The following is a 43,457-nucleotide window of genomic DNA, read 5'->3' as shown; positions in this document are numbered from 1 at the left end:
AAAGTGAACGGAATGACCACCAGAGCCGTATGTTCCCCCTCACCCCAGCCCTCTCCCTCAAGGGAGAGGGGGCCGTCTGTGCAGGCATTATTTTGTGGGGAACCCTCTCCCCGTGGGAGAGGGTTGGGGTGAGGGCATAAGGCCGCACTATGCTTAACGGCCTCAGGCTTTCCCCGCTTTCGCCAGCTCCTTCACCAGCGGCAGCATCACCTTCACGACATCCCGGCTGCGGTGCTCAATCCGCTGCGGCAGCGCTTTATCAATGTGCTGCTGATTATCCAGCCGCACATCATGCCAGCTGGTCCCGTCCGGGAACGCTTTCGATTTGCTGCGCTGCTGATAGCCATCTTTTTTGCCCAGCGCCCAGTTCGTTGCCTCGACGTACAGCACCGGAATGCCCGCCTTATCAAACACTTCACCGTCATTACAGCAGCCTGTGCCTTTAGGATACTGCGGGTTACCGCCCGGATTTGTCGCGGCATAGACACCATGCGTGCGGGCAAGCGCCAGCGCGCGGTCGCGGGTGAGTTTACGTACGCTGCTCGGCGTGCTCTGTCCACTATTAAAATAGAGCTTATCCCCCACGATCAGATTATCGAGGTTAATCACCAGCAACGTATTTTTCTTCTCCTCAGCGCTCATGCGCTTAAGGAGATTCTCAGCGCCGAGTTTTCCTTCTTCTTCGCCGCTGGTCGCAACAAAGCGAATGCTGTATTTCGTCGGAATATTCTTCAGGCGTTCGGCCAGTTCAAGCATCACGCCCAGCCCCGCCGCATTATCATCCAGTCCCTGAAGCGTCAGCCCGCCGAGGTTATTATCGACATCGGCGTCGCTCAACGGCGTGTAGGTATCAAGGTGCGCCATAATAATAATCTGCTCAGCCGCCTTTCCTTCGTGCGCCGCAATAACCGTGCTGCCGGTTACGTTATGCCAGTTCTGCGTTTTATTGCGTGTGGTATAGATGTAGCGGCTGTGGAAAGCGCGAATGTCGCTCTCATAGCCCATATCCGCAAACTGCTGACGGATATAGTCTGCCGAGAGCATCTCGGCTGGGGTTCCGGTCATGCGGCCCGGAAAGACCGTCGCAATATGCCGCGCCTGCATACTGGCTATTTCACCGTAAGATTGATTTTTTGCCTGAGCCGGAAGGATAAAGCAAACGCCGAGCGCCAGGGCAACGAATCGGTGGCGCATTGCGGAAAACATAGTGAGTCCTTAAAAACAGAGCAAAATTTTAACCCGCATAGTATGAAACTGTGATCGGGTAGACACAATTTGAATTGCTCTTAAATACCCGAAATTTCGCGTGTTAAGCACTTTTTGATATTTGCTTTTCCACGGCGTTATTCCATTGAGTAACTACTCATTCCAATTCGTAATTTCATTCGATCTAAGCCGCCCCCTATAGTCCCTTTATTCGTGGTTGTTAGTGAGTTGTTGCCTGTGGACTATCTCCCCCTTTTTGCTGCCTTAAAAGACCGACCGGTACTGGTTGTCGGGACGGGTGAAATTGCCGATCGCAAAATCGCCTTCCTGCAACGCGCCGGGGCGCAGGTGCAGATCGTTGCAGAGGCGGATTTTGAAGAGTCTCAGATCGACAGCGTGGTGCTGGTGATTGCGGCAACCGAAGATCGGGCGCTCAACCGCCGCATCTCCGACGCAGCCCAGGCCCGTCACCGTCTGGTGAACGTGGTAGACGACCAGCCGTTATGTTCATTTATCTTCCCGTCGATTGTCGACCGCTCGCCGTTGCTGGTGGCGATCTCCTCCGGCGGCACCGCCCCGGTGCTGGCGCGCGTGCTGCGGGAAAAAATCGAAGCGCTGCTGCCGACCAGCCTCGGACGCATGGCGGAGAAGGCCAGCTACTGGCGCAACCACCTGAAAACGCGTCTGACCAGCGTGACGGAACGCCGTCGCTTCTGGGAGCGTGTGTTTCGCGGCCGCTTTGCCAGCCTGATGCAGGCCGGTAACGAGACGGCGGCGCAACAAATCCTCGAAGACGAACTGGATAACCCCGGCAGTACGGGCGGGGAGATCATTCTGGTGGGCGCCGGGCCGGGCGATGCCGGGCTGCTCACGCTGCGTGGCCTCCAGGTTCTTCAGGATGCGGATGTCGTGTTCTACGACCACCTGGTCACCGACGGTATTCGCGAGCTGATCCGCCGTGACGCAGAACAAATTTGCGTCGGCAAACGTGCCGGCGAGCACTCCGTGCCCCAGCACGACACCAACCAGATGCTGATTGCCGCCGCGAAAGCGGGCAAGACCGTGGTGCGCCTGAAAGGGGGCGACCCGTTTATCTTCGGTCGTGGTGGCGAGGAGTTGCAGGCGGCAGCCGAAGCGGGCGTCCCGTTCCAGGTGGTCCCCGGCATTACGGCGGCGTCTGCCGTCACGGCCTACGCCGGTATTCCGCTGACCCATCGCGATTACGCCCAGAGCGTGACCTTTGTGACCGGCCACTATAAAGCCGACAGCACGCCGTTTGACTGGTCACATCTCGCCCAAAGCCGACAAACACTGGCGATTTATATGGGCACGATGAAAGCGGCAGACATCAGCGAACAGCTTATTCAGCACGGTCGCGATGCGACGACGCCGGTAGCGGTGATCTCCCGCGGGACACGCGTCGATCAGCATGTCGCCATCGGCACCTTACAAGACCTTGCAACCCTGGCGAAAGACGCCCCAATGCCCGCCCTGATCGTGGTGGGAGAAGTGGTGCAGCTGCACAGCACGCTCGCCTGGTTCCAACACACAACCGACACAGAAGGCTTTGGCGCTTCTGTTATAAATTTGGCTTAAGGAACGGTTATGGACCAAAAACGACTTACTCACCTGCGGCAGCTCGAAGCGGAAAGTATCCACATTATCCGCGAAGTGGCCGCCGAGTTTTCTAACCCGGTGATGATGTACTCCATCGGTAAAGATTCCAGCGTCATGCTGCACCTGGCGCGTAAAGCGTTTTATCCGGGTACGCTGCCGTTCCCGCTGCTGCACGTGGATACCGGCTGGAAATTCCGCGAGATGTACGAGTTTCGTGACCGTACCGCCAAAGCCTACGGCTGCGAGCTGCTGGTGCACAAAAACCCGGAAGGGGTGGCGATGGGCATCAACCCGTTCGTGCACGGCAGCGCCAAGCATACCGACATCATGAAAACCGAAGGGCTGAAGCAGGCGCTGAATAAATACGGTTTTGATGCGGCCTTCGGCGGCGCGCGCCGTGACGAAGAGAAATCCCGCGCCAAAGAGCGTATCTACTCCTTCCGCGACCGCTTCCACCGCTGGGACCCGAAAAACCAGCGTCCGGAGCTGTGGCACAACTACAACGGCCAGATCAACAAGGGCGAAAGCATTCGCGTCTTCCCGCTCTCTAACTGGACCGAGCTGGATATCTGGCAGTACATCTATCTGGAAAATATTGAGATCGTTCCGCTGTATCTGGCGGCCGAGCGCCCGGTGCTGGAGCGCGACGGCATGCTGATGATGATCGACGACGATCGCATTGATTTACAGCCGGGCGAAGTGATCAAGAAACAGATGGTCCGTTTCCGTACTCTCGGCTGCTGGCCATTGACCGGCGCGGTGGAATCCAGTGCGCAGACGCTGCCGGAGATCATCGAGGAGATGCTGGTGTCGACCACCAGTGAGCGACAGGGCCGCGTGATTGACCGCGACCAGGCAGGCTCCATGGAGCTGAAGAAACGTCAGGGTTATTTCTAAGGAGCCGCCATGAATACGACTATTGCCCAACAAATTGCCGATGAAGGCGGCGTAGAAGCTTATCTGCACGCCCAACAGTACAAAAGTCTGCTGCGTTTCCTGACCTGCGGCAGCGTCGATGACGGGAAAAGTACCCTGATTGGTCGTCTGCTGCACGACACGCGCCAGATCTACGAAGACCAGCTCTCTTCCCTGCACAATGACAGTAAACGCCACGGCACCCAGGGCGAAAAACTCGACCTGGCGCTGCTGGTGGACGGCTTGCAGGCGGAGCGCGAGCAGGGCATTACCATTGATGTTGCCTATCGCTATTTCTCTACCGAAAAGCGCAAATTTATTATCGCCGACACCCCGGGGCACGAGCAGTACACCCGTAATATGGCGACCGGCGCGTCCACCTGTGACCTGGCGATCCTGCTGATCGACGCCCGTAAAGGCGTGCTGGATCAGACTCGTCGTCACAGCTTTATCTCTACGCTGCTGGGGATCAAACACCTGGTGGTGGCGGTGAACAAAATGGATCTGGTGGACTACAGCGAAGCGCGTTTCGACGAGATCCGCCAGAGCTACCTGACCTTTGCCGAACAGCTGCCGGGCAACCTGGATATTCGCTTTGTGCCGCTGTCGGCGCTGGAAGGGGATAACGTCGCCTCTCAGAGCGCGAACATGCCGTGGTACAGCGGCCCGACGCTGCTGGAAGTGCTGGAAACCGTTGAAATACAGCGCGTGGTCGATACCCAGCCGATGCGCTTCCCGGTGCAGTACGTGAACCGTCCGAACCTCGATTTCCGCGGCTTCTCCGGTACTCTCGCTTCAGGCTCCGTGAAGGTGGGCCAGCGCGTGAAGGTGCTGCCGTCCGGCGTGGAATCGACCATCGCCCGAATCGTCACCTTTGATGGCGATCTGAACGAAGCCGGGGCAGGAGAAGCGGTAACCCTGGTACTGAAAGACGAAATTGATATCAGCCGCGGCGACCTGCTGGTCGATGCGCAGGAAACGCTGGCGGCGGTGCAGGGCGCCTCCGTGGACGTGGTGTGGATGGCGGAACAGCCGCTGACCGCAGGCCAGAGCTATGACATTAAAATCGCCGGCAAGAAAACCCGCGCCCGCGTGGACGGCATTCAGTTCCAGGTGGACATCAACAACCTGACCCACCGTGACGTGAGCGAGCTGCCGCTGAACGGCATCGGTCTGGTGGATATGACCTTCGACGAGCCGCTGGTGCTGGATCCGTATCAGCAGAATCCGGTGACGGGCGGGCTGATCTTCATCGACCGCCTGACCAACGTCACCGTCGGTGCCGGGATGGTGCGCGAGCCAAACGCGCAGGCTGCCGTGGCCTCTGAGTTCAGCGCGTTTGAGCTGGAGCTTAACGCGCTGGTGCGTAAGCACTTCCCGCACTGGGGCGCACGCGATCTGCTGGGAGGCAAGTAATGGCTGCCCATGATGAGAACGTCGTCTGGCATCCTCATCCGGTCACCGTCGCCCAGCGCGAACATCTCCACGGTCACCGTGGGGTTGTGCTGTGGTTTACCGGGCTGTCTGGCTCCGGTAAATCCACGCTGGCAGGCGCACTGGAAGAGGCGCTGCATCAGCAGGGGGTGAGCACCTACCTGCTGGACGGCGACAACGTGCGTCACGGCCTGTGCAGCGATTTAGGGTTCAGCGATGAAGATCGTAAAGAGAACATTCGTCGGGTGGGCGAAGTCGCCAGCCTGATGGCGGATGCCGGGCTCGTGGTGCTGACGGCGTTTATCTCACCGCACCGCGCCGAACGTCAGATGGTGCGCGAGCGCGTGGGGCAGAATCGCTTTATTGAAGTGTTTGTGGATACGCCGCTGGCAATCTGCGAAGCGCGCGATCCGAAAGGGCTGTATAAAAAAGCCCGCGCGGGAGAGCTGCGAAACTTCACCGGCATTGACTCGGTTTACGAAGCGCCTGAATCCCCTGAGATTCATCTGGAAGGTCAACAATTGGTAACAAATTTAGTAAGCCAATTATTAGACCTGCTCAGACGGGACGATATTATCAGATCCTGAGACGGTATCGTTCGGGAGCTGTCTTCCCGAGCGATGAGTCACGGTCACAGGATTAGCTATGCGCAACAGTGAAAACTACATGATTACCACCGGGTCGGAACCGTTAACGACCGACGACGAAACGACCTGGTCCTTCCCTGGGGCGATAGTCGGCTTCGTATCGTGGCTACTGGCGCTGGGTATCCCGTTTTTGATCTACGGTGGTAACACCCTCTTTTTCTTCCTCTATACCTGGCCTTTCTTTCTGGCGCTGATGCCCGTTGCGGTGGTTGTGGGCGTGGCGCTGCACTCCCTTTTCAACGGCAAGCTCCTGTATAGTACGCTCATCACTATCGCCACCGTTGTGGTCATCTTTGGCCTGCTGTTTTTATGGCTGATGGGCTAACTTACGGCATAATTAAAACCCCGCAGTAGAGTCCAGCGGAAAGTTATGGGATGATGATGCCGTTTTTTCAGGGGGCAGGATGGGTAAACTAACGCTGCTGTTGCTGGCTTTGCTGGTCTGGCTGCAATATTCGCTGTGGTTCGGCAAAAACGGACTGCACGACTACAGCCGGGTAAGCGATGACGTCGCGGCACAGCAGGCTACAAACGCCAAACTTAAAGCGCGTAACGATCAACTTTTTGCTGAAATTGATGACCTCAATGGCGGCCAGGAGGCGATTGAGGAACGCGCACGCAATGAACTCAGTATGACTAAGCCGGGCGAAACGTTTTATCGCCTGGTTCCGGATGCGTCTAAACGCAATCAGGGCTCCGCACAAAACAATCGATAATCAGGCCCAGGATTACGACATGGCAGCAACTTTTTCGGACGTCTGTGCCGTGGTGCCGGCCGCAGGTTTTGGCCGGCGCATGCAGACAGAATGTCCTAAGCAGTACCTCTCAATTGGCGATAAAACGATCCTCGAGCACGCCGTGGCAGCGCTGCTGGCGCATGCCCGGGTGAAACGCGTGGTTATTGCCATCAGCCCCGGCGATGCGCGTTTTGCACAGCTCCCGCTGGCAAATCATCCTCAGATTACCGTTGTTGACGGCGGCGCCGAGCGGGCCGACTCTGTTCTGGCGGGCATTCAGGCTGCCGGGAACGCGCAGTGGGTGCTGGTGCACGATGCCGCGCGTCCCTGTCTGCATCACGACGATTTGTCACGTCTGCTGGCCCTGAGTGAAACCAGTAACGTGGGCGGCATTCTGGCCGCCCCGGTGCGTGACACCATGAAGCGTGCCGAACCGGGTAAACCGGCGATTGCCCACACCGTCGAGCGCGTCGATCTCTGGCACGCGCTGACGCCACAATTTTTTCCCCGCGAATTACTCCACGACTGCTTAACGCGTGCGCTTAAAGAAGGTGCGACCATTACGGACGAAGCCTCGGCGCTGGAGTATTGCGGTTTTCACCCAACGCTTGTTGAAGGGCGCGCTGATAATATAAAAGTGACGCGCCCGGAAGACTTACAGCTCGCGGAATTTTATCTTACCCGTACGACCCCTCAGGAGAAGGCATAATGCGTATTGGACACGGTTTTGATGTACACGCCTTTGGCGGCGTTGGCCCAATTATCATTGGCGGCGTGCGCATTCCTTACGAAAAAGGTCTGCTGGCGCATTCTGATGGCGACGTGGCGCTGCATGCGCTGACCGACGCGCTGCTGGGTGCCGCCGCGCTGGGCGACATTGGCAAACTGTTCCCGGACACCGATCCTGCTTTTAAAGGCGCAGACAGCCGCGAACTGCTGCGCGAAGCCTGGCGTCGTATTCAGGCCAAAGGCTACACCCTCGGCAACGTTGATGTGACGATCATTGCTCAGGCACCGAAGATGCTGCCGCACATCCCTCAGATGCGCGTGTTTATCGCTGAAGATCTGGGCTGCCATATGGACGACGTCAATGTCAAAGCGACCACCACGGAGAAGCTGGGCTTTACCGGTCGTGGCGAAGGCATTGCCTGTGAAGCCGTAGCGCTGCTGGTGAAGGCGGCCAAATGACGGATTTCGACAACCTGACGTATCTGCACGGTAAACCGCAGGGCAAGGGACTGCTGAAAGCCAACCCTGAAGATTTCGTGGTAGTGGAAGATCTGGGTTTTGAGCCGGACGGCGAAGGCGAGCACATCCTGGTGCGCATTCTGAAAAACGGCTGCAACACCCGCTTCGTGGCGGACGCGCTGGCAAAATTCCTCAAAATCCACGCCCGCGAAGTGAGCTTTGCCGGTCAAAAAGATAAACATGCCGTGACCGAACAGTGGCTTTGCGCCCGCGTGCCCGGCAATGCCATGCCCGATTTAAGCAAATTTGAGCTTGAGGGCTGTAAGGTACTGGAGTACGCCCGCCATAAACGCAAATTGCGTCCGGGAGCGTTGAAAGGCAACGATTTCACCCTGGTGCTGCGTGAAGTGACCGACCGCGATGACGTCGAAAAACGCCTGAAGGCCATTACCGAACGCGGCGTGCCAAACTATTTCGGCGCACAGCGCTTTGGCATTGGTGGCAGCAACCTTATGGGCGCGCTGCGCTGGGCGCAAAGTAGTGCGCCGGTGCGCGACAGGAATAAACGCAGTTTTTGGTTGTCGGCGGCCCGCAGTGCGTTGTTTAATCAGATTGTGAGCGAACGGCTGAAAAAACCGGACGCGAATCAAGTTGTTGTCGGCGATGCGCTACAATTAGCGGGACGCGGAAGCTGGTTTGTGGCAACGGCCGAAGAGATGGCCGATGCCCAGTCGCGCGTGGACGCTAAAGCGCTGATGATTACCGCCGCCTTGCCGGGCTCAGGCGACTGGGGAACCCAGGGCGAGGCGCTGGCCGCTGAGCAGTCAGCGGTGGCGGATGCGCCAGAATTACAATCATTGCTGGTGCGGGAAAAGGTCGAGGCGGCACGCCGTGCGATGCTCCTCTACCCGCAACAGTTGAGCTGGAACTGGTGGGATGACGTAACCGTCGAGTTACGCTTCTGGCTGCCGGCAGGTAGCTTTGCCACCAGTGTTGTCAGGGAACTTATCAACACGTCGGGTGATTATGCGAATATTGCTGAGTAACGATGACGGGATCCATGCGCCAGGTATTCAGACGCTGGCGAAACACCTCCGCGAATTTGCGGATGTGCAGGTCGTGGCTCCCGATCGTAACCGCAGTGGCGCGTCTAACTCATTGACGCTGGAGTCTTCACTTCGCACCTTTACCTTTGAGAATGGCGATATTGCCGTCCAGATGGGGACGCCGACCGACTGCGTGTTTCTGGGCGTAAATGCGCTGATGCGCCCGCGGCCGGATGTTGTGGTCTCCGGCATCAATGCCGGGCCAAATCTTGGCGATGATGTGATTTACTCCGGCACCGTGGCCGCGGCGATGGAGGGGCGTCACCTGGGTTTCCCGGCGCTGGCGGTCTCGCTAAACGGCCACACCCACTATGACACTGCCGCTGCGGTGACCTGCTCCATTCTCCGTGCGCTTGGCCGCGAGCCGCTGCGTACCGGACGTATCCTCAATATTAACGTGCCGGATCTCCCGCTGGACGAGATCAAAGGGATCCGCGTGACGCGCTGCGGCAGTCGCCATCCGGCCGATCAGGTTATTCCCCAGCAGGATCCGCGCGGCAATACCCTGTACTGGATCGGTCCGCCGGGAGATAAATGCGATGCCGGGCCAGACACCGACTTCGCTGCGGTGGATGAGGGTTACGTTTCCGTTACGCCGTTGCACGTAGATTTAACCGCTTATAGCGCGCATGATGTGGTGTCGGACTGGTTAGATCGGGTCGGAGTGAACGCGCAATGGTAAGTAAACGTGTACAAACTCTTCTGGAACAATTACGCGCACAGGGGATCGCCAACGAGCAGGTGCTGGATGCGCTTGCCCAGGTTCCCCGTGAGAAGTTTGTAGATGAGGCGTTTGAACACAAAGCGTGGGAAAACGTGGCGCTGCCCATCGGGCAAGGCCAGACGATTTCGCAGCCTTACATGGTGGCGCGTATGACGGAGCTTCTGGAGTTAACGCCAGACTCCCGGGTGCTGGAAATTGGCACCGGTTCAGGGTATCAGACCGCGATCCTGGCCCACCTTGTGCACCATGTCTGTTCCGTGGAACGGATTAAAGGCTTGCAGTGGCAGGCGCGCCGTCGCCTGAAACAGCTTGATTTACATAATGTATCGACACGCCACGGCGATGGATGGCAGGGTTGGCAGGCTCGCGCCCCGTTTGACGCCATCATAGTCACGGCAGCGCCACCTGAAATCCCCGCTGCACTTCTCTCGCAGCTGGACGAGGGCGGCATTCTGGTTTTGCCCGTTGGCGATGAACAGCAGCTTTTAAAGCGCGTTCGTCGACGCGGCGGCGAGTTTATTATCGATACCGTGGAAGCCGTGCGCTTTGTGCCCCTGGTTAAGGGCGAGCTGGCCTGAGACTCGGATTTTTCCAGGGTTATTAAGGCAAATTCAGCGTATGGTGTGGCGCGATAGGTTCGTGCCATCACGGTTATTTTTAAGTCACTGGTAGTTAACACATTCCTGGGGGATAAATGAGCGCGGGAAGCCCAAAATTCACCATCAGCCGTGTTGCGGCATTATCACTGGTTTCGCTCTGGCTGGCAGGCTGTACAAGTTCTGACAATGCACCTGCGCCCGTCAGTTCCGTCAATGGAACCAGCGGCTCGGGTAACACGTCCAGCGGAATGTTGATTACCCCTCCGCCTAAAATGGGCACGTCCACGGCGCAGCAAACTCCGCAGATCCAGCCGGTCCAGCGTCCAGTTACGCAGCCTTCGCAGATTCAGCCAGTGGATCAGCCTGTTCAGACCGAAAATGGCCGCATAGTGTATAACCGCAAGTATGGGAACATTCCGAAAGGTAGCTATACCGGCGGGAGCACCTATACCGTGAAGCGCGGCGATACGCTGTTCTATATTGCCTGGATCACCGGGAACGATTTCCGCGATCTGGCACAGCGAAACAACGTCCAGGCCCCGTACGCTCTGGAAGTTGGGCAAACACTTCAGGTTGGCAACGCGACGGGGACACCGCTTACGCCAGGCAACACCGTTTCAGCGGCCGACGTAACTGCGCAAAATAACAGCGTTACCCCTGCACAAAAAACCACCACGGTGGTTGCTTCACAACCTGTAATTACGTATTCTGAGGATTCAGGTGATCAGAGTGCTAACAAAATGTTGCCGAATAATAAAGGTACTGCGACTGTTGTCACAGCACCGACTACGGCACCTGTGGTTAGCTCTACTGTACCGACTGCAAGCAGTCAGAATGCCAGCTCGTCAATCACCACCTGGCGCTGGCCAACTGACGGCAAGATTATCGAGAACTTCGCTACCTCTGAGGGGGGCAACAAAGGGATCGATATCGCAGGCAGTAAAGGACAGGCAATCATCGCGACCGCAGACGGGCGCGTTGTCTATGCCGGTAACGCACTGCGCGGTTACGGTAATCTTATTATCATCAAACATAATGATGATTACCTGAGTGCCTACGCCCATAACGACACTATGCTGGTCCGGGAACAACAAGAAGTTAAGGCGGGGCAAAAAATCGCTACCATGGGTAGCACCGGAACCAGTTCTACACGCTTGCATTTTGAAATTCGTTACAAGGGGAAATCCGTAAACCCGCTGCAATATTTACCGCAGCGATAAATTGACGGGGCATGCCAGCCAGGGTGTCTCGTCCAGGGATCACGGGTAGGAGCCACCTTATGAGTCAGAATACGCTGAAAGTTCATGATTTAAATGAAGACGCGGAATTTGATGAGAACGGAGCAGAGGCTTTTGACGAAAAAGCCTTAGTAGAAGAGGAACCCAGTGATAACGATTTGGCTGAAGAAGAGCTGTTATCGCAGGGTGCCACACAGCGTGTGCTGGACGCGACTCAGCTTTACCTTGGGGAGATTGGTTACTCCCCACTGCTAACGGCCGAAGAAGAAGTCTATTTCGCACGTCGTGCTTTGCGTGGTGATGTTGCCTCGCGTCGTCGCATGATCGAAAGTAACCTGCGACTGGTCGTGAAAATTGCCCGCCGTTACGGCAATCGTGGTCTGGCTCTGCTGGATCTGATTGAAGAGGGCAACTTAGGTCTCATCCGCGCAGTTGAGAAGTTTGACCCGGAACGCGGGTTCCGTTTCTCAACCTACGCGACCTGGTGGATTCGTCAGACCATCGAACGGGCTATTATGAACCAGACCCGTACGATTCGACTGCCGATCCACATCGTCAAAGAGTTGAATGTTTATCTGCGTACCGCGCGCGAGTTGTCCCATAAACTGGACCACGAGCCAAGTGCGGAAGAGATTGCAGAGCAACTCGACAAACCGGTTGATGACGTAAGCCGTATGCTGCGTCTCAACGAGCGCATTACCTCGGTTGACACCCCGCTGGGTGGCGACTCTGAAAAAGCGCTGCTGGACATCCTGGCCGATGAAAAAGACAACGGCCCGGAAGACACCACGCAGGACGATGACATGAAACAGAGCATCGTCAAATGGCTGTTCGAACTGAACGCCAAACAGCGTGAAGTGCTGGCACGTCGTTTCGGTTTACTGGGGTATGAAGCTGCGACACTGGAAGACGTCGGCCGTGAGATTGGCCTGACCCGTGAACGTGTTCGTCAGATTCAGGTTGAAGGCCTACGCCGCCTGCGTGAAATCCTGCAAGGGCAAGGTCTGAATATCGAAGCGCTGTTCCGCGAGTAAGCAACCATTCGTCAGAAAAGGCCCGTCGTGAGACGGGCCTTTTTTATGCCTTACGGCTGCGCCGTTTCGTGCAGCAAACGCCAGGTGATGTTATCCCCTTCCTGATTAAGCACCGCGGTTGACCAGCGCACGTTGACGGGCTGGCCTGGCCGGGTTTGCGTCTCCCGGTAATGGAGCACCGCGCCGTTGTCCCATGTCTGAAGCGTTGTTAACGCATCAATGTCGATCCTGAGCCCGGGGCGGGTTCCCCGCTGCGCATATAAAAATTGGGCAAGCGCGTGATGATCTAAAGGGTTGCCACTCGGGGGAACCATCAGAAAATCCGGACGGAAACGGGCAAGCAGGGCGTCCCGATCGCCTTCGCCTGCCCCTAACCAGTTTTCAAGGGCGACGTGAATGTCGAGGATCTCTTGTTCGAAATGGGTCATGGTTGCTCCTGTTGCAGTTGCGCAAGTAACTGCGTGTTGTTAAGACGGTAGACGTACAGTACGGGCAGCAGGGTGATGACTGCGGCAAAAACAAACATCCCGTGCCAGGCGGCCAGCGGCGCGAGATAATCCTGCATGAAGCTCAGCGCCTGCGCCAGCAGCAGGGCGCCTGCAAAAAAGCTCAACTGACGATTCAGATTCCATAGCGCGCTGGCATCAGGCATATCTTCCGGTCGCATCATCAAAAACGCGCTGCTCTGAGCCGTACTGCTGCAAAGGCTTCCCCCCGCGCCCATCAGCGCAAACGCAACGGCAGGTAGCAGCATTGCCGGGCCGACGTTAACTAAAAGCAGAATGCCCGTCGCCTGCAAAAGGCAACCGATGACCACCAGCGGCCGGGGGCCGATACGGTTGAAATAGCGTCCTGTCGCGGTGATAGCCAAAAACGAAGCCACAGACCACGGCAGCATAAGCATGCCCGTTGCTGCGGGCGTCATATTGGCCTCGCTCTGGAGGTAATACATGCCCGTTACGTTCACGCCAATAAAGATGCCGGGTACGCATACATAGATAAGCATGGATAAGCGCAACAGCGGATCCGTCAGCAAAGACAGGTTTACTGCCCTGGTGGTATTTATTGGCGACGGTTCTGTTTTAAGCCACGCGCAGGCCAAAGCAAAGGTGACAATGGCGACGGGGAGGGTGGCAAAAAATATCCAGCGCCAGCTGAATGTCTGAACCAGCATGCCGCCCACAGCCGGTGAGCAGGCGGGGGCAAGCAGCGCGACCAGCATCACCGCCGAGGAGAGTCTGGCCCGCTCATGAGGCTTAAACTGTTGCCAGGTCAGCGCCTGACCAACCGGGATCAGTAAACCGCCTCCGGCGCCCTGTACGACTCGCCAGGCAATCAGACTTTCCAGCGAAGAGGAGAGACCCGCCGCAACGGAGGCCGCGCTAAAGAGAAGCAGTGAGAGCAGGATAACGCGTTTCGGCCCGACGCGGCGCGTCAGGATACTGCTGAAAGGGATGACTAACGTCAGTCCGGCAATGTATCCGTTACTTACCCAGGCAAGCGCGGAAGGTGTGGTATTGAAAGCGCGAGCCATCGCCGGAAAGGCGACGCTGGCAATAAACATGTTTATCAAATCAAGGAAAAAGCCGAGCAGAAAGACGACGGCGATTTTGCTGCGATACGTCATGGAAGTTCCTCCGGTGAGGTGGCGTATCGTATCGGCCCGCGCGTTACGGATAAACGCGACAAAGCACGATATACTGTCAACATTATTTTGACAGTTAACCAGGCAAGCGATGCTTAATTTACAGCGTACGGCGATGTTTATCGCCGTAGCGGACACCGGCAGTTTCACCGCGGCGGCGGAGGCGATGGGGCTGACAAAAGCGGTGGTCAGCTTTCATATTCGTCAGCTTGAAGAGGAGCTGGGCGTCACCCTGTTGCTGCGAACCACCCGACGCCTGACGCTGACCGAGGCGGGGAAGCTCTTTCATCAACGAAGCGTGATGCTGTTACGGGATGCAGAGCGATTGCAGGATGATGTTCGCGCCAACCACGCCGGGCTGACGGGAGAGCTGCGGATCACCACCACGCCCGAATATGGCTCGCAGGTGGTGGTGCCTTTGCTGGCAGAATTTAGCCAGTTGCACCCGGACCTCCGCGTGCGGCATGTCTCGTCCTCTTTGCATGCCGATCTTATCGCCGAGCGCTTCGATGTCGCTATCCGGCTCGGCACGCTTGCAGATTCGCGCTACCACGCCGCGTTGATGACCTCCTTCACCATCCTGCCCGTGGCAACGCCAGGCTGGCTGGCAAACCATCCGGTTGACTCGCTGGAGCAGCTGGCGGAAGCGGACTGGATCATTCATGAGCGTTTAACGTCGCCGCTGCGCTGGCAGGTGAGAGGTGTTGACGGGCATCCGGTTTCCTTTGAGATCAAGAAAGCGCCGCGCCTGTATGCAGACAGCGCCCAGGCGCTGATGGCTTTTGCCCTCGCGGGATGTGGAGTGGCGCTGCTGCCGGAGTGGCTGGTGCGAAACGCACTGGATGCAGGGGAACTGGTCTCGCTGTTACCGGCGTACACGTTCGCTCAGCAGGGCATCTATGCCGTTTATCCTGATGCCCGGCATGTGCCCGCGAAAGTGCGAACATTTATTGATTTTATGCGCGTCAGGGTTACTTAACCCTGCATCATCTTTTTAATGAGCGCTGAAAATTGCTCTCGTTCCGCGCCGTTAAGGCGCCCTAAAAACGCCTCATCCACCTCATTTCCAATCGGTTTACTGCTCTCAAGCAGGGCCTCACCTTCGGCCGTCAGAAAGACAAACCGACGGCGCTTGTCCGCCGGATCGTGCTCGCGCCTGACCAGGCCGCGTGCTTCCATGCGGCTCAGCATTTCTGCCAGCGTCGCTTTGGTGCTCACCGCGACTTCAGTCAGGGCAACCTGCTCAATGCCAGGATTTTCAGCAATTGACCGCATCACCGCATATTGTGGCTTGGTCAGTTCGGGCAATGCGTGCTGCCACTGGGCGGTATGCTGTTGAAAAAGCTGACGTAGCAGGTGAAAAGCTTCTTGTCTTAACTCCATGGACACTCCGACGGAAAAATACTCCCTCTATGATAGCCGCTCTCGGGCTGAATTTTAACGCGAGAGTTTTTTAGCGATTAGTGTGATCGTATGCGAACGATCTTGTCAGCAGCAGGATCAAGGCGTAGTTTAATTAATATGTTCGTATACGAACAAAATTATTGAGGTGCTGAATGAGATTAATTGTGGGAATGACGGGCGCGACGGGTGCGCCATTAGGCGTGGCGTTGTTGCAGGCGCTGCGGGAAATGCCGGAGGTGGAAACGCATCTGGTGATGTCGAAGTGGGCAAAAACCACGATTGAGCTGGAAACGCCCTTCACTGCGCATGACGTTGCTGCACTGGCGGATGTCGTCCATAGCCCGGCCGATCAGGCTGCCACCATCTCCTCCGGCTCGTTTCGCACCGACGGCATGATCGTCATCCCGTGCAGCATGAAAACGCTGGCGGGTATCCGCGCGGGCTACGCCGAAGGGCTGGTAGGGCGTGCGGCAGACGTGGTGCTGAAAGAGGGACGCAAGCTGGTGCTGGTTCCCCGTGAGACGCCGCTCAGCACCATCCATCTCGAGAACATGCTTGCCCTTTCCCGCATGGGCGTGGCGATGGTGCCGCCTATGCCTGCGTACTACAACCACCCGCAAACCGCCGATGACATTACCCAGCATATCGTGACCCGCGTTCTCGACCAGTTCGGTCTGGAGCATAAAAAAGCCCGACGCTGGGAAGGTTTGCAGGCAGCGAAACATTTTTCACAGGAGAATAAAGATGGCATTTGATGATTTGAGAAGCTTCTTGCAGGCGCTCGATGAGCAAGGGCAGCTGCTGAAAATTGAGGAAGAGGTAAACGCTGAGCCGGATTTAGCGGCGGCCGCCAACGCTACCGGGCGCATTGGCGATGGCGCGCCTGCGCTGTGGTTCGATAATATTCGCGGCTTCACCGATGCCCGTGTGGTGATGAACACTATCGGCTCGTGGCAAAACCACGCCATCTCGATGGGGCTGCCAGCGAATACCCCGGTGAAAAAACAGATCGACGAGTTTATTCGTCGCTGGGACAAATTCCCCGTCGCGCCAGAGCGTCGTGCAAACCCGGCCTGGGCGCAGAACACGGTGGACGGGGAAGACATCAATCTGTTCGACATTCTGCCGCTGTTCCGCCTGAACGACGGTGACGGAGGCTTTTATCTCGATAAAGCGTGCGTTGTCTCCCGCGATCCGCTCGACCCCGATCACTTCGGCAAGCAGAACGTCGGGATCTACCGTATGGAAGTGAAGGGCAAGCGTAAGCTCGGCCTGCAACCGGTGCCGATGCACGATATTGCCCTGCATCTGCATAAGGCAGAAGAGCGCGGCGAAGACCTGCCTGTTGCCATTACGCTGGGTAACGATCCGATCATCACCCTGATGGGCGCCACGCCGCTGAAATACGATCAATCCGAGTATGAGATGGCCGGTGCGCTACGTGAAAGCCCGTATCCGATTGCGACGGCTCCGCTGACCGGTTTCGATGTGCCGTGGGGGTCGGAAGTGATCCTGGAAGGGGTGATTGAAGGCCGGAAACGTGAAATTGAAGGGCCGTTCGGCGAGTTTACCGGGCACTACTCCGGCGGGCGCAACATGACGGTTGTGCGCATTGATAAAGTTTCTTACCGCACCAAACCGATTTTCGAATCCCTTTACCTCGGTATGCCGTGGACCGAGATTGATTATCTGATGGGGCCCGCCACCTGCGTACCGCTCTATCAGCAGCTGAAGGCGGAATTCCCGGAAGTGCAGGCGGTAAACGCCATGTACACCCACGGTCTGCTGGCCATTATCTCCACTAAAAAGCGTTACGGCGGCTTTGCCCGTGCGGTCGGGCTCCGCGCCATGACCACGCCACACGGTCTGGGTTACGTGAAAATGGTGATTATGGTGGATGAAGATGTCGATCCGTTTAACCTGCCTCAGGTGATGTGGGCGCTGTCATCGAAGGTCAATCCGGCAGGCGATCTGGTGCAGCTACCGAATATGTCTGTGCTCGAGCTTGACCCCGGCTCCAGCCCGGCGGGGATCACTGACAAGCTGATCATTGATGCCACCACCCCTGTTGCCCCGGACAACCGTGGTCACTACAGCCAGCCAGTACAGGATCTCCCTGAAACCAAAGCCTGGGCCGAAAAACTGACCGCGATGCTGGCGGCACGTCAATAAGGAGGAAAAAATGATTTGTCCACGTTGTGCCGATGAACATATTGAAGTGATGGCAACATCACCGGTGAAAGGTGTCTGGACGGTATATCAGTGTCAGCACTGTCTGTATACCTGGCGCGATACCGAACCGCTGCGCCGTACCAGCCGCGAGCATTACCCGGAAGCGTTCCGCATGACGCAGAAGGATATTGATGAGGCGCCGCAGGTGCCGACGATCCCGCCGCTGCTGTAAAAAAAGCCCGGTGGCGGCTGCGCTTGCCGGGCGATAAAATTGTGCGGTCTTTTGCCCGGTGGCGCTACGCTTACCGGGCCTACGGGTTTTGTAGGCCGGGTAAGGCGAAGCCGCCACCCGGCAAAAAAGACCGCAGAGAACTAAACCAGACTCTTCAACCGATAAATCCACTCCAGCGCCTGTCGCGGCGTCAGCGAGTCCGGATCGAGATTTTCCAGCGCTTCCACGGCCGGAGAGGTCTCTTCCGGAACCGCCAGCAGTGACATCTGCGTACCATCTATCTGCGTCGCCGCCGCATTCGGTGACAAACTTTCCAGCTCACGCAGTTTTTGACGCGCGCGCTTGATCACCTCTTTTGGCACGCCCGCCAGCGCGGCGACGGCCAGGCCATAACTCTTGCTTGCCGCGCCGTCCTGCACCGTGTGCATAAAGGCGATGGTGTCGCCGTGCTCAAGCGCATCAAGGTGGACGTTAGCCACGCCTTCCATTTTCTCTGGCAGTTGCGTCAGTTCGAAATAGTGAGTTGCGAACAGCGTCAGCGCCTTGATTTTATTTGCCAGACTTTCCGCGCACGCCCAGGCCAGGGACAGGCCGTCATAGGTGGAGGTACCGCGTCCTACTTCGTCCATCAACACCAGACTGTTCTCTGTCGCGTTATGCAGAATGTTAGCGGTTTCGGTCATCTCGACCATAAAGGTAGAGCGACCGCTCGCCAGATCGTCCGCCGCACCCACACGGGTGAAGATACGGTCGATAGGGCCAATCTCAACTTTCTGCGCCGGAACGTAGCTACCGATGTAGGCGAGCAGCGCGATAAGGGCTGTCTGGCGCATATAGGTACTTTTACCGCCCATGTTGGGACCGGTAATGATCAGCATTCTTCGCTGCGGTGACAGGTTCAACGGGTTGGCAATAAATGGCTCGTTCAGCACCTGCTCAACCACCGGGTGACGACCTTCGGTAATGCGAATACCGGGTTTGTCAGTAAAGGTCGGACAGGTGTAATTCAGCGTGTCGGCGCGCTCGGCCAGATTTACCAGGACATCCAGCTCGGCCAGCGCAGCGGCACTCAGTTGCAGGTCAGCCAGGTGCGGCAACAGGATGTCGAACAGCTCGTCATACAGCTGTTTCTCCAGCGCCAGCGCTTTACCTTTCGACGTGAGCACTTTGTCTTCGTACTCTTTCAGCTCGGGAATAATGTAGCGCTCGGCATTTTTCAGCGTCTGGCGGCGAACGTAGTGAATCGGGGCCAGGTGGCTCTGCCCACGGCTGATCTGGATATAGTAACCGTGTACCGCATTGTAGCCGACTTTCAGGGTGTCGAGCCCCAGACGTTCACGTTCGCGGATTTCCAGCTTATCCAGATAATCCGTCGCGCCATCGGCCAGCGCACGCCATTCGTCCAGCTCTTCGTTATAACCCGGAGCAATAACCCCGCCATCCCGCACCAGAACAGGCGGCGCATCAATGATGGCGCGTTCCAGCAGTTCGCGAAGCTCGGTAAATTCGCCCATGGTTTCGCGCAGCTTTTGCACTGGCGCGCTGTCGATCTCTCCCAGCTGAGCGCGCAGTTCCGGCAACTGCTGGAACGCGTGACGCATACGGGCGAGATCGCGTGGACGCGCGGTGCGCAGTGCCAGGCGCGCCAGGATACGCTCAAGATCACCCACCTGACGCAGCACCGGCTGCAATTCGGTGTAACGATCCTGCAATGCGGCAATGGTTTGCTGGCGGCCGATCAGCGTTTCGGTATTGCGGATCGGCATATGCAGCCAGCGTTTGAGCATACGGCTACCCATGGGGGTAACCGTGCTGTCGAGAACCGACGCCAGCGTATTTTCCATGCCGCCAGCGAGATTCTGAGTGATCTCCAGGTTGCGGCGGGTGGCGGCATCCATGATGATGCTGTCCTGCTGACGCTCCATGGTAATGGAACGGATATGGGGCAGGGCGGTACGCTGCGTATCCTTAACGTACTGCAACAGGCAGCCTGCGGCACACAGCCCGCGCGGGGCGTTTTCTACGCCAAAGCCAATCAAATCGCGCGTGCCAAATTGCAGGTTCAACTGCTGGCGCGCGGTATCAATTTCGAACTCCCACAGTGGGCGACGACGCAGGCCGCGACGCCCTTCAATCAGCGCCATCTCGGCGAAATCCTCTGCATAAAGCAGTTCTGCCGGATTGGTGCGCTGTAGTTCAGCCGCCATGGTTTCACGGTCTGCCGGTTCACTCAGGCGAAAACGACCGGAGCTGATATCGAGCGTGGCGTAGCCAAACCCTTTACCGTCCTGCCAGATCGCCGCCAGCAGGTTATCCTGGCGCTCCTGAAGCAGGGCCTCATCGCTGATGGTTCCCGGCGTGACGATGCGCACGACCTTGCGCTCAACGGGGCCTTTCGACGTGGCCGGGTCGCCAATTTGTTCGCAGATAGCGACAGACTCGCCCTGGTTCACCAGCTTCGCCAGATAGTTTTCAACCGCGTGATGCGGGATACCGGCCATCGGGATGGGCTCGCCTGCCGACGCGCCACGTTTCGTCAGGGAAATGTCGAGCAGCTGAGACGCACGTTTCGCATCGTCATAAAAAAGCTCGTAAAAATCGCCCATACGGTAAAACAGCAGAATTTCCGGATGCTGGGCCTTCAGCTTCAGGTACTGCTGCATCATTGGCGTATGCGCGTCGAAATTGTCGATTGTGCTCATGGAGTTATGATATCCATTTCTTTGAAAATATTACGCTTTGAGCGGCTCAATGGCCGATTGTTCCTTCTATTGTCGCATGAAAAAAAGGTGCGGCGCAGAAAAAAGTCACGACTTTACGAGGCATCTTCCGCCATTAATTCAATGATGATTTTTCCATGCTCGACGCCCACCCGAACCTGCGAGTTGGTGGTAAATCCCGCTTGCTCAAGCCAGTCGCCTTTCAGGCTCAGCGCTGCGTGTACGCTGTAGCGTTTTGGAATTTTCGTTTTACGGTCTTCATGACGTTTTCTGAAGTAACCCACTTTCAAGTGACGATAGGGTTTGGCGATCGCGATCTCTTGCATAAGCGCTCCGGTGAATGCGGTCAAAGGTGGTTATTTATGCCTGTATAAAATACCAGTAAAACGCGGCGGGGGGCGGGGTAATTCTGGAAGGACGCTTCAGAAAACGGAATGCAATGACTGAAAATGTGCAGATAAAAGGGTATTATAAATGCACTTTATTGTTGAGGACGACGTTATGTCCGGTAAACGTATTTCACGAGAAAAAAAGACGATCGCCAGAATGATCGGCCTGTATGAAAACAGCTGTCCGCACGCCATAAAAGAAGAGGGACACTATTCGGCGCTCAAGGCTTATGCCGATAAGCGGCTGGATAAATGCGTGTTTGGTGAGGAAAAACCTGCCTGCAAACAGTGCCCGGTGCACTGTTATCAGCCCGCCCGACGGGAAGAGATGAAGCAGGTGATGCGCTGGGCAGGGCCACGTATGTTATGGCGTCATCCAATTCTGACCATCCGTCATCTGATCGACGATCGCCGTCCGGTTCCGGAATTACCTGAAAAGTATCGGCCCAAAAAATAACCGGCTCAGCGCCGCAGTGGGCGACAAATTACGCTCAGGGCAACGGCGCTGCACAGCGGAAATACCGCCAGCAGCAGCCAGGGGTAAATGGCCTGCGTTGAGGGCACCAGCGCCTTGTCCAGCAGGCCGCCTGACGCTAAATTCCCCGCCAGCACCGCGACGCCGCCAGCGGTTGAGAGCGCGCCATAGTGCGCCCCAAGCGTCGACTCCTCGGCAAAATGTGGGATCAAATCTTTTGCCGACGGCACCAGCAGCATCTGCCCAAGCGTTAAAAGGGTGACAAAGCTTGCAGAGGGCAGCAGGCGCAGCCAGCCTTCCGGCGGCTCTGTCGCGGCAAAAAGCGCCACGCTGGCAAACGCTGCGGAGAGCAGCAAAAAGCCCACCGGTAAAATCCTCACCGCGCCAACCTTTCGGGCGAAGCGGGCGAGGGGCAATTGCAGAACAATGATCAGCACCGAGGCGAGCATAAACAGCGGACCCAGGTCTTTTTCGTTACCCCCGGCGCGCTGGATCTCCACTGGCAGCGCCAGATAGAGCTGGTTATAGCTTAACAGCCATGAACTGTAGGCAATGATAAAAGCGACGAAACGCGGCTGACGAAATGTCGTCCACCAGGGCAGAATTTTCAGCGGCTTCGTGCTGTGATGCGCCGCGGGCAGGCAGAAAAAGAGCACCACCAGCGCAACGATAAATATCCCTGCGCCAGCGAGCGCAACCTGGCGAAAACCCAGCCCCGTCAGCAGGGCGCCCATCACCGGGCCAAGAACGGCGCCAAGTTCACCGCACACCGTAAACAGCGCAAACCACTCCGCGCGGCTGCGTTTACCCTTCGCCTCGCTTTGCGTTCCCGCTTTGGCCAGCAGGGCTTCTATCGACGGTGAGAACAGCGCGCCGCCGACGCCCGTCAGACAGGCCCCCAGAATGACGGGCCACAGGGATTGCCCAAAGGCCAGCAGCAGATAACCCGCCACACGAACTATGCAGCCGCTGAGGATCACGATCTTCGCGCCAAACCGGTCTGAAAGCGCGCCGCCGACAATAAACATCCCCTGCTGGGAAAAGGTGCGCAGCCCCAGCACCAGCCCAATCAACCCGCCGGAGAGCAGCATATCGTCACGTAAGAAGATCGCCAGGAAGGGGACGACCGCGTAAAAGCCGATATTAAACACAAACTGGCTGCCCAGCAGAACGGGCGGCCAGAGGGTATTGGCAGTGCGAAGAGGCATCGTTTTAGCTCACCCCTACACGATAAAATGGATGTGCTTTTTGCCGTGGTACGGCGAGATCTCGATTCTGGTTTTCACTCTGAAGACGTCCCAGAGTAATTCCTCGGATAAGATTTCCTGCGGCGTTCCGGTTGCCACAATCTGCCCTTGCTGCATCACAATCAGCGAATCGCAGAACATGGACGCGTGGTTAAGATCGTGAATGGCGACGATGCTGGTTACCGGCAGCTCACTGATAAGCTGCATGAGCTGCATCTGGTGATGAATGTCCAGGTGGTTGGTCGGTTCATCCAGCAGGATCTCGGTGGGCGTTTGCGCCAGGGCGCGGGCGATATGTACCCGCTGACGCTCGCCGCCGGATAAGCTCAGCCAGCCCTGTTCGCTGCGATCCAGCATATCCACGCGTTGCAGGGCGGCGGTGACGGTTTCGTCATCCTGCGCACTCCAGTTCGAGAAGGGAGAATGGTGCGGAATACGCCCCAGTTTGACGACGTCGCGCACGCGCATATTGGCGTCGGTCATTCCGTGCTGTTCAACAAACGCCACGCGCCGCGCCAGCTGCTTTTTGGCAATGCGGGCAATGTCCTGTCCGTCCAGCGTCACGCACCCGGCATCCGGGCGGCGCAGACCCGCCAGTATGCGCAACAGCGAGGATTTACCGCAGCCGTTAGGGCCAAGCAGGCCCACCGTTTCGCCCCGGGAAACCTTCAGCGAAACATGATTCACGATAACCTTTTTACCTACCTTCCAGGTGATATTGTCGGCGCAGATGCTCATCATTTGTTCCTTGAGCGGTAGATAATCACGGCGAAGAACGGTACGCCCACCAGTGCGGTAACGACGCCAACCGGCAGGCTTTGCGGGGCAATCAGCATCCGCGAGGCGATGTCGGCCAGCACCATCAGGATCGCCCCCGCCAGCGCGCTGGCTATCAGCAGCGTGCGGTGCAGCGGCCCGAACAGGAAACGCATAACGTGCGGCACGACCAGCCCGACAAAACCAATAGAGCCCGCCATGCTGACAATGGTCGCGGTGATCAGGGCGGTGGTGGTGAACAAGGCCAGGCGCACCCAGGGCACGGCAATGCCCAACGAGGCGGCGGCATCATCACCGAACGTAAAGGCGTCCAGCGCGCGGGAATAATAAAGACAGACGGCCAGCCCCGCCAGCACCACCACCAGCGCCAGCTGGAATTCCGGCCAGCGTACGCCGCTAAAGCTGCCCAGCAGCCAGAACATCACGTCGCGCGCCTGTTGCGCGCTGGCAGAGGTGCTGATGGTATAGGCGGTAATGGCGTTAAACAGCTGAGAGGCCGCTACGCCCGCCAGGATCGTACGTTCATTGCCGCCGCGCGCGCCGTTGGTCAGGAAGGCGACAAACGCAAAGGCGGCAAACGCCCCGGCAAACGCGCCCGCAGAAAGCGACACCGCGCCGGTGCCAATCCCCAATACGACGACCGACACCGCCCCGGTTGACGCTCCCGCCGACACGCCGAGCACGTAAGGTTCCGCCAGCGCATTCTTCAAAAGGCTTTGCAGCACGGCCCCGCAGATGGCCAACCCGGCTCCGCAGCAGGCCGCCACCAGCGCGCGGCTGAGGCGAAAGTCCCAGATGACGCTCTCATAGATGCGGTTAAGCGGAACATTGGTTAGCCCCAGCTTATTGCTGATGGCGTAGAACACGTTATTAAGCGGGATAGACAACTCACCGATGCTGACGCCAAGGGCGATCACCAGAAACAACAGCACGAAGGCGAGCAGGCATGATGTGGTCAGGAGCACCCCCTGCCGCATCTGAAGCACGGCGGTGGTCATCAGTTCAGTCCCAGTTTTCTGAGCTGTTCGCCGACCTGCTCAGCACCGTAAAGCGTGCGAATCGTCGGGTTCATGGCCTGGCCGTCCATCACCACAATATGACCCTTCTTCACCGCCTCCATCTGGCTGACGGCTGGATCGCTTTTCAGGAATTTGATTTTTTCTTCGGCGTTGTCCAGCGCCCAGCGGTTACGATCCAGGCTGGAGACCACAATCACGTCCGGATTAGCGGCAATAATGCTTTCCCAGCCGACGGTCGGCCATTCGGTCTCAGAGGTAATGGCGTTATGGCCGCCCAGCACGTTAGCAATAAAGCCAGAGGCGCTGTTTTTGCCGCCGACATAGGCATCAGCCGAAGGTGAGGAGCTTGAGAACCAGAAAACAAAGGAGAGGTCTTTCTTGTTTTTGCCAAATTCCTGGCGCAGGTCGGCTTCACGTTTTTTGAAGTCGGCGATAACGGCCTGACCGCGCGCTTCCACGTTGAAAATCTTCGCGAAATCTTCAATCTCTTGATAAAGGTAGGTCATATCCCATAGCGTCTGGCGGCTGCCGTACATGTCCCCTGCGGCTTTTTTGGTGGCGCACATGCCCGGAGATAAATAGCTGTTTACCCCAACGGTGGCCAGGTCTTCGCGTTTCGCGACCTTACTTTCCGGCCCGAGCAGCAGCGGCAGCTGAGCAGGAACAAAATCAGGGTTTTGCGCAAGAATGGATTCAAGCGTCGGAATTTCGACGGTCAGGGTTTTGATTTTGGCGTTTTGCTCAGCCAGCTGCGGCAATACTTTGGTCGGCCAGAACGCGCTGGCTTTCACCTTATCTTCCAGACCCAACAGAAGCAGGATCTCGACGGTATTCTGACCCAGGGCCACAACGCGTTCCGGCGCTTTGGTGAAGGTTTCTTTATACCCGCAGTTTTCTATCGTCAGCGGGTACGTGGTAGCCAGAGCTGTACTCATTGATGCAACCGCCAGGCCTAACGCGCAGAGAACCTTTTTCATTAAACGCTACCCTTCATTAAAATTATTTTGATGCAAATGAAACGCATTATTAAGGCGGAATTTTATACAGAGGAAAATATATTGTGTCAATGTGGGACAATTACGCAGCGTGATGAAAGGCGGCGCCATATACGGCGCCGGAATGACGGGTTAATTCAGGCTCTCTTTATCGATTCCCAGACGCTTCATGCGCGAGAGCAGGGTGGTACGCTTCAGCCCCAGCCGTTGCGCCGCACCTTTCGGTCCGGCTACCACGCCGTTGGTCTCCTTCAGCACTCGCATAATGCGCTGATATTCATCTTCTCCCTCTTTCGCAGGCTCGGTTGCGGTCACGGTCGTTTCAGAGAGAGTAACCTCTGGCAGAGAGAGCTGGAGCACGTTCCCGCGCGTCAGCAGGACCGCGCGCTCAATGACGTTTTCCAGCTCGCGCACGTTCCCTGGCCACTCCATCGCCGAGAGGGTGCGTAGCGTTTCGGCAGGAATACTGTCGATATTTCGCCCCATCCGGCGGGCAATCTTCGCGGTAAAGGCTTTCACCAGCAGCGGAATATCTTCCGGGCGCTCGCGCAGCGGCGGCAGGCAGATCGGGAAGACGTTCAGGCGATAGTAAAGATCGCTGCGAAACTCGCGGTCGGCGACCATTTTTTTCAGATCGCGGTTGGTGGCGGCAATCAGACGCACGTCGGTCTGGATCAGCTTGTTGCTGCCGAGGCGCTCGAACTCCTGCTCCTGCAAAACGCGCAGCAGCTTGGGCTGAAGCTCCAGCGGCATATCGCCCACTTCATCGAGGAACAACGAGCTTTTATCCGCCAGTTCAAAACGGCCCAGCCGCTGGCTGCTGGCGCCGGTAAAGGCGCCGCGCTCGTGGCCGAACAGGTCGCTTTCCAGTAAGCCCGCAGGCATCGCCGCGCAGTTCATCTTCACCATCCGGCGGCTGTTGCGGTTGCTCAGGTTATGGATCGCCCGGGCAATCAGCTCTTTCCCGGTGCCGGTTTCACCGAGGATCAGCACCGTGCTGTCGCTCTGCGCCACCATTTCCACCTGCTTGAGGACGCTGTACATGGCATCGCTGCGCCCGATGATTTCGCCAAACTCGCTGTCCACGTTGTTGAGCTGCTCGGTCAGGGCGAGGTTTTCGTCCACCAGCCGCTCCTTCAGGCGGTGGATCTCCTGATAGGCGAGGGCGTTATCCAGCGCAATGGAGATACGCTCGGCGATCTGGCGCAGCAGCTTCAGGTTGGCAGTGGTAAATACGGCTTCATCACACTGCGCAAGTTTAAGCACGCCGAGCATGGTGTTGCCGGACATCAGCGGCAGCAGACACAGGGTCTGGATCTTGTTGCCCCAGGTGTTGAACAGCATCCGCTCGTAGGGGGCTACCGGATCCTGTTCATTGAGATTGAGCAGCAGGATCTCTTTGCTTTTAAATACCCGCTCAGACAGCGTTCCCGCTTCATCCACTTCGCTCTGCTCGTGCGCCGGGTTAGCTTCATCAAGGTAGTGGGTGGAATAGATGTTGAGCTTGCCTTTCCGGTTGCCGCGGAGCGCAATGCTGATGGCATCGATTTTAAAATAGTGATGGATCTCTTTTGACACTTCGCTGACCAGCTCATCCATGTCCAGGCGGGAGAGCACGGCGTTGGTGATGGCAACCAGAATGCGGAAGTTATCGCGCTCGCGGCTCAGCAGGTCGTAGTCCACGTTATTGGTGACGCGGCTTTGGATCTGCTCCGCGACAACGGCCACAATCTGGGTAAAGGTGTGCAGGCGTTCGTACTCCGCCTCGCTCCAGGGCTGGTCGGTATCGCGGATAAACTCGCAGCCGCCAAAAATTTGCCCTTCCACCGCCAGCGGCAGCATGCTGTAGTGGCCGAACGGGTGGTAAAGATTGCTCTCTGCCAGCTTCGGCCAGGCCTGGCGAAACTGGTCAAAATTGCAGTGCAGCGCTTCCGGGCGGGAGAGAATGCGCCGCACCGGGCCGTGGGCCAGAAACGTTTCATCTTCATATTCGAAGATTTTGCCGTTATCACGTGTTGAGAAATAGCTTGCGCGGTGGGTTGCGCTATGCCAGAGCACAATGGCGGCGCTGTCCGCCAGCGCTGATTGCCTGACCAGCCGCGTCAGGGCATCGCTCAGCGCGCCGAGATCGGGCTGTTGTAAAAGTGTGCGCGTGATGTCAAACAGGCCCTGCTGTCCAAGATCGCTCATCGGTGTATACGGCATTGTTGCTTTCCAATAGAAACTGGCAAAAAGAGAAATTCAGCGCTGACCGCTTTTGGCGCGGTCTAGCAAATTCGGGGTAACGGTTCAGCGTGCGGCAGATCCAGCGTGCGCTTCACGCCGTAAAGCCCGGTCAGGCGCACCCCTTTGCGCTCAACCACGTCGCCGATGATGGCCGCGTCTTTCCCTAATGGATGCGCGCGCAGCTCTGCAAGTACGGCTTCCGCCGCCGCGCGTTCCACGCCGATCACCAGCTTGCCTTCGTTGGCAAAGTTAAGCGGGTCTAGCCCTAATAACTCGCACAGCCCACGTACGGCGGGCTTAACAGGCAGGCCGCGCTCGGTCAGCTCAATCCCGCACCCGCTGCTTGCGGCAAATTCGTGTACCACGGCATTCACGCCGCCCCGCGTGGCGTCGCGCAGGGCTTTTACGCCCGGCATGTCGCGCAGCGTCTGGATCAGCGGCGTGAGTACCGCACAGTCACTGCGAAGTTCCCCGTCCAGCCCCAGGCCTTCGCGCAGGTTCAGGATGGTTGCCCCGTGGCAGCCCAGCGTGCCGCTGACAATCAGCACGTCGCCTGCGCAAAGCTGCTGCGCGCCCCAGTGAATGTCGGCGGGGATCGCCCCCATCCCGGCGGTGTTGATGAAGAGCTCATCCGCCGCGCCGCGCTGCACCACCTTGGTATCCCCGGTGACGATGGCGATCCCCGCCTCGCGGGCGGTGTGCGCCATGCTGTTGACCACCGCCGTGAGCGTCTCCATCGGTAACCCTTCTTCGAGGATAAACCCGCAGGAGAGGTAACGGGGGATCGCGCCGCTGACGGCCACGTCGTTTGCCGTGCCGCAGACGGCGAGCTTGCCGATATCGCCGCCGGGGAAGAACAGCGGGTCAATCACGTAGCTGTCGGTAGAGAACGCCAGCCTGTCGCCGTGTGCGGTGAGGGTTGAGAGCGCAATGCGCGCCTGATCTTCCTGCTCGGCGAGCCAGGAGTTATTAAAGGCTTCCATGAACAGCTGGTTAATCAGCTGCTGCATCGCCTGTCCACCGCTTCCGTGCGCCATTTCCACCGTGTTCATGCTTCACACTCCTGGTTGCGATAGTGATACCACGCGGCGCATGCCCCTTCGGAAGAGACCATCAGCGCGCCAAACGCGGTTTGCGGGTTACAGGCGTTGCCAAATAACGGGCAGTGATGAGGTTTGCATTTGCCGGTGAGTACGTCGCCACAGCGGGCGCGGGGATCGTCGCACACCTGCTGCGGTTGCGGGCGGAAATGCGCTTCGGCGTCGAAGGCGCGATACGCGGGCGTCAGGTGCACGCCGGATTCGGCAATCAGCCCCAGTCCGCGCCACTCGCTGTCGCCTTCGACGCTAAACACGTCGGCTATGGCCTGCTGTGCCCGTCTGTTACCTGCATCGGGCACCACGCGGCGATACTGATTTTCCACCGCACTCAGGGCCGCTATTTTCTGCTCAACCAGCATGGTCACGCCTTGCAGTAGATCAAGTGGCTCGAAACCAGCCACCACTAACGGACGATTGTACTGTTCAGCGATAAAACCGTAGGCTTCTGTGCCGATCACCATGCTGACGTGGCCTGGCGCCAGAAACGCGTCGATACCGTTATCCGGCGCTTCAAGCAGGCTGCGCAGCGTGGGAATAAGCGTGATGTGCTGGCAGAAAAAGTAAAAGTTAGTGACGTTGCGGGCTTTCGCCTGCTGGAGGGTAATGGCGGTGGCGGGCATGGTGGTTTCAAAACCCAGCCCGAAAAAGACAACCTTACGCTCAGGATTAGCCATCGCCAGCGTCAGGGCATCCATCGGTGAATAGACGATCCGCACGTCCGCGCCGCGCGCCTTCGCCTGGAGCAGCGAGCCATTTTTTCCCGGTACGCGCATGGCGTCGCCAAAGGTGCAAAAAATCACACCGGGGCGGCTGGCGATGTCGAGACAGCTGTCGATGCGCCCCATCGGCAGCACGCACACCGGGCAGCCGGGGCCGTGGATAAACTCGATGTTCTCCGGCAGCAGCTGGTCGAGGCCAAATTTAAAGATGGCGTGGGTGTGTCCGCCGCACACCTCCATGATCCGCAGCGGTTTTTCTTTCGTGTAGTCCAGCAGCGACGCGCGGGTTTTCAGGCGATCGATAAGCTGCAACACCTGCTCAGGCGCGCGATATTCATCAACGTAACGCATGTGTTAACGTTCCTCCCCATACAACAGGGCGCCCACGTCCGGCTCGACATCGAACATATTCTGTAGCGCGTCCAGCGTGTCGCGGGCTTCTTCCTCATTAATCACGCTCATAGCAAAACCCACGTGGACCAGCACCCACTGGCCGAGACGCGACGCGCCGGTCTCATCGTGGCTGCCTACCAGCGTCAGGTCGACATCGCGCAGGATGCCGCAGACCTCCACTTTGGCCTGATTGCCGTCGATGGAATGAATTTGTCCGGGGACGCCTATGCACATCGTTCGTTCTCCAGCCAGTTCAGCCAGGCGTCCATCCCGTCGCCGCGCGTGGCGGAAACCAGCAGGATCTCAATGTCCGGGTTCACTTCCCGGGCGTAAGCCAGGCAATTATCCACGTCGAAATTCAGGTACGGCAGCAGGTCGACCTTGTTCAGCAGCATGAGGGAGGCGGCGGCAAACATATGCGGATATTTAAGCGGCTTGTCTTCCCCTTCGGTCACGGAGAGCACCGCCACTTTATGCCGCTCGCCGAGGTCGAAGCTTGCCGGGCAGACCAGGTTGCCGACGTTTTCAATAAACAGGATGCCGTTATCCGCCAGCGGCAGGCGCGGGGCGGCGTCGGCAATCATCTGCGCGTCCAGGTGGCACCCTTTCCCGGTGTTGACCTGAATCGCAGGCGTACCGGTTTCGCGGATGCGCGCCGCGTCGTTTACCGTTTGCTGGTCGCCTTCGATCACGGCGCAGGAGACACATTTATTCAGCCGTTTGAGGGTTTCGGTCAGCAGCGTGGTTTTGCCGGAGCCGGGGCTGGAGACCAGGTTCAGCACCAGCTGTTCACGCGCGGCAAAGCGGGCGCGATTGCGGGCGGCGAGCTGGTTATTCTTGTCCAGCACGTTGATCTCCACCTCCAGCATCTGGCGCTGGCTGATGCCCGGCGCGTGCGTACCCGCTTCGCCATGGCCGTAATGGAGGTCGCCCGCGTCGGAACGCTGCGGGGCAAAGGTGATGCCGGTCAGTGCCGCCGCGGGACGCGGGGCAGGGGAAAAGGGCGCGGAGCGAAACGCGGAGTGGGGACGGTGTTCATCCCCTTCTATATACAGGTTGCCTTCAGCGCAACCGCAGGTACTACACATACATTACTCCTTCTCGATTTCGAGGCGTTGGATCTGCATACCGTCATCCGCCACGATGCGCAGCCCGCTGCTCTGGCACTGCGGACAGCGCTGCACCTTCGATGACAGCAGCGTGACGTACTGCTGACACTGCTCGCACCAGCACTCTGCCTGCTGCTCTTCAATATGCAGCTCGCAGCCTTCCGCCAGCGTGCCGCGGCACACCAGCTCAAAACAGAAGGTGAGGGCGCTGGTCTCGACGCAGGAAAACGCCCCGACCTTCAGCCAGACGCCGGTGACGCGTTTCGCGTGGTTTTGCACTGCCTGCTGTTCGATAAGTTCCAGTGCCCGCTGGCAGAGGGTGATTTCGTGCATGACGCCTCCTTAATGAATTGCCCCTTCAATGCAATAACGGTGCCAGCTTGATTTGCGTTACGGCGTGACGATGTCAACGCTGTCGAAATGACACGTCGACACCGCGGCGATGACAGTGCGCTTCTCTTTAAAATCCATTTAAATCAATAAATTAAAAACTGGCACGAAATCTGCTTAACAGCCGCTAACTCCATTAACCGGATACCTTTTATGACTATTTGGGAAATTAGCGAAAAAGCGGATTACATCGCGCAACGTCATCAGCAGCTCCAGGAGCAATGGCACCTGTACTGCAATTCACTGATCCAGGGGATCACGCTGTCGAAGGCCCATCTGCATCACGCCATGAGCTGTGCGGCGCAGGGGGATATGCGTTTTGTTCTGTTCGGTCACTTTACGATTTACGTCACCCTGGCGGAGACCTTCAACAGCCACACGATTGAGTACTACGTCGAGACGAAAGAGGGCGACAGACACTGCATCGCCCGGGCGCAGCTGATGGCGGACGGCATGGTGGACGGTCACGTCAGCAACCGCGATCGCCAGCAGGTGCTGGAGCACTATCTGGAGAAAATCGCGCCGGTTTATAACGGCCTCTACGCCGCCGTTGAGCACGATCGGCCAGTCAACCTGAAACAGCTGATCGACGGAAAATCCTCCGCGAACGTGGCCTGAAAAACGAGTGTCGAGAAGTGTCGATAAGACAGTTTTTTTCGTCAAAAATGACCATCACCAGAGGATGACCCGGTGAACCGTTTTGTAATTGCTGACTCGACGGTCTGTATTGGCTGTCGGACCTGTGAGGCGGCGTGCTCGGAAACGCACCGCCTGCACGGGCTACAGTCCATGCCGCGCCTGCGCGTCATGCGTAATGAGAAAGAGTCTGCCCCGCAGCTCTGTCACCACTGTGAAGACGCCCCATGCGCGGGCGTCTGTCCTGTCAATGCCATCACCCGCGTTGACGGCGCGGTACAGCTGAACGAAAGCCTGTGCGTGAGCTGCAAGCTGTGCGGCATCGCCTGTCCGTTCGGCGCCATTGAGTTTTCCGGCAGCCGTCCGCTGCATATTCCGGCGAATGCCAATACCCCGAAAGCGCCGCCTGCTCCACCGGCTCCGGCACGTGTGAGCACGCTGCTGGACTGGGTGCCGGGCATTCGTGCCGTTGCGGTGAAGTGCGACCTGTGCAGCTTCGATGAGCAGGGTCCGGCCTGCGTGCGGACCTGCCCGACCCGGGCGCTGGTCCTGGTCAACATCCGCGATATCGCTCGCACCAGCAAACGCAAGCGCGAGCTGACCATCAATACCGACGTCGGCGATCTTTCTCTGCTGCGGGCGCTTAACGAGGGGGCGAAATGAACGCGATAGTTATGATGACCAGCGGCGTGGCCTGGTTTGCCGCCGCCGCTGTCCTGGCGCTGCTCCTCTCCTTCCATAAAAGGCTGAGCGGGGTGATCGCCGGTATCGGCGGGGCGGTCGGCAGCCTGATGACGCTGGCGGCGGGCGGGGTTGTCCTGATCGACGGCCAGTCCGTCGACACCCTCATCCCGCTGATTCACCACGCCGTTGAGCTTACGCCGCTGAACGCCATCTGGCTGGTAACCTTTGGCCTGTGCGGGCTGTTTATCAGCCTGTTTAATATCGACTGGCACCGACATCAGCACACCAAAGCTAACGGCCTGCTGGTTAACCTGTTGATGGCCGCCGCGGTCTGTACCGTTATCGCCAGCAACCTCGGCGCGCTGGTGGTGATGGCAGAAATCATGGCCCTGTGCGGCGTGTTCCTGACCGGATGCAGCGCCTCCGGCAAGCTGTGGTTTGCGCTGGGACGTCTCGGCACGCTGCTGCTGGCGCTGGCCTGCTGGCTGGTGTGGCAGCGTTTCGGCACGCTGGATTTTGCCGCGCTTAACGGTCAGCCGCTGGGCAACGACGTCTGGCTGTTGGGCGTAGTCGGTTTTGGCCTGCTGGCCGGGATTATCCCGCTGCACGGCTGGGTGCCGCAGGCGCATGCCAATGCCTCAGCCCCGGCCGCTGCGCTGTTCTCCACCGTGGTGATGAAGGTCGGTCTGTTCGGCATCCTGATGATAACCCTGTCGGGCGGTCAGCCGCCGCTGTGGTGGGGCGTGGCGCTGCTGATTGCGGGGATGATCACCGCGTTCGTCGGTGGCCTCTATGCGCTGATGGAGCACAACATCCAGCGTCTGCTGGCGTACCACACCCTGGAGAACATCGGGATTATCCTGCTCGGCATGGGCGCGGGCGTCACCGGGCTGGCGCTCAACCAGCCGACGCTGATTGCCGCCGGGTTTATTGGCGGTCTGTATCACCTCATCAACCACAGCCTGTTTAAAAGCACCCTGTTCCTCGGCGCGGGCAGCGTCTGGTTCCGCACCGGGCACCGCGATATTGAAAAGCTCGGCGGGATTGGCAAAAAAATGCCCGTCATTTCGCTGGCGATGCTGGTCGGGCTGATGGCGATGGCTGCGCTGCCGCCGCTGAACGGCTTTGCCGGCGAGTGGGTTATCTATCAGTCCTTCTTCGCCCTCGGCCAGAGCGAGGCGTTTATCGGGCGTTTACTCGGCCCGCTGCTGGCGGTGGGCCTGGCGATCACCGGCGCGCTGGCGGTGATGTGTATGGCGAAGGTTTACGGCGTCACCTTCCTGGGCGCGCCGCGCACCCGCGAAGCGGAAAATGCCTGCTGCGCACCGCTACTGATGGGCGTAAGCGTGGTCGCACTGGCGCTGTGCTGCATCGCGGGCGGCGTCGCCGCGCCGTGGCTGCTGCCGCTGCTGGGCCACGCCATTCCGCTGCCGCTGGTCACGGCGCATACCGTCGTTTCCCAGCCGATGATGGCGCTGCTGCTGATTGCCGCGCCGCTCCTGCCGTTCGTGCTGATGCTGTTCTTCAGACGCGACCGTCTCGCCTCCCGCTCGCGCGGCGCGGCGTGGGCCTGCGGCTACGAACACGAGCAGTCGATGGTCATCACCGCCCACGGTTTCGCCATGCCGGTGAAGGAGAACTTTGCCGCCGTGCTGAAGCTGCGCCACTGGCTGAACCCGGTGGGCTGGGTGCCGGGCTGGCAGGGTGCCGCCGTGCCCGTACTGTTCCGCCGCCTGGCGCTGATCGAGCTGGCGGTGCTGGTGGTGATTGTCATTTCACGAGGAGCCTGACATGAGTCTGTTACTGGCAATTCTTCAGGCGCTGGTGCTGTTCGCCGCCGCGCCGCTGCTGTCGGGCATCACGCGCGTGGCGCGCGCCCGGCTGCACAATCGTCGCGGACCTGGCGTGCTCCAGGAGTACCGCGATCTTTTCAAACTGCTCTCCCGTCAGAGCGTCGCCCCGGATGCCGCAGGCTGGGTGTTCCGCCTGACGCCGTTCGTGATGGTGGGCGTGATGCTGACCATCGCCACCGCGCTGCCGGTGGTGACGGTGGCTTCGCCGCTGCCGGTGCTGGGCGATCTGATAACGCTGATCTACCTCTTCGCCATCGCGCGTTTCTTCTTTGCGATTGCGGGTCTGGATACCGGCAGCCCGTTTACGGGGATCGGCGCCAGCCGCGAGGCGATGCTCGGCGTGCTGGTTGAGCCAATTCTGCTGCTGGGGCTGTGGGTCGCCGCGCAGGTTGCAGGCTCGACCCACATCAGTTTCATCACCGACACCGTTTACCACTGGCCGGTTTCACGTTCGCTCCCGCTGGTGCTGGCGCTCTGCGCCTGCGCGTTCGCCACCTTTATCGAGATGGGCAAGCTGCCGTTCGATCTCGCGGAAGCGGAGCAGGAATTACAGGAGGGGCCGCTCACCGAATACAGCGGCTACGGCTTTGCGGTGCTGAAGTGGGGCATCAGCCTCAAGCAGCTGGTGGTGTTGCAGATGTTCGTCGGCGTTTTCTTCCCGTGGGGGCAGATGACGCACTTCTCTGCGGGCGGCCTGCTGCTGGCCGTGGTGGTGGCTGTGCTCAAGCTGCTTATCGGCGTGCTGGTGATTGCCCTGTTTGAAAACAGCATGGCGCGCCTGCGTTTTGTCGAAACGTCACGCATCACCTGGGCCGGTTTTGGTTTTGCATTTTTAGCGTTCGTCTCCTTGCTGGTGGCGTGATTAAAGAGAGTGTTTATGTCTGAAGAAAAGAAAGGTCAGCAGTATCTCGCCGCATTGCATCAGGCTTTCCCGGGCGTGGTGCTTGAGGAGTCCTGGCAAACCAAAGACCAGATCACCGTCACCATTAAGGTGAACTATCTGCCGGAAGTGGTGGAGTTTCTGTACTACCAGCAGGGCGGCTGGCTGTCGGTGCTGTTCGGCAACGACGAGCGTCAGCTGTGTGGCAACTATGCGGTGTACTACGTGATGTCGATGGAGCAGGGGGAGAAGTGCTGGATCACCGTGCGCGTAGAGGTCGATCCGGCTAAACCGGAATACCCCTCCGTCACGCCGCGCGTGCCTGCCGCGGTCTGGGGCGAGCGCGAAGTGCGCGATATGTATGGTCTGGTGCCGGTTGGCCTGCCGGACGAGCGCCGCCTGGTGCTGCCGGACGACTGGCCGGACGAACTCTATCCGCTGCGCAAGGACAGCATGGACTACCGCCAGCGTCCGGCCCCGACCACCGACAGCGAAACCTACGAGTTCATCAACGAGCTGGGCAGCAAGAAGAATAACGTGGTGCCGATTGGCCCGCTGCACGTTACCTCCGACGAACCGGGCCACTTCCGCCTGTTCGTCGACGGCGAGAACATTATCGACGCCGACTACCGCCTGTTCTACGTCCACCGCGGCATGGAGAAGCTGGCGGAGACCCGCATGGGCTACAACGAAGTCACGTTCCTCTCTGACCGCGTGTGCGGCATCTGCGGCTTTGCCCACAGCACCGCCTACACCACCTCGGTGGAAAACGGCATGGGGATCGTGGTGCCGGAACGCGCGCAGATGATCCGCGCCATTCTGCTGGAGGTAGAGCGCCTGCACTCGCACCTGCTCAACCTCGGCCTGGCCTGCCACTTCGTCGGCTTTGACTCCGGGTTTATGCAGTTCTTCCGCGTACGCGAAGCGTCGATGAAGATGGCGGAGATCCTTACCGGGGCGCGTAAAACCTACGGCCTGAACCTGATCGGCGGGATCCGCCGCGACCTGCTGAAAGACGACATGATCCAGACCCGCCAGCTGGCGCAGCAGATGCGCCGGGACGTGCAGGAGCTGGTGGATATGCTGCTCAGCACGCCCAACATCGAGCAGCGCACCGTCGGCATCGGTCGTCTTGATCCGGAAATCGCCCGCGACTTCAGTAACGTTGGTCCGATGGTGCGCGCCAGCGGCCACGCCCGCGATACCCGCGCCGATCACCCGTTCGTCGGCTACGGCCTGCTGCCGATGACCGTGCACAGCGAGCAGGGCTGCGACGTTATCTCCCGCCTGAAGGTGCGCATCAACGAGGTATTCACCGCGCTGAACATGATCGACTACGGCCTCGATAATCTGCCGGGCGGCCCGCTGATGGTGGAAGGCTTCACCTACATTCCAAACCGCTTTGCCCTCGGCTTTGCCGAAGCGCCGCGCGGGGACGACATCCACTGGAGCATGACCGGCGACAACCAGAAGCTCTACCGCTGGCGCTGCCGCGCGGCGACCTACGCCAACTGGCCAACCCTGCGCTACATGCTGCGCGGCAATACGGTCTCTGACGCGCCGCTGATCATCGGCAGCCTCGACCCGTGCTACTCCTGCACCGACCGCATGACCGTCGTGGACGTGCGCAAGAAGAAAAGCCAGGTGGTGCCGTACAAAGAGCTTGAGCGCTACAGCATCGAGCGTAAGAACTCGCCGCTGAAATAAGGATTCGCCATGTTTACCTTTATCAAAAAAGTGATCAAAACCGGCGCGCAGACCAGCAGTTATCCGCTGGAGCCGATCCCGGTGGATAAAAACTTTCGCGGCAAGCCGGAGCACAACCCGCAGCAGTGCATCGGCTGCGCGGCCTGCGTCAACGCCTGCCCGTCGAATGCCTTAACGGTGGAAACGGACCTGAAAACCGGCGAGCTGGCCTGGCAGTTTAACCTCGGGCGCTGCATCTTCTGCGGCCGCTGCGAGGAGGTCTGCCCGACGGTGGCCATTCGCCTGTCTCAGGAGTACGAGCTGGCTGTGTGGAAAAAAGAGGACTTCCTCCAGCAGTCGCGCTTTGCGCTGTGCAACTGCCGCGTCTGCAAGCGTCCGTTCGCCGTGCAAAAAGAGATCGACTACGCCATCGCGCTGCTGAAGCACAACGGCGACGTCCGCGCGGAGCATCACCGTGAAAGCTTCGAAACCTGCCCGGAGTGCAAGCGTCAGAAGTGCCTGCTGCCGTCTGATCGCATCGATTTAACCCGCCATATGAGAGAGGCCAGCTGATGGAAAACTTACTCGGCCCGCGCGACGCTAACGGCATTCCGGTACCGCTGACGGTGGAGGAGTCCATCGCCAGCATGAAGGCGTCGCTGCTGAAAAAAATCAAACGCTCGGCCTACGTCTATCGCGTGGACTGCGGCGGCTGCAACGGCTGCGAGATTGAGATCTTCGCTACGCTGTCGCCGCTGTTTGACGCCGAACGCTTCGGCATCAAAGTGGTGCCGTCCCCGCGCCACGCGGATATCCTGCTGTTCACCGGCGCGGTCACCCGCGCGATGCGCTCGCCTGCGCTGCGCGCCTGGCAGTCTGCGCCGGATCCGAAAATCTGCATCTCCTACGGCGCCTGCGGCAACAGCGGCGGCATCTTCCACGATCTTTACTGCGTCTGGGGCGGCACCGACAAAATCGTGCCGGTGGACGTCTACATTCCGGGCTGCCCGCCGACGCCCGCCGCCACGCTGTATGGTTTTGCCATGGCGCTCGGCCTGCTGGAGCAGAAGATCCACGCTCGCGAGCCGGGCGAGCTGGACAACCAGCCAGCCACTCTCCTGCACCCGGATATGGTGCAGCCGCTGCGGGTGAAGATCGACCGCACGGCGCGCAGGCTGGCGGGCTACCGCTACGGACGCCAGATTGCCGACGATTACCTGCGTCTGCTGGGCCAGGGCGACCATCAGGTAGCGCGCTGGCTGGAGGCCGAGAACGATCCGCGTCTCAATGAGATCGTGGCGAACCTGAACAGCATTGTGGATGAGGCGCGTATCCGATGAGTGAAACGGTGGTGTTCAGCCAGCTGAGCCGTAAGTTTATTGATGAGAACGACGCCACGCCGGATGCGGCGCAGCAGGTGGTCTATTACAGCCTGGCGATTGGGCACCACCTCGGGGTGATCGACTGCCTTGAAACGGCGCTGAGCTGCCCGTGGCCCGAGTACCTGGCGTGGATCGCCACGCTGGAAGAGGGCAGCGCGGCGCGGCGCAAAATGGAAGGCGTGCCGAAGTACGGCGAGATCGTGATCGACGCCAACCACATCAAGATGCTCGCTAACGCCTTTGACGTGGCGCTGAGCGTACAAACCCCGGCGCAGCAGGCGTGGAGCAAAACGCTGCTCGGCATGCTGCACGATATTCATCAGGAGAGCGCCATCTACCTGATGGTGAGGAGATTACGTGACTGACGTTTTACTGTGTGTCGGCAACAGCATGATGGGCGACGACGGCGCGGGCCCGCTGCTGGCGGAAAAGTGCGCTGCGAACCCGCCGGGCAGCTGGGTGGTGATTGACGGCGGCAGCGCGCCGGAAAACGACGTGGTGGCCATTCGTGAACTGCGCCCGGACAGGCTGTTAATCGTCGATGCCACCGATATGGGGCTCAACCCCGGCGAGATCCGCCTGATTGACCCGGACGACATCGCCGAGATGTTTATGATGACCACCCACAACATGCCGCTCAACTATCTGGTGGATCAGATTAAAGACGACGTGGGAGAGGTGCTGTTTCTGGGGATTCAGCCGGACATTGTCGGGTTCTATTACCCGATGACGCCGCCGGTGAAAGAGGCGGTGGACGTGGTGTATTCACGGCTAGCGGAGTGGGTTGGGGATGGAGGTTTTTCTCTGCTCTGAGCAGTGCCGGGTGGCGGCTTCGCCTTACCCGGCCTACCAAACCCATCTCCCTCTCCCTGTGGGAGAGGGCTGGGGTGAGGGCAACAGGCTACTCCAGATCCCCCCCGTTACTCGCAATCACCTTCTTATACCACCAGAACGATTTCTTGCGCTTGCGGTCCAGCGTGCCGTTTCCGGCGTCGTCCCGGTCGACGTACACAAACCCGTAGCGCTTGCTCATTTCCCCCGTTGAGGCCGATACCAGGTCAATGCAGCCCCAGGTGGTGTAGCCCAGCAGCGGTACGCCGTCCTCAATCGCGTCGCCCATCGCGCGGATATGCTCGCGCAGGTAGCTGATGCGGTAGTCGTCGTTGATCTCGCCGTTTTCATCTATGGCGTCCTTCGCCCCGAGGCCGTTTTCCACCAGGAACAGCGGCTTCTGGTAGCGGTCGTACATCATGTTCATGGTGATGCGCAGGCCGAGCGGGTCGATGCCCCAGCCCCACTCGCTCACCTGAATGTGTGGGTTACGCAGGGACTTCACGATGTTCGCCGCGCTGGTGTTGCCCGCGTTCATGTCCGCCGACGCGCAGCGCGAGGCGTAATAGCTGAACGAGACAAAGTCGACGGTGTTTTTCAGCAGTTCATCGTCGCCGGGGTCTTTGACAATCACCACGCCTTTCTCGCGGAACACGCGGGCGGAGTAGGCCGGATAGCTGCCGCGCGCCTGCACGTCGATAAAGAACAGGTTCTCGCGGTCTTTCTCCAGCGCCATCCACACGTCTTCCGGCTTGCAGGAGTACGGGTAGAAATTGCCGCCCGCCAGCATGCAGCCAACCTGGTTTTCCGGGTTCACCTCGTGGGCGATTTTGGTCGCCAGCGCGCTCGCCACCAGCTCGTGGTGCGCGGCCTGGTATTTCACCTGGTCTTCGTTTTCCCCTTCCTCAAACACCAGCCCCGCGCCGGAGAACGGGCTGTGCAGCATGATGTTGATTTCGTTGAAGGTCAGCCAGTATTTCACCAGCCCGTTAAACGCCTCGAAGCAGGTGCGGGCGTAGCGGGCAAAGAAATCCACCATTTTGCGGTTGCGCCAGGAGCCGTACTCCGTCACCAGGTGCATCGGCACGTCGAAGTGGCAGAGCGTGACCAGCGGCTCGATGTTGTACTTTTTGCACTCCTCGAACACCGCGCGGTAGAAGGCAATGCCTTCCTGATTCGGCAGCGGTTCGTCGCCGTTCGGGTAGAGGCGGCTCCAGGCAATCGAGGTGCGGAACACCGTAAAGCCCATCTCCGCCATCAGGGCGATGTCTTCTTTGTAGCGATGGTAAAAATCAATCGCCTCGTGGCTCGGGTAGAATTCGTCGTCCCGCAACGAAAACCGTTTTTCCTTGCCGACTTTTACCGCCAGACGGTTTGCGCCGTGGGGGATCATGTCGACCGTCGTCAGTCCTTTGCCGCCTTCACGGTAAGCCCCTTCACTCTGGTTGGCGGCAAGCGCGCCGCCCCATAAAAATCCTTGTGGAAAAACAGACATTCTTACCTCGCTTTCAGTTTATGCTTCTGCTGCTTTGTTCTGTACCGGTGCGGTTTGCAGGGCGCGTGCTTTTTCGGCTTCGTCTTCTACCGGGATATCCTCAAACCCTAACAGCAGGGTCAGCACAAACGACAGCACCACCGCCAGACCCATCACGCCAAACACCCAGACGATGGTCATCGGGTTGGCCGGGTCGAAGAACTGCACGCTGGTGAACAGTCCCGGCGCCGCCATCGAGTGGCTGGCAAGGCCTGCCATGCCCGCCACCGCGCCGCAGATAAAGCCGCTGATCAGGCTCGCAATCAGCGGACGCTTCAGGCGTACCGCCACGCCGTACAGGGCCGGTTCAGAGATCCCCGCCATGATGGCGGAGGCCGCCGCGGCCAGCGCCGTCTGGCGCAGCTCCGGGTTTTTGGTTTTCCACGCCACCGCCAGCGACGAACCGCCGAGCGACAGGTTGGCGCCGATTTCCGACGGCATCACCATCCCTTCTTTGCCCGTTTCGGCAATGGTCTGGATGATGGTCGGCGTAAACACGCGGTGCATCCCTGTCATCACCAGCAGCGGCCACAGCGCGCCCATAATGGCAACGGAGAGCCAGCCCAGATAGCCGTGAATGGTGTAGACCAGCGCGGAGATGGCGCTGCCGATCCAGATCCCGAGCGGGCCAATCAGTACGATGGCGAGCGGGGCGGCAATCAGCACGATCAGCATCGGCTTGAGGAAGTTTTTGGTCACCGCCGGGGTAATGCGATCCACCCAGCGTTCGATGTACGACAGGCACCAGGTCATCACCAGCGCCGGGATAACGGTGTAGGTGTATTTCACCGCCGTCACCGGAATGAAGGCGAACTCAACGTGCTCGCCCTGCGCCGCTTTCGCCATCAGCTCGATAAAGCTCGGATGAACCAGTACGCCCGCGATGGCAATCGCCAGCGACATGTTGGTTTTGAACTTCACCGCCGCAGATGCCGCCACCATCAGCGGCAGGAAGAAGAACGCGCCATCGCCGATAACGGTCAGGATCGTCAGCGTCGGGTCGCCTTTGCCCAGCACGCCGGTCATCTCAAGGATCATCGCCAGCAGCTTGACCATCGACCCGCCGATGATCGCCGGGATCAGCGGAGACATGGTGCCGATCAGCGCGTCGAGGATCCCGGCGCCAATCCGGCGCAGCGTGAGCTTCTGTGGACCTTCCGCTACGGCAGGTTGCAGGTTAGCGGGCAGCAGGCTCACCACTTCACGGTATGCCTGGGACACGGTGTTGCCGATGATCACCTGACACTGGTTGTCGTTGCGCACCACGCCGAGCACGCCGCTGATGCTTTTCAGGCGCGGGGCGTCGGTAAGGCTTTCGTCTTTCAGAACGAAGCGCAGGCGCGTCATGCAGTGGGTGACGGCGACGATGTTCTCTTTACCGCCCAGCGCGCTGACAACGTCGTTTGCCAGCGCAGCGTAATTTTTTGCCATCGGATGTGATCCTGTTATCGTTGTGTGAAATGTAGGAAACCGGTTTCACATAATCATCATGAGTTTCTTTTAATGAAACAAGACCACTTTTTATGCATTTTTTCGTTTCGTGATGGCGATCACTCGTGGCCGTAAAAAGCGTGATAACGCCGCTGCGACAATTTTTCTGCGGTGCAGTACACTGCGGCTCATCAGTTTTGAATGGAATAACACTATGACCACGATGCTGGAAGTGGCGAAGCGGGCAGGCGTGTCTAAAGCGACGGTCTCCCGGGTGCTGTCGGGGAACGGTTACGTCAGCCAGGAGACGAAAGACCGCGTGTTTCAGGCCATCGAAGAGAGCGGGTATCGCCCTAATTTGCTGGCGCGAAACCTGGCGACCAAACGCACCCAGACCCTGGGGCTGGTGGTGACGAACACTCTGTACCATGGGGTCTACTTTAGCGAGCTGCTGTTTAACGCCGCGCGGATGACGGAAGAGAAGGGGCGCCAGCTGATCCTGGCGGACGGCAAGCACAGTGCCGAAGAGGAGCGCGAGGCGATCCAGTACCTGCTCGACATGCGCTGCGACGCGGTGATCATCTACCCGCGTTTTCTGAGCGTGGAAGCGCTGGACGAGATCATTGAGAAATGCGAGCAGCCGATCATGGTGCTCAACCGCCGTTTGCGGAAAAACAGCAGCCATAGCGTCTGGTCCGATCATAAAGCGTCGTGTCAGGACGCGGTATCGCAGCTGATTGAAAAAGGCCACCGGGAGATTGCGTTTATCACCGGTTCGCTGGATTCCCCCACCGGGGTGGAGCGTCTTTCCGGTTACAGGGACGCGCTGGCGCAGCACGGGATTGCAGTTCGCGACGCGCTGATCGCCGAAGGGAAGTGGAACCCGGCCAGCGGCGCGGCGGCGGTCTCTCAGTTGCTCACCCGCGGCGAAACGTTTACCACGCTGGTGGCGAGTAACGACGACATGGCGATTGGCGCCATCAGGCAGCTGCACGAGAGCGGCGTCGCCACGCCGGGCGCGGTGTCCGTCATCGGCTTTGACGATGTGGCAATCGCGCCCTATATCGTGCCGTCCCTCTCCAG

The 43,457-nt window shown here is 58.8% G+C and carries 47 protein-coding genes (1 of these 47 only partly in view); 28 read left to right on the top strand and 19 right to left on the bottom strand.

Features of this window, described 5'->3' with window-relative positions:
- Window positions 1-162 precede the first annotated feature (162 nt).
- Window positions 163-1,206 carry an aminopeptidase gene (locus ACOTW6_RS18610; protein ID WP_015571715.1) on the bottom strand — a complete coding sequence of 348 codons (1,044 nt, stop codon included), beginning with the start codon at window positions 1,204-1,206 and terminating at the stop codon, window positions 163-165.
- Between the two features lie 237 nt (window positions 1,207-1,443).
- Here ACOTW6_RS18610 and cysG point away from each other — a divergent pair, with 237 nt between their 5' ends.
- The 11 genes from cysG to ACOTW6_RS18555 all read left to right on the top strand — a co-directional run bounded on the left by cysG (window position 1,444) and on the right by ACOTW6_RS18555 (window position 10,152).
- Window positions 1,444-2,802 carry a siroheme synthase CysG gene (cysG, locus tag ACOTW6_RS18605; protein ID WP_023304331.1) on the top strand — a complete coding sequence of 453 codons (1,359 nt, stop codon included), beginning with the start codon at window positions 1,444-1,446 and terminating at the stop codon, window positions 2,800-2,802.
- Window positions 2,803-2,811: 9 nt separating this feature from the next.
- Entirely contained in the window at window positions 2,812-3,720 is a 909-nt protein-coding gene (gene cysD, locus ACOTW6_RS18600; RefSeq protein ID WP_006811770.1) for a sulfate adenylyltransferase subunit CysD, read from the top strand.
- 9 nt (window positions 3,721-3,729) lie between these two features.
- On the top strand, window positions 3,730-5,154 hold the full coding sequence (gene cysN / locus ACOTW6_RS18595; RefSeq protein WP_121478632.1) for a sulfate adenylyltransferase subunit CysN: 1,425 nt from the start codon (window positions 3,730-3,732) through the stop codon (window positions 5,152-5,154).
- Window positions 5,154-5,759, top strand: coding sequence for an adenylyl-sulfate kinase (gene cysC, locus ACOTW6_RS18590; protein ID WP_421766274.1), 606 nt, complete (start codon window positions 5,154-5,156; stop codon window positions 5,757-5,759). The genes cysN and cysC overlap by 1 nt, the downstream gene beginning before the upstream one ends.
- Window positions 5,760-5,817: 58 nt before the next feature.
- On the top strand, window positions 5,818-6,144 hold the full coding sequence (locus ACOTW6_RS18585) for a DUF3561 family protein (RefSeq protein ID WP_006811767.1): 327 nt from the start codon (window positions 5,818-5,820) through the stop codon (window positions 6,142-6,144).
- 79 nt (window positions 6,145-6,223) lie between these two features.
- Window positions 6,224-6,535, top strand: coding sequence for a cell division protein FtsB (ftsB, locus tag ACOTW6_RS18580; RefSeq protein WP_003862095.1), 312 nt, complete (start codon window positions 6,224-6,226; stop codon window positions 6,533-6,535).
- A 19-nt stretch (window positions 6,536-6,554) separates the two neighbouring features.
- Window positions 6,555-7,265, top strand: a complete 711-nt coding sequence (gene ispD / locus ACOTW6_RS18575; RefSeq protein ID WP_017692759.1) for a 2-C-methyl-D-erythritol 4-phosphate cytidylyltransferase — start codon at window positions 6,555-6,557, stop codon at window positions 7,263-7,265.
- On the top strand, window positions 7,265-7,744 hold the full coding sequence (ispF, locus tag ACOTW6_RS18570; RefSeq protein ID WP_003862097.1) for a 2-C-methyl-D-erythritol 2,4-cyclodiphosphate synthase: 480 nt from the start codon (window positions 7,265-7,267) through the stop codon (window positions 7,742-7,744). Before ispD ends, ispF begins: the two co-directional genes overlap by 1 nt.
- Window positions 7,741-8,790 (top strand): tRNA pseudouridine(13) synthase TruD, encoded by a 1,050-nt coding sequence (truD, locus tag ACOTW6_RS18565; protein ID WP_121478635.1) that lies wholly within the window; start codon window positions 7,741-7,743, stop codon window positions 8,788-8,790. The genes ispF and truD overlap by 4 nt, the downstream gene beginning before the upstream one ends.
- A complete protein-coding gene (gene surE, locus ACOTW6_RS18560) occupies window positions 8,771-9,532 on the top strand; it encodes a 5'/3'-nucleotidase SurE (protein ID WP_017382816.1) in 762 nt (253 codons plus the stop codon). The genes truD and surE overlap by 20 nt, the downstream gene beginning before the upstream one ends.
- Window positions 9,526-10,152, top strand: coding sequence for a protein-L-isoaspartate(D-aspartate) O-methyltransferase (locus ACOTW6_RS18555; protein ID WP_015571709.1), 627 nt, complete (start codon window positions 9,526-9,528; stop codon window positions 10,150-10,152). The genes surE and ACOTW6_RS18555 overlap by 7 nt, the downstream gene beginning before the upstream one ends.
- Before the next feature lie 94 nt (window positions 10,153-10,246).
- On the opposite strand, the gene ACOTW6_RS18550 is transcribed toward ACOTW6_RS18555, so the two are convergent.
- Window positions 10,247-10,387 (bottom strand): peptidase, encoded by a 141-nt coding sequence (locus tag ACOTW6_RS18550; RefSeq protein WP_223230135.1) that lies wholly within the window; start codon window positions 10,385-10,387, stop codon window positions 10,247-10,249.
- On the opposite strand from ACOTW6_RS18550, the gene nlpD reads away from it, so the two are divergent.
- Window positions 10,320-11,393 (top strand): murein hydrolase activator NlpD, encoded by a 1,074-nt coding sequence (nlpD, locus tag ACOTW6_RS18545; RefSeq protein WP_223259309.1) that lies wholly within the window; start codon window positions 10,320-10,322, stop codon window positions 11,391-11,393. The genes ACOTW6_RS18550 and nlpD overlap by 68 nt on opposite strands.
- A 59-nt stretch (window positions 11,394-11,452) precedes the next feature.
- Window positions 11,453-12,445: an RNA polymerase sigma factor RpoS gene (rpoS, locus tag ACOTW6_RS18540; protein WP_013098493.1), complete on the top strand. Its 993-nt coding sequence runs from the start codon at window positions 11,453-11,455 to the stop codon at window positions 12,443-12,445.
- 50 nt (window positions 12,446-12,495) lie between these two features.
- Here the strand turns inward: rpoS and ACOTW6_RS18535 are convergent, their stop codons facing one another.
- Together ACOTW6_RS18535 and ACOTW6_RS18530 are read right to left on the bottom strand one after the other, a co-directional pair.
- Entirely contained in the window at window positions 12,496-12,873 is a 378-nt protein-coding gene (locus ACOTW6_RS18535) for a DUF4440 domain-containing protein (RefSeq protein ID WP_015571707.1), read from the bottom strand.
- Entirely contained in the window at window positions 12,870-14,072 is a 1,203-nt protein-coding gene (locus ACOTW6_RS18530) for an MFS transporter (RefSeq protein ID WP_121478636.1), read from the bottom strand. The genes ACOTW6_RS18535 and ACOTW6_RS18530 overlap by 4 nt, the downstream gene beginning before the upstream one ends.
- Before the next feature lie 109 nt (window positions 14,073-14,181).
- Between ACOTW6_RS18530 and ACOTW6_RS18525 the strand changes: the two genes are divergently transcribed.
- Complete coding sequence (locus ACOTW6_RS18525; protein WP_003862107.1) at window positions 14,182-15,069, top strand: LysR family transcriptional regulator; 888 nt, start codon at window positions 14,182-14,184, stop codon at window positions 15,067-15,069.
- Here ACOTW6_RS18525 and ACOTW6_RS18520 read toward each other — a convergent pair.
- Window positions 15,066-15,473 (bottom strand): MarR family winged helix-turn-helix transcriptional regulator, encoded by a 408-nt coding sequence (locus ACOTW6_RS18520; protein ID WP_022651767.1) that lies wholly within the window; start codon window positions 15,471-15,473, stop codon window positions 15,066-15,068. The two genes, ACOTW6_RS18525 and ACOTW6_RS18520, sit on opposite strands and share 4 nt — an antisense overlap.
- Window positions 15,474-15,646: 173 nt before the next feature.
- Here ACOTW6_RS18520 and ACOTW6_RS18515 point away from each other — a divergent pair, with 173 nt between their 5' ends.
- The 3 genes from ACOTW6_RS18515 to ACOTW6_RS18505 are packed head-to-tail and all read left to right on the top strand — an operon-like array spanning window position 15,647 to window position 17,898.
- On the top strand, window positions 15,647-16,249 hold the full coding sequence (locus tag ACOTW6_RS18515; RefSeq protein ID WP_003862111.1) for a non-oxidative hydroxyarylic acid decarboxylases subunit B: 603 nt from the start codon (window positions 15,647-15,649) through the stop codon (window positions 16,247-16,249).
- Window positions 16,239-17,666, top strand: coding sequence for a non-oxidative hydroxyarylic acid decarboxylases subunit C (locus tag ACOTW6_RS18510; protein ID WP_047050169.1), 1,428 nt, complete (start codon window positions 16,239-16,241; stop codon window positions 17,664-17,666). The genes ACOTW6_RS18515 and ACOTW6_RS18510 overlap by 11 nt, the downstream gene beginning before the upstream one ends.
- Window positions 17,667-17,676: 10 nt before the next feature.
- Complete coding sequence (locus tag ACOTW6_RS18505) at window positions 17,677-17,898, top strand: non-oxidative hydroxyarylic acid decarboxylases subunit D (RefSeq protein WP_003862116.1); 222 nt, start codon at window positions 17,677-17,679, stop codon at window positions 17,896-17,898.
- Window positions 17,899-18,038: 140 nt separating this feature from the next.
- On the opposite strand, the gene mutS is transcribed toward ACOTW6_RS18505, so the two are convergent.
- The gene (gene mutS / locus ACOTW6_RS18500; RefSeq protein WP_213789222.1) at window positions 18,039-20,600 is read right to left on the bottom strand and encodes a DNA mismatch repair protein MutS; all 2,562 of its coding nucleotides are present in this window, start codon (window positions 20,598-20,600) and stop codon (window positions 18,039-18,041) included.
- Window positions 20,601-20,713: 113 nt separating this feature from the next.
- Window positions 20,714-20,944, bottom strand: a complete 231-nt coding sequence (locus tag ACOTW6_RS18495; RefSeq protein ID WP_003862120.1) for a SymE family type I addiction module toxin — start codon at window positions 20,942-20,944, stop codon at window positions 20,714-20,716.
- Between the two features lie 175 nt (window positions 20,945-21,119).
- Here ACOTW6_RS18495 and ACOTW6_RS18490 point away from each other — a divergent pair, with 175 nt between their 5' ends.
- Window positions 21,120-21,464 carry a nitrous oxide-stimulated promoter family protein gene (locus ACOTW6_RS18490; protein ID WP_090280269.1) on the top strand — a complete coding sequence of 115 codons (345 nt, stop codon included), beginning with the start codon at window positions 21,120-21,122 and terminating at the stop codon, window positions 21,462-21,464.
- 5 nt (window positions 21,465-21,469) lie between these two features.
- Here ACOTW6_RS18490 and ACOTW6_RS18485 read toward each other — a convergent pair whose 3' ends face one another.
- From ACOTW6_RS18485 to hypA, 10 genes are all read right to left on the bottom strand, one after another.
- Window positions 21,470-22,690: an MDR family MFS transporter gene (locus ACOTW6_RS18485; RefSeq protein ID WP_121478638.1), complete on the bottom strand. Its 1,221-nt coding sequence runs from the start codon at window positions 22,688-22,690 to the stop codon at window positions 21,470-21,472.
- 15 nt (window positions 22,691-22,705) lie between these two features.
- A complete protein-coding gene (locus ACOTW6_RS18480; RefSeq protein ID WP_062933529.1) occupies window positions 22,706-23,467 on the bottom strand; it encodes an ABC transporter ATP-binding protein in 762 nt (253 codons plus the stop codon).
- On the bottom strand, window positions 23,467-24,504 hold the full coding sequence (locus tag ACOTW6_RS18475) for a FecCD family ABC transporter permease (RefSeq protein ID WP_090280130.1): 1,038 nt from the start codon (window positions 24,502-24,504) through the stop codon (window positions 23,467-23,469). The genes ACOTW6_RS18480 and ACOTW6_RS18475 overlap by 1 nt, the downstream gene beginning before the upstream one ends.
- Window positions 24,504-25,502, bottom strand: coding sequence for an ABC transporter substrate-binding protein (locus ACOTW6_RS18470; protein WP_062933531.1), 999 nt, complete (start codon window positions 25,500-25,502; stop codon window positions 24,504-24,506). The genes ACOTW6_RS18475 and ACOTW6_RS18470 overlap by 1 nt, the downstream gene beginning before the upstream one ends.
- A gap of 150 nt (window positions 25,503-25,652) precedes the next feature.
- Window positions 25,653-27,725, bottom strand: coding sequence for a formate hydrogenlyase transcriptional activator FlhA (gene flhA, locus ACOTW6_RS18465; RefSeq protein WP_062939375.1), 2,073 nt, complete (start codon window positions 27,723-27,725; stop codon window positions 25,653-25,655).
- A 62-nt stretch (window positions 27,726-27,787) separates the two neighbouring features.
- Window positions 27,788-28,798 (bottom strand): hydrogenase expression/formation protein HypE, encoded by a 1,011-nt coding sequence (hypE, locus tag ACOTW6_RS18460; protein ID WP_121478639.1) that lies wholly within the window; start codon window positions 28,796-28,798, stop codon window positions 27,788-27,790.
- Complete coding sequence (gene hypD / locus ACOTW6_RS18455; protein ID WP_047050127.1) at window positions 28,795-29,916, bottom strand: hydrogenase formation protein HypD; 1,122 nt, start codon at window positions 29,914-29,916, stop codon at window positions 28,795-28,797. Before hypD ends, hypE begins: the two co-directional genes overlap by 4 nt.
- A gap of 3 nt (window positions 29,917-29,919) precedes the next feature.
- Complete coding sequence (locus tag ACOTW6_RS18450; protein WP_003862132.1) at window positions 29,920-30,192, bottom strand: HypC/HybG/HupF family hydrogenase formation chaperone; 273 nt, start codon at window positions 30,190-30,192, stop codon at window positions 29,920-29,922.
- Window positions 30,183-31,046: a hydrogenase nickel incorporation protein HypB gene (gene hypB, locus ACOTW6_RS18445; protein ID WP_213789221.1), complete on the bottom strand. Its 864-nt coding sequence runs from the start codon at window positions 31,044-31,046 to the stop codon at window positions 30,183-30,185. The genes ACOTW6_RS18450 and hypB overlap by 10 nt, the downstream gene beginning before the upstream one ends.
- Before the next feature lie 3 nt (window positions 31,047-31,049).
- Window positions 31,050-31,400, bottom strand: coding sequence for a hydrogenase maturation nickel metallochaperone HypA (gene hypA / locus ACOTW6_RS18440; protein WP_023294429.1), 351 nt, complete (start codon window positions 31,398-31,400; stop codon window positions 31,050-31,052).
- A 210-nt stretch (window positions 31,401-31,610) separates the two neighbouring features.
- Here hypA and hycA point away from each other — a divergent pair, with 210 nt between their 5' ends.
- From hycA to hycI, 9 genes are all read left to right on the top strand, one after another.
- Window positions 31,611-32,075: a formate hydrogenlyase regulator HycA gene (gene hycA, locus ACOTW6_RS18435; protein ID WP_017382804.1), complete on the top strand. Its 465-nt coding sequence runs from the start codon at window positions 31,611-31,613 to the stop codon at window positions 32,073-32,075.
- A 72-nt stretch (window positions 32,076-32,147) separates the two neighbouring features.
- Window positions 32,148-32,756 (top strand): 4Fe-4S dicluster domain-containing protein, encoded by a 609-nt coding sequence (locus ACOTW6_RS18430; RefSeq protein ID WP_017692772.1) that lies wholly within the window; start codon window positions 32,148-32,150, stop codon window positions 32,754-32,756.
- Complete coding sequence (gene hycC, locus ACOTW6_RS18425; protein WP_213789220.1) at window positions 32,753-34,567, top strand: formate hydrogenlyase subunit 3; 1,815 nt, start codon at window positions 32,753-32,755, stop codon at window positions 34,565-34,567. The genes ACOTW6_RS18430 and hycC overlap by 4 nt, the downstream gene beginning before the upstream one ends.
- A gap of 1 nt (window position 34,568) precedes the next feature.
- Complete coding sequence (locus ACOTW6_RS18420; protein ID WP_022651742.1) at window positions 34,569-35,492, top strand: respiratory chain complex I subunit 1 family protein; 924 nt, start codon at window positions 34,569-34,571, stop codon at window positions 35,490-35,492.
- A 15-nt stretch (window positions 35,493-35,507) separates the two neighbouring features.
- The gene (gene hycE, locus ACOTW6_RS18415; RefSeq protein ID WP_063158000.1) at window positions 35,508-37,217 is read left to right on the top strand and encodes a formate hydrogenlyase subunit HycE; all 1,710 of its coding nucleotides are present in this window, start codon (window positions 35,508-35,510) and stop codon (window positions 37,215-37,217) included.
- Window positions 37,218-37,226: 9 nt separating this feature from the next.
- Window positions 37,227-37,769 (top strand): formate hydrogenlyase complex iron-sulfur subunit, encoded by a 543-nt coding sequence (locus ACOTW6_RS18410; protein ID WP_003862138.1) that lies wholly within the window; start codon window positions 37,227-37,229, stop codon window positions 37,767-37,769.
- On the top strand, window positions 37,769-38,536 hold the full coding sequence (locus tag ACOTW6_RS18405; protein WP_045338383.1) for an NADH-quinone oxidoreductase subunit B family protein: 768 nt from the start codon (window positions 37,769-37,771) through the stop codon (window positions 38,534-38,536). Before ACOTW6_RS18410 ends, ACOTW6_RS18405 begins: the two co-directional genes overlap by 1 nt.
- A complete protein-coding gene (locus tag ACOTW6_RS18400) occupies window positions 38,533-38,943 on the top strand; it encodes a formate hydrogenlyase maturation HycH family protein (protein WP_090280138.1) in 411 nt (136 codons plus the stop codon). Before ACOTW6_RS18405 ends, ACOTW6_RS18400 begins: the two co-directional genes overlap by 4 nt.
- Complete coding sequence (hycI, locus tag ACOTW6_RS18395; RefSeq protein WP_213789219.1) at window positions 38,936-39,391, top strand: hydrogenase maturation peptidase HycI; 456 nt, start codon at window positions 38,936-38,938, stop codon at window positions 39,389-39,391. The genes ACOTW6_RS18400 and hycI overlap by 8 nt, the downstream gene beginning before the upstream one ends.
- An 88-nt stretch (window positions 39,392-39,479) precedes the next feature.
- Here the strand turns inward: hycI and ACOTW6_RS18390 are convergent, their stop codons facing one another.
- Window positions 39,480-40,904, bottom strand: a complete 1,425-nt coding sequence (locus ACOTW6_RS18390) for a 6-phospho-beta-glucosidase (RefSeq protein ID WP_213789218.1) — start codon at window positions 40,902-40,904, stop codon at window positions 39,480-39,482.
- Window positions 40,905-40,922: 18 nt separating this feature from the next.
- On the bottom strand, window positions 40,923-42,374 hold the full coding sequence (gene ascF / locus ACOTW6_RS18385) for a PTS cellobiose/arbutin/salicin transporter subunit IIBC (protein WP_213789217.1): 1,452 nt from the start codon (window positions 42,372-42,374) through the stop codon (window positions 40,923-40,925).
- Window positions 42,375-42,588: 214 nt separating this feature from the next.
- Between ascF and ACOTW6_RS18380 the strand changes: the two genes are divergently transcribed.
- Window positions 42,589-43,457, top strand: partial view of a LacI family DNA-binding transcriptional regulator gene (locus tag ACOTW6_RS18380; protein WP_213789216.1) — the 5' portion only. 145 nt of this gene lie beyond the right edge of the window; only the first 869 of its 1,014 coding nucleotides appear in the window; its start codon is at window positions 42,589-42,591; its stop codon lies off the right edge, out of view.

The sequence above is a fragment of the Enterobacter cloacae complex sp. IR5403 genome (genome assembly GCF_049238705.1).
Lineage (GTDB): Bacteria > Pseudomonadota > Gammaproteobacteria > Enterobacterales > Enterobacteriaceae > Enterobacter > Enterobacter hormaechei_C.
The sequence above is the reverse complement of the archived record's forward strand: the minus strand, read 5'-3'. Positions and strand labels throughout refer to the sequence as shown.

Bases quoted from the DNA above. Each gene is read 5' to 3' on its own strand.
- ACOTW6_RS18610 (WP_015571715.1), bottom strand. From the start codon at position 1,206: ATGTTTTCCGCAATGCGCCACCGATTCGTTGCCCTGGCGCTCGGCGTT.
- cysD (WP_006811770.1), top strand. From the start codon at position 2,812: ATGGACCAAAAACGACTTACTCACCTGCGGCAGCTCGAAGCGGAAAGT.
- cysN (WP_121478632.1), top strand. From the start codon at position 3,730: ATGAATACGACTATTGCCCAACAAATTGCCGATGAAGGCGGCGTAGAA.
- cysC (WP_421766274.1), top strand. From the start codon at position 5,154: ATGGCTGCCCATGATGAGAACGTCGTCTGGCATCCTCATCCGGTCACC.
- ACOTW6_RS18585 (WP_006811767.1), top strand. From the start codon at position 5,818: ATGCGCAACAGTGAAAACTACATGATTACCACCGGGTCGGAACCGTTA.
- ftsB (WP_003862095.1), top strand. From the start codon at position 6,224: ATGGGTAAACTAACGCTGCTGTTGCTGGCTTTGCTGGTCTGGCTGCAA.
- ispD (WP_017692759.1), top strand. From the start codon at position 6,555: ATGGCAGCAACTTTTTCGGACGTCTGTGCCGTGGTGCCGGCCGCAGGT.
- ispF (WP_003862097.1), top strand. From the start codon at position 7,265: ATGCGTATTGGACACGGTTTTGATGTACACGCCTTTGGCGGCGTTGGC.
- truD (WP_121478635.1), top strand. From the start codon at position 7,741: ATGACGGATTTCGACAACCTGACGTATCTGCACGGTAAACCGCAGGGC.
- surE (WP_017382816.1), top strand. From the start codon at position 8,771: ATGCGAATATTGCTGAGTAACGATGACGGGATCCATGCGCCAGGTATT.
- ACOTW6_RS18555 (WP_015571709.1), top strand. From the start codon at position 9,526: ATGGTAAGTAAACGTGTACAAACTCTTCTGGAACAATTACGCGCACAG.
- rpoS (WP_013098493.1), top strand. From the start codon at position 11,453: ATGAGTCAGAATACGCTGAAAGTTCATGATTTAAATGAAGACGCGGAA.
- ACOTW6_RS18535 (WP_015571707.1), bottom strand. From the start codon at position 12,873: ATGACCCATTTCGAACAAGAGATCCTCGACATTCACGTCGCCCTTGAA.
- ACOTW6_RS18530 (WP_121478636.1), bottom strand. From the start codon at position 14,072: ATGACGTATCGCAGCAAAATCGCCGTCGTCTTTCTGCTCGGCTTTTTC.
- ACOTW6_RS18525 (WP_003862107.1), top strand. From the start codon at position 14,182: ATGCTTAATTTACAGCGTACGGCGATGTTTATCGCCGTAGCGGACACC.
- ACOTW6_RS18520 (WP_022651767.1), bottom strand. From the start codon at position 15,473: ATGGAGTTAAGACAAGAAGCTTTTCACCTGCTACGTCAGCTTTTTCAA.
- ACOTW6_RS18515 (WP_003862111.1), top strand. From the start codon at position 15,647: ATGAGATTAATTGTGGGAATGACGGGCGCGACGGGTGCGCCATTAGGC.
- ACOTW6_RS18510 (WP_047050169.1), top strand. From the start codon at position 16,239: ATGGCATTTGATGATTTGAGAAGCTTCTTGCAGGCGCTCGATGAGCAA.
- ACOTW6_RS18505 (WP_003862116.1), top strand. From the start codon at position 17,677: ATGATTTGTCCACGTTGTGCCGATGAACATATTGAAGTGATGGCAACA.
- mutS (WP_213789222.1), bottom strand. From the start codon at position 20,600: ATGAGCACAATCGACAATTTCGACGCGCATACGCCAATGATGCAGCAG.
- ACOTW6_RS18495 (WP_003862120.1), bottom strand. From the start codon at position 20,944: ATGCAAGAGATCGCGATCGCCAAACCCTATCGTCACTTGAAAGTGGGT.
- ACOTW6_RS18490 (WP_090280269.1), top strand. From the start codon at position 21,120: ATGTCCGGTAAACGTATTTCACGAGAAAAAAAGACGATCGCCAGAATG.
- ACOTW6_RS18485 (WP_121478638.1), bottom strand. From the start codon at position 22,690: ATGCCTCTTCGCACTGCCAATACCCTCTGGCCGCCCGTTCTGCTGGGC.
- ACOTW6_RS18480 (WP_062933529.1), bottom strand. From the start codon at position 23,467: ATGAGCATCTGCGCCGACAATATCACCTGGAAGGTAGGTAAAAAGGTT.
- ACOTW6_RS18475 (WP_090280130.1), bottom strand. From the start codon at position 24,504: ATGACCACCGCCGTGCTTCAGATGCGGCAGGGGGTGCTCCTGACCACA.
- ACOTW6_RS18470 (WP_062933531.1), bottom strand. From the start codon at position 25,502: ATGAAAAAGGTTCTCTGCGCGTTAGGCCTGGCGGTTGCATCAATGAGT.
- flhA (WP_062939375.1), bottom strand. From the start codon at position 27,725: ATGCCGTATACACCGATGAGCGATCTTGGACAGCAGGGCCTGTTTGAC.
- hypE (WP_121478639.1), bottom strand. From the start codon at position 28,798: ATGAACACGGTGGAAATGGCGCACGGAAGCGGTGGACAGGCGATGCAG.
- hypD (WP_047050127.1), bottom strand. From the start codon at position 29,916: ATGCGTTACGTTGATGAATATCGCGCGCCTGAGCAGGTGTTGCAGCTT.
- ACOTW6_RS18450 (WP_003862132.1), bottom strand. From the start codon at position 30,192: ATGTGCATAGGCGTCCCCGGACAAATTCATTCCATCGACGGCAATCAG.
- hypB (WP_213789221.1), bottom strand. From the start codon at position 31,046: ATGTGTAGTACCTGCGGTTGCGCTGAAGGCAACCTGTATATAGAAGGG.
- hypA (WP_023294429.1), bottom strand. From the start codon at position 31,400: ATGCACGAAATCACCCTCTGCCAGCGGGCACTGGAACTTATCGAACAG.
- hycA (WP_017382804.1), top strand. From the start codon at position 31,611: ATGACTATTTGGGAAATTAGCGAAAAAGCGGATTACATCGCGCAACGT.
- hycC (WP_213789220.1), top strand. From the start codon at position 32,753: ATGAACGCGATAGTTATGATGACCAGCGGCGTGGCCTGGTTTGCCGCC.
- ACOTW6_RS18420 (WP_022651742.1), top strand. From the start codon at position 34,569: ATGAGTCTGTTACTGGCAATTCTTCAGGCGCTGGTGCTGTTCGCCGCC.
- hycE (WP_063158000.1), top strand. From the start codon at position 35,508: ATGTCTGAAGAAAAGAAAGGTCAGCAGTATCTCGCCGCATTGCATCAG.
- ACOTW6_RS18410 (WP_003862138.1), top strand. From the start codon at position 37,227: ATGTTTACCTTTATCAAAAAAGTGATCAAAACCGGCGCGCAGACCAGC.
- ACOTW6_RS18405 (WP_045338383.1), top strand. From the start codon at position 37,769: ATGGAAAACTTACTCGGCCCGCGCGACGCTAACGGCATTCCGGTACCG.
- ACOTW6_RS18400 (WP_090280138.1), top strand. From the start codon at position 38,533: ATGAGTGAAACGGTGGTGTTCAGCCAGCTGAGCCGTAAGTTTATTGAT.
- ACOTW6_RS18390 (WP_213789218.1), bottom strand. From the start codon at position 40,904: ATGTCTGTTTTTCCACAAGGATTTTTATGGGGCGGCGCGCTTGCCGCC.
- ascF (WP_213789217.1), bottom strand. From the start codon at position 42,374: ATGGCAAAAAATTACGCTGCGCTGGCAAACGACGTTGTCAGCGCGCTG.